This window comes from Aquamicrobium soli (assembly GCF_042646345.1).
Taxonomy (GTDB): Bacteria; Pseudomonadota; Alphaproteobacteria; order Rhizobiales; family Rhizobiaceae; genus Mesorhizobium; species Mesorhizobium soli_A.
On record NZ_JBHRTK010000012.1, the window covers coordinates 594,364 to 649,361 of the forward strand.

The 54,998-nt window shown below is 66.4% G+C and carries 49 protein-coding genes and 2 riboswitches (1 of these 51 running past the window's edge); of the genes, 19 read left to right on the forward strand and 30 right to left on the reverse strand.

The annotated features are described in order from the left end of the window. On the reverse strand, nt 1-1,529 hold a 1,529-nt coding region (locus tag ACFOHJ_RS12685; protein WP_378221565.1), incomplete at its 3' end, for an ABC-F family ATP-binding cassette domain-containing protein. A gap of 2 nt (nt 1,530-1,531) precedes the next feature. Then, a complete protein-coding gene (locus tag ACFOHJ_RS12690) occupies nt 1,532-2,179 on the reverse strand; it encodes a thiamine diphosphokinase (protein WP_378220917.1) in 648 nt (215 codons plus the stop codon). A gap of 88 nt (nt 2,180-2,267) precedes the next feature. Continuing rightward, nucleotides 2,268-2,380: riboswitch (TPP riboswitch) on the forward strand. Between the two features lie 42 nt (nt 2,381-2,422). Between ACFOHJ_RS12690 and thiB the strand changes: the two genes are divergently transcribed. The 4 genes from thiB to ACFOHJ_RS12710 all read left to right on the forward strand — a co-directional run bounded on the left by thiB (nt 2,423) and on the right by ACFOHJ_RS12710 (nt 7,721). Beyond that, nucleotides 2,423-3,418, forward strand: a complete 996-nt coding sequence (gene thiB / locus ACFOHJ_RS12695; RefSeq protein WP_378220918.1) for a thiamine ABC transporter substrate binding subunit — start codon at nt 2,423-2,425, stop codon at nt 3,416-3,418. Between the two features lie 257 nt (nt 3,419-3,675). Beyond that, a complete protein-coding gene (gene thiP, locus ACFOHJ_RS12700; protein WP_378220919.1) occupies nt 3,676-5,292 on the forward strand; it encodes a thiamine/thiamine pyrophosphate ABC transporter permease in 1,617 nt (538 codons plus the stop codon). Then, a complete protein-coding gene (thiQ, locus tag ACFOHJ_RS12705) occupies nt 5,289-6,047 on the forward strand; it encodes a thiamine ABC transporter ATP-binding protein (RefSeq protein WP_378220920.1) in 759 nt (252 codons plus the stop codon). Before thiP ends, thiQ begins: the two co-directional genes overlap by 4 nt. 219 nt (nt 6,048-6,266) lie before the next feature. After that, entirely contained in the window at nt 6,267-7,721 is a 1,455-nt protein-coding gene (locus ACFOHJ_RS12710) for a M48 family metalloprotease (RefSeq protein WP_378220921.1), read from the forward strand. 10 nt (nt 7,722-7,731) lie between these two features. On the opposite strand, the gene ACFOHJ_RS12715 is transcribed toward ACFOHJ_RS12710, so the two are convergent. Then, nucleotides 7,732-8,589, reverse strand: coding sequence for an RNA polymerase factor sigma-32 (locus ACFOHJ_RS12715; RefSeq protein ID WP_378220922.1), 858 nt, complete (start codon nt 8,587-8,589; stop codon nt 7,732-7,734). A 294-nt stretch (nt 8,590-8,883) separates the two neighbouring features. On the opposite strand from ACFOHJ_RS12715, the gene ACFOHJ_RS12720 reads away from it, so the two are divergent. The 3 genes from ACFOHJ_RS12720 (at nt 8,884) to ACFOHJ_RS12730 (ending at nt 11,248) form a co-directional block, all read left to right on the forward strand. Next, complete coding sequence (locus ACFOHJ_RS12720; RefSeq protein ID WP_378220923.1) at nt 8,884-9,657, forward strand: amino acid ABC transporter substrate-binding protein; 774 nt, start codon at nt 8,884-8,886, stop codon at nt 9,655-9,657. Nucleotides 9,658-9,806: 149 nt separating this feature from the next. After that, nucleotides 9,807-10,487, forward strand: coding sequence for an amino acid ABC transporter permease (locus tag ACFOHJ_RS12725; RefSeq protein WP_378220924.1), 681 nt, complete (start codon nt 9,807-9,809; stop codon nt 10,485-10,487). Further along, nucleotides 10,484-11,248: an amino acid ABC transporter ATP-binding protein gene (locus ACFOHJ_RS12730; protein ID WP_378220925.1), complete on the forward strand. Its 765-nt coding sequence runs from the start codon at nt 10,484-10,486 to the stop codon at nt 11,246-11,248. The genes ACFOHJ_RS12725 and ACFOHJ_RS12730 overlap by 4 nt, the downstream gene beginning before the upstream one ends. Nucleotides 11,249-11,282: 34 nt before the next feature. Here ACFOHJ_RS12730 and ACFOHJ_RS12735 read toward each other — a convergent pair whose 3' ends face one another. Together ACFOHJ_RS12735 and ACFOHJ_RS12740 are read right to left on the reverse strand one after the other, a co-directional pair. Then, nucleotides 11,283-12,104, reverse strand: coding sequence for a pyrroline-5-carboxylate reductase family protein (locus ACFOHJ_RS12735; protein WP_378220927.1), 822 nt, complete (start codon nt 12,102-12,104; stop codon nt 11,283-11,285). Continuing rightward, on the reverse strand, nt 12,101-12,754 hold the full coding sequence (locus ACFOHJ_RS12740; protein ID WP_378220929.1) for a TetR/AcrR family transcriptional regulator: 654 nt from the start codon (nt 12,752-12,754) through the stop codon (nt 12,101-12,103). The genes ACFOHJ_RS12735 and ACFOHJ_RS12740 overlap by 4 nt, the downstream gene beginning before the upstream one ends. 137 nt (nt 12,755-12,891) lie before the next feature. Between ACFOHJ_RS12740 and ACFOHJ_RS12745 the strand changes: the two genes are divergently transcribed. Next, complete coding sequence (locus tag ACFOHJ_RS12745) at nt 12,892-14,928, forward strand: oxidoreductase (RefSeq protein WP_378220931.1); 2,037 nt, start codon at nt 12,892-12,894, stop codon at nt 14,926-14,928. Nucleotides 14,929-14,966: 38 nt separating this feature from the next. On the opposite strand, the gene ACFOHJ_RS12750 is transcribed toward ACFOHJ_RS12745, so the two are convergent. Then, nucleotides 14,967-17,603, reverse strand: a complete 2,637-nt coding sequence (locus ACFOHJ_RS12750) for a TIGR02302 family protein (RefSeq protein ID WP_378220933.1) — start codon at nt 17,601-17,603, stop codon at nt 14,967-14,969. 507 nt (nt 17,604-18,110) lie between these two features. On the opposite strand from ACFOHJ_RS12750, the gene ACFOHJ_RS12755 reads away from it, so the two are divergent. Then, nucleotides 18,111-18,491: a DUF2794 domain-containing protein gene (locus ACFOHJ_RS12755; RefSeq protein WP_378221567.1), complete on the forward strand. Its 381-nt coding sequence runs from the start codon at nt 18,111-18,113 to the stop codon at nt 18,489-18,491. Between the two features lie 51 nt (nt 18,492-18,542). Here ACFOHJ_RS12755 and crcB read toward each other — a convergent pair whose 3' ends face one another. The 3 genes from crcB to ACFOHJ_RS12770 form a co-directional block, all read right to left on the reverse strand. Beyond that, nucleotides 18,543-18,977: a fluoride efflux transporter CrcB gene (crcB, locus tag ACFOHJ_RS12760; protein ID WP_378220935.1), complete on the reverse strand. Its 435-nt coding sequence runs from the start codon at nt 18,975-18,977 to the stop codon at nt 18,543-18,545. A 79-nt stretch (nt 18,978-19,056) separates the two neighbouring features. Beyond that, nucleotides 19,057-19,132, reverse strand: a riboswitch (Fluoride riboswitch). Between the two features lie 86 nt (nt 19,133-19,218). Next, nucleotides 19,219-20,868 carry a hypothetical protein gene (locus ACFOHJ_RS12765; RefSeq protein WP_378220937.1) on the reverse strand — a complete coding sequence of 550 codons (1,650 nt, stop codon included), beginning with the start codon at nt 20,866-20,868 and terminating at the stop codon, nt 19,219-19,221. A 61-nt stretch (nt 20,869-20,929) separates the two neighbouring features. Beyond that, nucleotides 20,930-22,228 carry an adenylosuccinate synthase gene (locus ACFOHJ_RS12770; protein ID WP_378220938.1) on the reverse strand — a complete coding sequence of 433 codons (1,299 nt, stop codon included), beginning with the start codon at nt 22,226-22,228 and terminating at the stop codon, nt 20,930-20,932. Between the two features lie 305 nt (nt 22,229-22,533). Here ACFOHJ_RS12770 and ACFOHJ_RS12775 point away from each other — a divergent pair, with 305 nt between their 5' ends. After that, the gene (locus tag ACFOHJ_RS12775) at nt 22,534-23,445 is read left to right on the forward strand and encodes a DMT family transporter (RefSeq protein ID WP_378220940.1); all 912 of its coding nucleotides are present in this window, start codon (nt 22,534-22,536) and stop codon (nt 23,443-23,445) included. Between the two features lie 73 nt (nt 23,446-23,518). Here ACFOHJ_RS12775 and ACFOHJ_RS12780 read toward each other — a convergent pair whose 3' ends face one another. The 6 genes from ACFOHJ_RS12780 to ACFOHJ_RS12805 all read right to left on the reverse strand — a co-directional run bounded on the left by ACFOHJ_RS12780 (nt 23,519) and on the right by ACFOHJ_RS12805 (nt 31,319). After that, nucleotides 23,519-24,103, reverse strand: coding sequence for a CarD family transcriptional regulator (locus ACFOHJ_RS12780; protein ID WP_378220942.1), 585 nt, complete (start codon nt 24,101-24,103; stop codon nt 23,519-23,521). A 358-nt stretch (nt 24,104-24,461) separates the two neighbouring features. Then, nucleotides 24,462-24,800, reverse strand: coding sequence for a ferredoxin FdxA (gene fdxA / locus ACFOHJ_RS12785; protein ID WP_378220944.1), 339 nt, complete (start codon nt 24,798-24,800; stop codon nt 24,462-24,464). Between the two features lie 131 nt (nt 24,801-24,931). After that, complete coding sequence (locus tag ACFOHJ_RS12790; protein ID WP_378220946.1) at nt 24,932-25,318, reverse strand: RNA-binding S4 domain-containing protein; 387 nt, start codon at nt 25,316-25,318, stop codon at nt 24,932-24,934. Between the two features lie 24 nt (nt 25,319-25,342). Then, nucleotides 25,343-28,642: a helicase-related protein gene (locus ACFOHJ_RS12795; RefSeq protein WP_378220948.1), complete on the reverse strand. Its 3,300-nt coding sequence runs from the start codon at nt 28,640-28,642 to the stop codon at nt 25,343-25,345. A 658-nt stretch (nt 28,643-29,300) separates the two neighbouring features. Continuing rightward, nucleotides 29,301-30,023, reverse strand: a complete 723-nt coding sequence (gene phbB, locus ACFOHJ_RS12800; protein ID WP_378220950.1) for a beta-ketoacyl-ACP reductase — start codon at nt 30,021-30,023, stop codon at nt 29,301-29,303. 108 nt (nt 30,024-30,131) lie between these two features. Beyond that, entirely contained in the window at nt 30,132-31,319 is a 1,188-nt protein-coding gene (locus ACFOHJ_RS12805; RefSeq protein WP_378220951.1) for an acetyl-CoA C-acetyltransferase, read from the reverse strand. Nucleotides 31,320-31,584: 265 nt separating this feature from the next. On the opposite strand from ACFOHJ_RS12805, the gene phaR reads away from it, so the two are divergent. Next, nucleotides 31,585-32,196 carry a polyhydroxyalkanoate synthesis repressor PhaR gene (gene phaR, locus ACFOHJ_RS12810; protein ID WP_378220953.1) on the forward strand — a complete coding sequence of 204 codons (612 nt, stop codon included), beginning with the start codon at nt 31,585-31,587 and terminating at the stop codon, nt 32,194-32,196. A 108-nt stretch (nt 32,197-32,304) separates the two neighbouring features. Here the strand turns inward: phaR and ACFOHJ_RS12815 are convergent, their stop codons facing one another. After that, the gene (locus ACFOHJ_RS12815; protein WP_378221568.1) at nt 32,305-33,816 is read right to left on the reverse strand and encodes a malonate--CoA ligase; all 1,512 of its coding nucleotides are present in this window, start codon (nt 33,814-33,816) and stop codon (nt 32,305-32,307) included. A gap of 178 nt (nt 33,817-33,994) precedes the next feature. Between ACFOHJ_RS12815 and ACFOHJ_RS12820 the strand changes: the two genes are divergently transcribed. Beyond that, nucleotides 33,995-35,065, forward strand: a complete 1,071-nt coding sequence (locus ACFOHJ_RS12820) for a dipeptidase (RefSeq protein ID WP_378220955.1) — start codon at nt 33,995-33,997, stop codon at nt 35,063-35,065. Between the two features lie 130 nt (nt 35,066-35,195). On the opposite strand, the gene ACFOHJ_RS12825 is transcribed toward ACFOHJ_RS12820, so the two are convergent. The 4 genes from ACFOHJ_RS12825 to ACFOHJ_RS12840 are packed head-to-tail and all read right to left on the reverse strand — an operon-like array spanning nt 35,196 to nt 39,961. Then, the gene (locus ACFOHJ_RS12825; protein WP_378220956.1) at nt 35,196-35,441 is read right to left on the reverse strand and encodes a hypothetical protein; all 246 of its coding nucleotides are present in this window, start codon (nt 35,439-35,441) and stop codon (nt 35,196-35,198) included. A 5-nt stretch (nt 35,442-35,446) separates the two neighbouring features. Beyond that, the gene (locus ACFOHJ_RS12830) at nt 35,447-36,667 is read right to left on the reverse strand and encodes an aminomethyltransferase family protein (RefSeq protein WP_378220958.1); all 1,221 of its coding nucleotides are present in this window, start codon (nt 36,665-36,667) and stop codon (nt 35,447-35,449) included. Then, nucleotides 36,667-38,355: a phytoene desaturase family protein gene (locus tag ACFOHJ_RS12835; RefSeq protein WP_378220960.1), complete on the reverse strand. Its 1,689-nt coding sequence runs from the start codon at nt 38,353-38,355 to the stop codon at nt 36,667-36,669. The genes ACFOHJ_RS12830 and ACFOHJ_RS12835 overlap by 1 nt, the downstream gene beginning before the upstream one ends. Then, the gene (locus ACFOHJ_RS12840; RefSeq protein WP_378220962.1) at nt 38,342-39,961 is read right to left on the reverse strand and encodes a phytoene desaturase family protein; all 1,620 of its coding nucleotides are present in this window, start codon (nt 39,959-39,961) and stop codon (nt 38,342-38,344) included. Before ACFOHJ_RS12840 ends, ACFOHJ_RS12835 begins: the two co-directional genes overlap by 14 nt. Before the next feature lie 366 nt (nt 39,962-40,327). On the opposite strand from ACFOHJ_RS12840, the gene betI reads away from it, so the two are divergent. Together betI and ACFOHJ_RS12850 are read left to right on the forward strand one after the other, a co-directional pair. Next, a complete protein-coding gene (betI, locus tag ACFOHJ_RS12845; RefSeq protein ID WP_378220964.1) occupies nt 40,328-41,041 on the forward strand; it encodes a transcriptional regulator BetI in 714 nt (237 codons plus the stop codon). Between the two features lie 29 nt (nt 41,042-41,070). Further along, nucleotides 41,071-42,153: an ABC transporter substrate-binding protein gene (locus ACFOHJ_RS12850; protein WP_378220965.1), complete on the forward strand. Its 1,083-nt coding sequence runs from the start codon at nt 41,071-41,073 to the stop codon at nt 42,151-42,153. Here ACFOHJ_RS12850 and ACFOHJ_RS12855 read toward each other — a convergent pair. From ACFOHJ_RS12855 to ACFOHJ_RS12870, 4 genes are read right to left on the reverse strand one after another with little or no spacing between them, the layout of a single operon-like run. Next, nucleotides 42,137-42,607, reverse strand: a complete 471-nt coding sequence (locus ACFOHJ_RS12855; protein ID WP_378220967.1) for a hypothetical protein — start codon at nt 42,605-42,607, stop codon at nt 42,137-42,139. The genes ACFOHJ_RS12850 and ACFOHJ_RS12855 overlap by 17 nt on opposite strands. 31 nt (nt 42,608-42,638) lie before the next feature. Then, a complete protein-coding gene (locus ACFOHJ_RS12860; protein ID WP_378221569.1) occupies nt 42,639-43,712 on the reverse strand; it encodes an ABC transporter ATP-binding protein in 1,074 nt (357 codons plus the stop codon). 37 nt (nt 43,713-43,749) lie between these two features. Further along, nucleotides 43,750-44,580, reverse strand: a complete 831-nt coding sequence (locus ACFOHJ_RS12865) for an ABC transporter permease (protein ID WP_378220969.1) — start codon at nt 44,578-44,580, stop codon at nt 43,750-43,752. Then, nucleotides 44,577-45,494 (reverse strand): ABC transporter permease, encoded by a 918-nt coding sequence (locus ACFOHJ_RS12870; RefSeq protein WP_378220971.1) that lies wholly within the window; start codon nt 45,492-45,494, stop codon nt 44,577-44,579. The genes ACFOHJ_RS12865 and ACFOHJ_RS12870 overlap by 4 nt, the downstream gene beginning before the upstream one ends. 260 nt (nt 45,495-45,754) lie before the next feature. On the opposite strand from ACFOHJ_RS12870, the gene ACFOHJ_RS12875 reads away from it, so the two are divergent. Continuing rightward, on the forward strand, nt 45,755-47,179 hold the full coding sequence (locus ACFOHJ_RS12875) for an aminotransferase (RefSeq protein WP_378220973.1): 1,425 nt from the start codon (nt 45,755-45,757) through the stop codon (nt 47,177-47,179). A gap of 22 nt (nt 47,180-47,201) precedes the next feature. Here ACFOHJ_RS12875 and ACFOHJ_RS12880 read toward each other — a convergent pair whose 3' ends face one another. Next, nucleotides 47,202-48,086: a DMT family transporter gene (locus ACFOHJ_RS12880; protein ID WP_378220974.1), complete on the reverse strand. Its 885-nt coding sequence runs from the start codon at nt 48,084-48,086 to the stop codon at nt 47,202-47,204. A gap of 227 nt (nt 48,087-48,313) precedes the next feature. On the opposite strand from ACFOHJ_RS12880, the gene yddG reads away from it, so the two are divergent. After that, a complete protein-coding gene (yddG, locus tag ACFOHJ_RS12885; RefSeq protein ID WP_378220976.1) occupies nt 48,314-49,219 on the forward strand; it encodes an aromatic amino acid exporter YddG in 906 nt (301 codons plus the stop codon). Nucleotides 49,220-49,223: 4 nt separating this feature from the next. Here the strand turns inward: yddG and ACFOHJ_RS12890 are convergent, their stop codons facing one another. Then, on the reverse strand, nt 49,224-50,429 hold the full coding sequence (locus ACFOHJ_RS12890) for an aromatic ring-hydroxylating oxygenase subunit alpha (RefSeq protein WP_378220978.1): 1,206 nt from the start codon (nt 50,427-50,429) through the stop codon (nt 49,224-49,226). 260 nt (nt 50,430-50,689) lie between these two features. Between ACFOHJ_RS12890 and ACFOHJ_RS12895 the strand changes: the two genes are divergently transcribed. Further along, nucleotides 50,690-51,196, forward strand: coding sequence for a GNAT family N-acetyltransferase (locus tag ACFOHJ_RS12895; protein WP_378220980.1), 507 nt, complete (start codon nt 50,690-50,692; stop codon nt 51,194-51,196). Nucleotides 51,197-51,316: 120 nt separating this feature from the next. Beyond that, nucleotides 51,317-51,847: an inorganic diphosphatase gene (ppa, locus tag ACFOHJ_RS12900; RefSeq protein WP_378220981.1), complete on the forward strand. Its 531-nt coding sequence runs from the start codon at nt 51,317-51,319 to the stop codon at nt 51,845-51,847. 32 nt (nt 51,848-51,879) lie between these two features. Here the strand turns inward: ppa and ACFOHJ_RS12905 are convergent, their stop codons facing one another. Continuing rightward, the gene (locus tag ACFOHJ_RS12905) at nt 51,880-52,737 is read right to left on the reverse strand and encodes a LysR family transcriptional regulator (RefSeq protein ID WP_378220983.1); all 858 of its coding nucleotides are present in this window, start codon (nt 52,735-52,737) and stop codon (nt 51,880-51,882) included. Between the two features lie 164 nt (nt 52,738-52,901). Between ACFOHJ_RS12905 and ACFOHJ_RS12910 the strand changes: the two genes are divergently transcribed. Continuing rightward, on the forward strand, nt 52,902-53,828 hold the full coding sequence (locus tag ACFOHJ_RS12910) for a DMT family transporter (protein ID WP_378220985.1): 927 nt from the start codon (nt 52,902-52,904) through the stop codon (nt 53,826-53,828). Between the two features lie 49 nt (nt 53,829-53,877). On the opposite strand, the gene ACFOHJ_RS12915 is transcribed toward ACFOHJ_RS12910, so the two are convergent. The 3 genes in view from ACFOHJ_RS12915 to ACFOHJ_RS12925 are tightly spaced (at most 51 nt apart) and all read right to left on the reverse strand, a layout consistent with a single transcriptional unit that may run on beyond the window. Further along, nucleotides 53,878-54,249 carry a response regulator gene (locus ACFOHJ_RS12915; protein WP_378220987.1) on the reverse strand — a complete coding sequence of 124 codons (372 nt, stop codon included), beginning with the start codon at nt 54,247-54,249 and terminating at the stop codon, nt 53,878-53,880. Nucleotides 54,250-54,300: 51 nt separating this feature from the next. Then, nucleotides 54,301-54,843 carry a hypoxanthine phosphoribosyltransferase gene (hpt, locus tag ACFOHJ_RS12920; RefSeq protein WP_378220989.1) on the reverse strand — a complete coding sequence of 181 codons (543 nt, stop codon included), beginning with the start codon at nt 54,841-54,843 and terminating at the stop codon, nt 54,301-54,303. A 23-nt stretch (nt 54,844-54,866) separates the two neighbouring features. After that, nucleotides 54,867-54,998, reverse strand: partial view of a hypothetical protein gene (locus ACFOHJ_RS12925; protein WP_378220990.1) — the final stretch only. It continues 585 nt past the right edge of the window; the window shows 132 of its 717 coding nt (coding positions 586-717); its start codon lies beyond the right edge, outside the window; it ends in the stop codon at nt 54,867-54,869.

Genomic DNA, 54,998 nt, shown 5'->3' on the forward strand with positions numbered 1-54,998 from the left:
CCCGCCTGGTCCTTTCGCGCCTTGCGGTCGTCCAGCCGCGCGCCGCCGCGCTGCGCCAGCATGTCGGAATAGCCGCCGGCATATTCGGTCCAGTTGCCGTCGCCGTCCGGGGCGATGATGCTGGTCACGGTGCGGTCGAGGAAGTCGCGGTCGTGGCTGACCAGAAGCACGGTGCCGGCAAAGCCCGCCACCAGTTCCTGCAACAGTTCGAGCGTTTCCATGTCGAGGTCGTTGGTCGGCTCGTCCAGCACCAGCAGGTTGGCTGGCCGCGCCAGCACCCGCGCCAGGATCAGCCGCGCCCGTTCGCCGCCCGACAGCTCCCGCACCGGCGTGCGCGCCTGTTCCGGCTTGAACAGGAAGTCCTTCATGTAGGACACGACGTGGCGCTGCTCGCCGTTGATGACGAGGTTTTCGCCGCGCCCGTCGGTGAGGTAGTGCGACAGCGTCTCGGCCGGATCGACCGCCTCGCGCTTCTGGTCGAGCGTGGCGATCTCCAGATTGACGCCGAGCCGCACGCGGCCGGTGTCGGGCTCAAGTCCGCCGGTCAGCATCTTCAGAAGCGTGGTCTTGCCCGCGCCGTTCGGGCCGACCAGGCCGACGCGGTCGCCGCGCTGGATGCGGGTCGAAAAATTCTTCACGACCTCGAAGTCGCCGAAACTTTTGCCGATCGCCTTGGCCTCGATCACCAGCTTGCCGGATTCGGCGGCGTCGCTGGCGACCATGGTGGCGCTGCCCTCCACGCCGCGATGGCTGCGGTGGCGCTGGCGCATCTCCTGCAATTCGCCGAGCCGGCGCATGTTGCGCTTGCGCCGCGCCGTCACGCCGTAGCGCAGCCAGTGCTCCTCGCGCACTATCTGGCGGCCGAGCTTGTGCTGCTCGCGCTCCTCTTCCTCCAGGATCTGGTCGCGCCACGCCTCGAAATGGGCAAAGCCCTTGTCCAGCCGCCGGGTCTGGCCTCGGTCGAGCCACAGGGTGGCGCGTGACACGCGTTCGAGGAAACGGCGGTCGTGCGAAATCAGCACCAGCGCCGAGGCGGTGCGCGCCAATTCCTCTTCCAGCCATTCGATCACTTGCAGGTCGAGATGGTTGGTGGGCTCGTCGAGAAGCAGGATGTCCGGCTCCGGCGCCATGACGCGGGCGAGCGCCGCGCGCCGCGCCTCGCCGCCGGAAACATCGGCGGGCCGTTCCTCGCCGGTGAGCCCCAGATGCTCCATCAGATAGGTGGCGCGATGCGGGTCGTCGGCGGGGCCGAGACCTGCCTCGACATAGGCGCGCACGGTCGCGAAACCCTCCATGTCGGGCGCCTGCGGCAGGTAGCGGATGGTCGCCGAGGGCTGGCGGAAGATCTCGCCGTCCTGCGGCTCGACGAGGCCGGCAGCGATCTTCAGCAGCGTCGACTTGCCGGAGCCGTTGCGCCCGACCAGCGCGATCTTGTCGCCGGCCGAGGCCGACAGGGCGGCGCCGTCGAGCAGCGGCGTGCCGCCGAAGGTCAGCCTTATGCCGTCGAGATTGAGCAGGGGCGGTGCCATGGTCAGCCCTCCGACTGCGGGTGTGGGTGGGCGACCAGCATGGCGCGGCCGCCGCCGAGCGTGACGCGCAGGCCGCCTTTGACCTCGTTGGAGAGCGTCAGCGACGAGCCGAAGGCAATTTCGACCTCGTCCAGCGGCCATTTCGCGCCTTCGACGCTGAGGCCGGAAAGGTCGGAAAAGCCGAGGATCGAAAACAGCGTGCCGTCGGCATAGTCGAAGGCGCGCGGCTTGCCCGGCAGCAGCGGGATGCCTTCCTGCGCGCCGCTGCTCAGCACGATTTCGGTTCCGGCTTCGGCCAGGCGCAGCGCAAGCGCCAGGTGTAGGAAGGCGTGGTCGGCGCGGGCGCCGCCGAAGGCGCCTGCCAGCACCAGTGCGGTGGCGCCGCGCTCCAGCGCCGTCCCGATCGCCAGTTCGCCGTCGGTCTTGTCCTTCTCGGCCGGGAAGGTCTGGCGGGGAACGGCGGCCAGCGCCGGGGGCAGATGCGCCGGCACGGAATCGAAGTCGCCGACCCACAGTTCCGGTACCAGGCCCAGCGTTGCGGCGTGGGCCATGCCGGCATCGGCGGCGATGACGCGGGTGCCGGCCACCTGCCGTTCGAGGAGCGGCGTGCGCACAAGGTCGCCGCCGAGAAGGATGGTGAAGCTTGTCATCGGGCCAGCGCCATAGCAGGGCCTTGCCGGAAACGGAAGGCCGGCGATGCGAGGCTTGCTTATCCCGGCGCGCGGCCCTATGTCTTGTGGTGCTCTAACGGGGTGCCGGACGCTTTTGCGGACCGGCTGAGAGGCAAGCCCTGCCAACCCGCTGAACCTGATCCGGTTTGTACCGGCGGAGGGATTAGATGCTTCGGCAAGCCGACGCCTCGATTCCTTTCAACGCATGAGAAGGAGGCGCCGATGCGCACGATGCTGGTTTCGCTTTTATCCGTCATGACCGTGTTGGCCGCGCCCGCCGTGGCCAAGGAAAAGCTCACCGTCTACACCTATGACAGCTTCACCGCCGAGTGGGGGCCCGGCCCGCAGGTGAAGACGAATTTCGAAGCCCAATGCGGCTGCGAAGTGGACTTCGTCTCGGTCGCCGACGGCGTGGCGCTGCTCAACCGCGTCAAGCTGGAAGGGGCTTCGACCAAGGCCGACGTGGTGCTCGGCCTCGACACCAACCTGACCGTCGAGGCCAAGGCGACCGGCCTGTTTGCGCCGCATGGCCCCGTGTCCGGCGTCAGCGTGCCGGGCGGCTGGAGCGACGACACCTTCGTTCCCTACGACTACGGCTATTTCGCCGTCGTCTACGATACGCAGGCGCTCAAGGACCCGCCGAAGAGCCTGAAGGAGCTGGTCGAGGGTGATCCCTCGCAACAGATCGCCATCCAGGACCCGCGCACCTCGACCCCGGGGCTCGGCCTTCTGTTGTGGGTGAAGGCGGTCTATGGCGACAAGGCGGCGGACGCCTGGGCCAAGCTCAAGGGCCGCGTGCTGACGGTGACGCCGGGCTGGAGCGAGGCCTACGGCCTGTTCACCAAGGGCGAGGCGCCGATGGTGCTGTCCTATACCACCTCGCCCGCCTATCACATGATCGCGGAAAAGACCGATCGCTACCAGGCCGCTTCCTTCGCCGAGGGCCACTATCTCCAGATCGAGGTTGCCGGTATCACCACAACCGGCGCGAAGAATCCGCTGTCGGAAAAATTCATCCAGTTCATGACCGGACCGGGCTTCCAGGACGCCATCCCCGAAACCAACTGGATGTATCCGGCCGGCAAGATGGACAAGCCGCTCGACCCGGTCTTCGACAAGCTGGTGAAGCCGGCCAAGGATCTGCTGCTGTCGCCCGAGGAAGTCGCCGCCAACCGCAAGGCCTGGGTGGACGAATGGCTCGGCGTGATGAGCAAGTAGGGCCGGCAATAGTGCGGGCGGCAAAGCCTCCTGAGGGGGAGACAATCGGATACGGTGCTACCCCCACCCCTAACCCCTCCCCACAAGGGGGAGGGGGACTTTGGAGCCATTCGCGTCATGCATTCACCGGCCGTCTGAGCGGGGCCTTCGCCGTTTCCCCCTCCCCCGTGTGGGGAGGGGTTAGGGGTGGGGGTAACGCAGCCGGACTGGCAGAAGCATCGCCGCCGGCATCCGGCCACCCGGCAGGGGGGTGTTGAATGCGAAAGGCGCTTGTCGACCCCCGCATCGCGGCCGGCGTGCTGGCCCTTGCCTTCATCACCGTGCTCATCGGCGGGGCGCTGGGCGGGCTGGCGGCCGAGGGCGCGGGCGATGTCTCCGGCGCGGCCGCGGCCTTCGATCCCTATCTGCTGCGCGTCGTGCGCTTCACCTTATGGCAGGCGGCGCTGTCGACGCTGCTGTCGGTGCTGCCGGCGCTGCTGGTGGCGCGGGCATTGTCGCGCAATCCGCGTTTTCCAGGCCGCGGCCTCATCCTGCAACTGTTCGCGGTGCCCTTGGCGTTGCCGGCGATCGTCGTGGCGCTGGCCGTGCTTTCGCTCTACGGCCGCGCCGGCTATTTCGCCGGTATCTTCTCCGCGCTCGGCGGCCGGGAATGGCCGGGTATCTACGGCATTTCCGGTATCCTCGTCGCGCATGTCTTCTTCAACCTGCCGCTGGCGGCAAGGCTGTTCCTGGAGGCCTTGCAGACGGTGCCTGCCGACCAGTGGCGGCTGGCGAGCCAACTCGGCATGGGATCCCGTTCCGCCTTCCGGCTGATCGAATGGCCGGCGTTGCGGCAGGCGCTGCCCGGTGTCGCCGGGCTCGTGTTCATGCTGTGCCTGACCTCGTTCACCATCGTCCTGACGCTGGGCGGCGGCCCGCGCGCGACCACGCTGGAGGTCGCCATCTACCAGGCGCTGCGCTTCGACTTCGACCCGGCCCGCGCGGTCGTCCTTACCGTCCTTCAGGTGGTCCTTACGTTCATCGTGGTGCTGGCTTTGACCCGGCTTGGCGCCAACACCACGGGCGATGCGAACCTGCCGGTGGCCCCGCGCCGCTTCCTGTCCCCGAGCCGGCCGGAAAAGGTCTTCGACGCCGGCCTGATCCTGCTTTCGCTGCTGTTCGTCGCCGGGCCGATGGCGGCGACGGTGATGGCGGGCCTCCATGCCGATCTTTCCCGGCTTGCGGGAGAAAGCGCCGTGCGGCAGGCGACGGTGACCAGCATCGTGCTTGCCCTCATCTCGGCGTCGCTGTCCGCCATCCTGTCGCTGGCGCTGGTGATGGCGCGCCGGGCGCTGGCGCTGCGGCGCCGGGGCAGGGCCGGCCGGCTGCTCCAGCAGGCGACCGACAGCGGCGCGGGTTTCGTGCTGGTGGTGCCGCCCATCGTTATCGGCGCCGGCTGGTTCCTGCTTTTGCGCAGCCATGCCGACGTCTTCGCCATTGCGCCTGTCATGGTCGTCACCGTCAATGCGGTGATGGCGATGCCGTTTGCCGTGCGCGCCATCCGCCCCGCCTATGACGCGGCGAGCGAGCGCCACGAGAAACTGAGCGCCCTGCTCGGCATTGCCGGCTGGAACCGCCTGCGGCGCATCGACTGGCCGGTGTTGCGCCGGCCGCTCGCCACCGCCTTCGCCTTCGCCATGGCGCTGTCGCTGGGCGATCTCGGCGTCATCGCCCTTTTCGGCAGCGACAGTGTGCAGACGCTGCCCTATCTGTTGCTGGCCCGCATGGGCAGCTACCGGACCGAGGACGCGGCAGGGCTCGCCTTGTGGCTGGGCCTCGTCTGCCTGCTTTTGATGCTGGCCGCCGGCCGGCTGGGGAAGGAAACGCCGTCATGAGCGCAGGCGCTGCCGTTGAACTGGATCGGGCTGCGTTCAGCTATGGCGCGGCGCCGCTTGACTTCGACGTCGCGTTTGCGGCCGGCAGGGTCACGGCGATCATGGGGCCGAGCGGGTCGGGAAAATCGACCCTGCTCAATCTCGTCGCCGGTTTCGAGACGCCGCAGGCGGGAAGGGTGCTGATCGGCGGCCGGGATGTGACGACCGATCCGCCTTCGCGGCGGCCGGTGTCGATGGTGTTCCAGGAAAACAATCTGTTCGCGCATCTGAGCGTGGAAGACAATGTCGGCCTTGGCCGCTCGCCTTCGCTGAAACTGACGGCAGCGGAGCGGGCGGCGGTGGAGGAGGCGCTGGCGCGCACCGGCCTTGCCGGCAAGCAGAAGCGCCTGCCGCGCGAGCTTTCCGGCGGCGAGCGCCAGCGGGTCGCGCTGGCGCGGGTGCTGGTGCGCGAACGCCCGGTGCTGCTTCTCGACGAGCCGTTCGCCTCGCTCGGCCCGGCGCTCAGGCAGGATATGCTCGATCTCGTCGCCGGCCTGCAGGCGGAACGGGCGATGACGGTGCTGTTCGTCACCCACCAGCCGGAGGACGCGCGGCGCATCGCCGAAGCGGTGGTATTCCTGGAGGATGGAAAGGTCGCCGCCACCGGCCAAGCGGAAACATTTTTCGGCGGGGCTGGTCCCGAGGCGTTTCAGCGCTATATCGGGTCCGAAGCGGCAAGCGGGCGATCACGGGATGTTGCCCGCAAGCGGACATAATTTACGATCATGACCGATCCGGACCTTGTGGCGTTTGCTTGCCATGCCGGGTGGAGTGTGGCTAGTTCCGGCCGGTCCGCCGATTCTTGCTGCCAAAGCCTTGCGACAGGGGCAAGGAATTGCGCAACGATGAGCCGGTCGGGAATGGATCGCGAACCCTGTTGAGAAGAGGAAACCGCTCTGTCGACCGGTTCCCATAGTCGGAAGTTGGTTTCGCCGTTGCGCCTGCTCGCGTCGGCCGGCCTTGCCGTGGTGCTGGCAGGGTGCCAGCTTGCGTCGCCCGACATCCAGGCATCGGCCTTCCAGCCTTCGAACCGGCCGGTCACGGTCGACACCGTCACTGCCAACAACAAGCTTGCCGAACTGGCCAAGGCGCAGCACCCGCGCATCCTCGCCACCTATGGCGGCGAATATTCCGATCCCAAGCTCGAGCGCATGGTGGCCAAGGTGGTCGGCAGCCTGACCACGGTGTCGGCCAACCCGACCCAGAGCTACCGCATCACCATCCTGAATTCGCCCAACGTCAACGCCTTCGCGCTGCCCGGCGGCTATCTCTACGTGACGCGCGGCCTTCTGGCGCTCGCCAACGATTCCGCCGAACTGGCGGCCGTCATCGCGCATGAGATGGGCCACGTCACCGCCAATCACGGCCTGCAGCGGCAGCAGAAGGAAGCCGAGGAAGTGCTGGCGACCAAGGTGGTGTCGGACGTGCTCGGCGACAGCCCGACCGCCAAGGCGGCGCTCATTCGCGGCAAGCTTCGCATGGCGCAGTTCTCGCGCAACCAGGAACTGGCGGCGGACGCCATCGGCATCAAGTCGGTGGGCGAGGCCGGCTATGATCCCTACGCCGCCGCGCGCTTCCTGCAGTCGATGTCGGCCTATACCGATTTCCGCTCGATCAGCGGCGCGACCGATGCCAGCCTCGACTTTCTCGCCACCCATCCCAATACGCCGCAGCGCATCGAACTGGCGCAGCGCCTTGCCCGCGAGTTCGGCCCGCCGGGCGTCGGCACCGTCGACCGCGATTCCTTCCTGGCGGGCATAGACGGCCTGCTCTACGGCGACACGCCGGACGAAGGCTATGTGCGCGGCAACACCTTCCAGCACCCCAAGCTCGGCATTTCGTTCTCGGTGCCGGACGGGTTCATGATCGACAACTCCGCCGCGGCGGTGACGGCGACCGGGCCGGGCGACATGGCCGTGCGTTTCGACGGCGTGTCGATCGACAAGAACCGGTCGCTGCCGGACTATATCCGCAGCGGCTGGGTGGCCGGGCTCGACGATGCCAGCGTTCAGGAGACGAGCATCGACGGCAACGAGGCGGCGATCGCCAAGGCGCGCGCCGACGGCTGGCAGTTCGACATCGTGGTGATCCGCGCCAATGGCCAGGTCTACCGGCTGCTGACGGCGGCCCCCATCGCCAGCACCTCGCTCGACGCGGTGGCGAGGGCGGTGAGCGGCTCCTTCCACGTCCTCAGCGCTGCCGAGAAGGCGGCGTTGAAGCCGCTGCATATCCGCGTCGTCACCGTGCAGCCGGGGCAGACCGTCGGTTCGCTGTCGGCGATGATGACCGGCGTCGACCGCAAGCTCGACCTGTTCCTGGTGCTGAACGCGATGTCGCCCGGCGCCAGCGTCTCGGCTGGCGACAAGGTCAAGATCGTTACCGACAAATAGCGGGTGCCGTTCAGGCGGCGAGAAATTCCGGGTTCTGCTCGACCAGCGCCGTCTTCAGCTTTTCCATGGCGCGCACCTCGATCTGGCGCACCCTCTCCTTGGAGATGCCGAGCTTCTCGCCCAGCGCCTCCAGCGTCGCGCCGTCGTCGCTCAGCCGGCGCTCCTCGATGATGGTGAGTTCGCGGGCATTGAGCGCGCTGAGCGCCGCCTTCAGCCAGACGGCGCGGCGCTCGACGTCGATGGTGTCGCCGACCACCTCGTCGGGCAGCGGCTCCTCCGAAATCAGGAAGTCCATCCGCTCGGCCGAGCCGGAATCGTCGGCAAGCGGGGCATTGAGCGAGCTGTCGGGGGCCGAAAGCCGCGAATCCATCATCGCCACGTCTGCCTCGGAAACGCCCAGCGCCATCGATACCTGATGGTACAGCATCTCCTTGGTCAGCGTCTCCGACCCCGTGGCGAGCCGGGCGCGCAGGCGGCGAAGGTTGAAGAACAGGGCCTTCTGCGCCGAACTGGTGCCGCCGCGCACGATCGACCAGTTGCGCAGGATGTAGTCCTGCATGGAGGCGCGGATCCACCATGTCGCATAGGTTGAAAAACGCACGTCGCGATCCGGATCGAAGCGGGCGGCTGCCTCCAGCAGTCCGACATGGCCTTCCTGGATCAGGTCGCTGGTGGGCAGGCCGAAATGCCGGTACTTCACGGCCATGGAAATGACCAGGCGCATGTGCGAGACCGCCATGCGGTGCAGCGCGTGCTGGTCGTTGTCCTGCTTCCAGCGCACGGCCAGCCGGTGTTCCTCGTCACGTTCCAGATAGGGGGCCTTCATCGCGGCGCGAATGAAGGTGCGGCCCGATTCGTCCTGCATCATTCTGGCGCTCCCGCTCCACATTCAGCTTGTCCTCACCGAGCGCTGGGCCCTCCTGACGCGGAAGGCGGCCCACTCAAGGGCCTGTAACGTGCGGCGGCGAGAAACGGTTCCAGAGTATGAGGAGGCCAAGCAGGGGTTTGGAATTTTTCGTTGCCGATGGCTTGGGAGTCGGAAGAAATTTCCATGAAATGTGGTATAATGGAATTTCGTTCCTTATAACCGGCAGATACCTCTGCCAGATTCCGCCATCGCAAGCGCCGGTCTGTCGCCGGCGCAAATTCAGGATTCCAGAACATGAAATGGCTTAAATCGCTCATCGTCGCCACGGCCGTGCAGGCGCTGGCGGTTACCGCAACCCTCGCCGGCGCGAACCTCGACCAGATCAAGGCCGACGGCGTCTTCAAGATCGGCACCGAGGGCACCTACGCGCCCTTCACCTACCACGACGAGAACAACAAGCTGGTCGGCTTCGACGTCGAGATCGGTGAGGCCATCGCCGCCAAGCTCGGCGTCAAGCCGGAGTTCCTCGAAGGCAAGTGGGACGGGCTGATCGCCGGCCTCGACGTCAAGCGCTACGACGCCGTCATCAACCAGGTCGGCATCACCGAGGAGCGCAAGGCGAAGTACGCCTTCTCCGATCCCTACATCGCCTCCAAGGCGGTGCTGATCGTCAAGGGCGACAACGACGCCATCAAGACGTTTGCCGACCTCAAGGGCAAGAAGTCGGCGCAATCGCTGACGTCGAACTTCGGCAAGCTGGCCGAGAAGAACGGCGCCGAGCTCGTCGGCACCGACGGCTTCGACCAGTCGATCCAGCTTCTGCTCACCGGCCGCGCCGACGCCACCATCAACGACAGCCTGTCCTTCCTCGACTTCAAGAAGCACAAGCCCGATGCCGACGTGAAGATCGCCGCGCAGGAAGAGAACGCCGACTATTCCGGCGTCATCGTCCGCAAGGGCGATCCGGAGCTGGTCGAGGCGATCAACAAGGCGCTGGCCGACATCAAGGCCGACGGCACCTACCAGAAGATCGCCGACAAATATTTCGGCGAGGACGTTTCGAAGTAAGCCGAAGCCGGGCGCGAGCCGCCCGGCTTTCCGGCATCCCGCGGCGGGCCGTCTTTGACGGCTCGCCGTTTTTCACGTGATATGGCCTGCCTGTTTTTCACCGATGGTGTCGCACTCGCCATGGGTGCCTGAGTAAGGAGACGTTGCCCGTGCCCCACTGGCTGCAATTGATGCTGGATTCGCTCGGCCCGCTGTTGTGGGCCGCAGCCGCGTTCACCGCGCCGCTCACGCTGCTCTCCTTCGCCTTCGGCCTGACCGTGGGGCTGGCGGTGGCGTTGATCCGGCTGTTCGGCCCGAAGCCGCTGGTGGCGCTCGTGCGCTTCTATGTCTGGATCTTTCGCGGCACGCCGCTCCTGGTGCAGCTTTTCCTGATCTTCTACGGCCTGCCCTCGGCCGGCATCCTGCTCGATTCCTTCACGGCGGCGCTGATCGGCTTTACCCTCAACATCGGCGCCTATTCGTCGGAGATCGTGCGCGCCGCCATCGGGTCGGTGCCGAAAGGCCAGTGGGAAGCGGCCTATTCGATCGGCATGACCTGGAGCCAGGCCATGCGCCGCACCATCCTGCCGCAGGCGGGGCGCGTGGCGGTGCCGCCACTTTCCAACACCTTCATTTCGCTGGTCAAGGACACCTCGCTTGCCGCCGCCATCACCGTGCCGGAGATGTTCCAGGCGGCGCAGCGCATCGTCGCTGTCACCTATGAGCCGCTGATCCTTTATGTCGAGGCGGCGCTGCTCTATCTGGCCATGAGTTCGGTGCTGTCGGCCTTGCAGGCGAGGCTGGAGACCCGGCTCGACCGCTACGGCGGCTTCCTGGAGGCGCGCGCATGATCGGCCTTGGCGACATCGAAAAGCGGTTCGGCGACAATCTCGTCCTCAAGGGCGTCAGCGTCGCCATTGCCGAGGGCAGCGTCACGGCGCTGGTCGGGCCTTCCGGCGGCGGCAAGAGCACGCTGCTGCGCTGCATCAACCTGCTCGAGCTGCCGACCTCGGGCACGGTGCGCATCGGCGAGGATACGCTGGCGTTCGGGCCGGGCCACAAGGTGGCGACACGGGATATCCAGCGGCTGCGCCGGCAGACCGGCATGGTGTTCCAGAATTTCCAGCTTTTCCCGCACCGCACCGCCGTCGAGAACGTGATGGAAAGCCTGACCGTGGTGCTGAAATGGCCGCAGGCCAGGGCGCGCGAGCGGGCGATGTCGCTGCTCGAAAAGGTCGGCATGGCGCACAAGGCCGACGCCTGGCCGGCGACCCTGTCGGGCGGCCAGCAGCAGCGGGTGGCGATCGCGCGGGCGCTCGCGCCATCGCCCAAGGTGCTCCTGTGCGACGAGCCGACCTCGGCGCTCGATCCCGAACTGGCGCAGGAAGTGGTGGACGTGCTCGGCAAGCTGGCGAGCGAGGGAACGACCATGGTGATGGCGACGCATGATTTGCGGCTCGCCTCCAAGATCGCGCGCGAGGTGGTGTTCCTCGATGCCGGCGTCGTCGTCGAGACCGGCACGGCCGAACAGGTTTTCGGCAACCCGCAGCGCGAGCGCACCAAGCGGTTTATCGCCACCTTGCGGCAGGAGGCGGCCGAAGCGGAAAAGTAGGGCGCTGGCAAGGGAAACGGCGGCCGTTGCGCCGCTACTTCCTGTCCTTGCCGGCTTGCGCCTCCGCCATGGAGACGGCCTTGGCCGCGGCGGCCGAAAGCCCGGCATGGACGGCCTTCGTGAAGCCGGCGTCCTGCATCGCGCGCAGGCCGGCATCGGTGGTGCCGCGATATTCCATGAAGGTGCGCACGGTTTCGCCGGGCGAAGCGCCCGGCTTCGCCAGCAACTGGCTGGCGTCGCAGACGACGCCGGCCACCGCGCGGCGGGCGATGGTTTCGGGCAGGCCGTGGGCGCGCGCGTGGCCCAGCATGGCCTCAGCGAGCAGCGCCGGAAATGCCGGCCCCGATCCGCTGAGCGCCGTCAGGTAGTCGATGGCGGCCTGCATGCCCACCTCGTCGGCGGCGCCGCAGCTTTCGAACAGCGCCTGCACCAGCGCCTTGTCGTCGAAGGAGACCGCATCGGAACAGAACCACGGCGTGTAGGAGCGGCCGATTTCCGCCGCCGCGTTGGGCAGGGCGCGCACGACGCGGTCCGATCCGGTGCGGGCAAGCAGCGTCTCCATCGAGACGCCGGCCATGACGGATATGACCAGCCGGTCGCGCGCATCGATGGAAATGGCCGGGAACTGTTCCGGCCGCACCGAGACGATCACCACCTGCGAGCGCCGCACCAGTTCCTGGTTGTCGGCGGTCCAGGCGACTTGCGGCCGGTCGGCGAAGGTGGCGGAGGTGCCGGCTCGGCAGGACAGCGTCAGGCCGGACGGCTCGATCAGCCCCGCATCGAGCAGGGCGTGGCCGATCGCCCGGCCGAGCCAGCCGTTGCCGCCGATGATGCCGATCGTGCGAAAGGGCGTCATGATGGGCCGCCATTGTCGGGCAGGGATGCGGCGAAACCATGCCGGGCATGGAAACGCTCGATCTCGCGCGGTTGCGGCGCCTGCCCGGTAAATATCTCGACATAGTCGGGGATGCGCTGCATGCGCGCGGCAAGCGGCTCGGCCGCCTTCATCGAGATGTAGCCGATCTGGACGAGATAGACGGTGCGCGCCCGCACGTCGGCTTCGAGCGCGCTGTAGCCGAAGCGCTGGAACATCGCCGCCAGCGCCTCGATGCGCGCCGCGTCGGCCGCAGCGACCTGCGCCGCAACCTCGGCGGATTGAAGGCCCCAACTGCGGACGGCGAACTCGAATTCGGAATCGAACAGCGAGCGGTCCAGCCAGCAGTCGAAGACGTTGAGCATGGCCTCGGCGATGCCCTCGGCATAGGCTTGCGACTGCCGCACGATGGCGCCGGTGTTGCCCGCGCGCCAGCGTTCCAGCAGCGCCGCCAGCAATTCGTCCCGATCCTTGAAGAACCAGTAGAAGCTGGTGCGCGAAAGCTTCAGCTTTTGGGCGAGCGGCAGGATGCGCACCGCATCGACGCCCGCCTCGATCAGCGTCTCGTAGGCCGTTTCCAGCCACACTTCGGGCGAGCCGCGCCAGCCCGTGTCGGTTGCTTTCTGGTCCATCACGGCACAGCCTAGCAGGGCAGCCGTGTCGTCGCAACGCGATTGTACAGCGATGACTACTACATAAACACTCTAGTCAATATAGATGACATAGGTGTACATTCTGTTGTCGTCACACGTCGAGCCGGGAGCCAAGCATGTCGACCGATCCGCTTTTGCAGCCCTACAAGCTGAAGCATTTGACCCTTCGCAACCGCCTGATGCTGACCTCGCACGAGCCGGCCTATCCCGACGACGGCATGCCGAAGGAGCGCTACCGCGCCTACCATGTCGAGCGGGCCAAGGGCGGCATCGCGCTGACGATGACGGCCGGCTCGGCGGCGGTTTCGCGCGACAGCCCGCCGGTGTTCAACAACATCCTCGCCTACAAGGACGAGGTGGTGCCGTGGATGAAGGCGCTGGTGGACGAGTGCCACGACTACGGCACGGCGGTGATGATCCAGCTTACCCATCTCGGCCGCCGCACGCGCTGGGACAAGGGCGACTGGCTGCCGGTGGTGTCCTCCTCGCTCGAACGCGAGCCGGCGCACCGCGCCTTCCCGAAGCGGGCCGAGGACTGGGATATCGAGCGCATCGTCAAGGATTTCGCCGATGCCGCCGAGCGCATGAAGGCGGCCGGGCTCGACGGGATCGAACTGGAGGCCTACGGCCACCTGATCGACCAGTTCTGCTCGCCGCTGACCAACGATCTCGAAGGCCCCTATGGCGGTTCGCTCGACAACCGCATGCGCTTTGCCTTCGACGTGCTGCGGGCGATCCGCGAGCGGGTCGGGCAGGAATTCATCGTCGGCGTCCGCTATACGGCCGACGAGACGGTGGCGGGCGGCATCACCAAGAGCGAAGGCCTTGAAATATCGAAGAAGTTCAAGGAATCGGGCCTGGTCGACTTCCTCAACATTATTCGCGGCCATATCGAGACCGACGCCGCGCTGACCGACGTCATCCCGGTGCAGGGCATGGCGAGCGCGCCGCATCTGGACTTCGCCGGCGAAATCCGCGCGGCGACGCATTTCCCGACCTTCCATGCCGCCAAGATCCAAGACGTGGCGACGGCGCGCCACGCCATCGCCTCCGGCAAGCTCGACATGGTGGGCATGACGCGCGCCCACATGACCGACCCGCATATCGTGCGCAAGATCGTCGAGGGGCGCGAGCAGGACATCCGCCCCTGCGTCGGCGCCAATTACTGCCTCGACCGCATCTACCAGGGCGGGGCCGCCTACTGCATCCACAATCCGGCGACCGGGCGCGAGACCGAGATTCCGCACGATCTGCCGAAGGCGCAGAAGAAGCGCAAGATCGTCGTCGTCGGCGCCGGCCCGGCCGGGCTGGAAACGGCGCGAGTCGCCGCCGAGCGCGGCCACGAGGTGGTGGTGTTCGAGGCGGCGAGCCATGCCGGCGGCCAGATAAGGCTCACCGCGCAAAGCAAGCGGCGGCGCGAGATGATCGGCATCATCGACTGGCGCGTGGCGCAGTGCGAGGCCAAAGGCGTGAAGATCCATTACGGCACCTGGGCCGACGCCGCGCTGGTCCTGGCGGAAAAGCCGGACGTCGTCGTCGTCGCCACCGGCGGCATCCCGCATACGGAGGTGCTCAGCGCCGGCAACGATCTCGTCGTTTCCTCATGGGACATCATTTCCGGCGACGTGAAGCCCGGAACCAACGTGCTCGTCTTCGACGACGCGGGCGACAATGCCGGCCTGCAGGCGGCGGAAGTCATCGCGCAGGGCGGCGGCAAGGTCGAGATCATGACGCCCGACCGCTCTTTCGCGCCCGAGGTCATGGGCATGAACCTCGTCCCCTACATGCGCGCGCTGCAAAAGCTCGACACCACCTTCACCGTCACCTATCGGCTGGAGGCGGTGGAGAAGAAGGGCAACGGCCTCGTGGCGATCGTCGGCAGCGATTATGGCGGGGTGCGCAAGGAGCGGCAGGTCGACCAGGTGGTGATCAACCACGGCACCGTTCCGCTGGACGAGCTCTATTTCGAGCTGAAGCCGCAATCGAGCAATCTCGGTGTGCTCGACCATGCCGCCTTCATCGAGGGGCGGCCGCAGGCCAGCCTCGGCAATCCGGCCGGCGCGTTCCAGCTGTTCCGCATCGGCGATGCGGTGGCCTCGCGCAACACCCATGCCGCCATCTATGACGGGCTGCGCCTGGCCAAGGACTTGTAGCACCCCGATCCCGGGATGCCTGCCGGCTTTGCCGCTCTTTATTTGAGTTCGAGCAGGCGCTCCAGATAGTCGCGCTCGATCTCGGGCGACAGGGCGTTGCCGAGCCGCTTGCGGATGGCGTCAAGAATGCGGCGCGCGCGCTGCACGTCGATCTCGTCGGGGACCTTCACCGAGTCGCCGAAGTCGGGACCCTGCGTGGCGCGGGGCCGGCCGAGCGGGTCGCGGTCGGCGCCCTGCTGGTTGCGGCCGGCGCGGCCGCCGCCCTGGTCGCCCTGCATGGCCTGCAATTGCTGCATCATGTCCTTGGCGCCCTTGCGCAGCGCTTCCAGCGCCTTGCCCTGATGGCCGACGGCGTTGTCGCCCTCGCCCTGGCCGAGCGCCTTGCCGGCCTCGCCCATGGATTTTCCGGCATCGCCGAAGCCCTTGTTCGGCTCCAGTCCCATGCCTTCGAGGCTCTTTCCGAGCTTTTCGAGGTCGTCCTGCAGCTTGCCCTGTCCCTGCTGCAACTGCTTCAGGGCCTCGGCGTATTCCTCCGGCGTCATCGGCTTGCCGTTTCCGTTCGGGTCGCTCCTGCCTTGCTGCCGGTCGCCCTGCTGCCGGTCGCCCTGCTGTTGTCCGGGCTGGCCCTGATCGTCGAATTCGCCGAACGGGTTCATCTCGCCCTGCTCGCGCTGTCCTTCGCCGCGCTGCGCCTGATCCATGCGGAACGTCTCGTTCATCATCTCCTGCTGGCGGCGCATGATCTCGCCAAGCTTGTCCATCTGCTGGCGCATCTCGCTGTCTTGCTCGCCCTGCGGCTGCTGGCGGCCGGCCTGCAGATTGTTCATCATGTTTTCGAGCTGCGACAGCAATTCCTGCGCCTTGTCGCGGTCGCCCGACTTGGCCAGATTCTCGATCTGATCCATCATCTTCTGCAGGTCGCTCGAACGCAGTTCGCGGGCGTTCGGGTCGGCGAGGGCCGGGTTGCGGTTCTGCTGGCGCTGCGCGAGTTCCTTCAGGAATTCGTTCATCGCCTGGCGCAGTTCCTTCATCTTCTGGTCGATTTCCTCGTCGCTGGCGCCGTTCTTCAGGGCGTCCTGCAAGGCCTGCTGCGCCTGGCGCAGCCGCTTCTCGGCCGCGGACAGGTCGCCTTCCTCGATGCCGAGGGCGATTTCCCACAGGTAGCCGACCTCGCCGCGCAACTGGTCGTCGTTGCCGGCAAGCTTCAGCCGGGTGCGGGCGCTGGCGATGGCGAGGAAATGCGCCATGTTGTCGAACGTGTCCTCGGGCCGGAGCGTGATGGCGTCCATCAGGTCGAGCACGCGCGGCTTGGCGTTGGCGTCGAGGCCGAGCAGGCGGCGCTGCTCCAGCACGGCGAGCGCCAGCGGATTGCTGAAGGGCCTGGCCGGCATCGCCAGCGTCCGCGTCTCGCTCGTCGCCGACTGCCCGGCGCCGTCGGTGGCGACCAGGTGCAGCTTGACCGGCAGCCCGGCCCAGACATGCTCGGTCAGGTCCTTGGTCGTGCGGGCGGCGTTTGCCGCCTTGCCGTCCTGTGTCCTCGCCCCCTTGCGTGGCAGCGAGAGCGGCATGTCGGGCGGGCCATAAAGCGGGTGTGCGTTCGCCGCCGGCGCGTCGGCCGGCGCGAAGACCGCCTTGGCCGAGGTGGCGCCATAGTCGTCGTCGATCTCGTAGGTGAGTTCGATCGTGCCGTTGACGGCCCGTTTCGGCTCGCCGACGAAGCGAATCTGCGGCGGCTTGTCAGGGATCACGGTAAAGGCCCAGCGGTCGAGTTCGCCATCGGGCGCCTGCAGCACCAGGGCGCCGTCCGTGGTCAGCTTGCCCGCGAACTGGCGCACGTCGGCGCCTGTGGCGGGGCCGGCCGTTTCGCCCTTGGCGGCGGCCGGATCGCTACCGGCGGGGTCGATGGTGCGGCTGTTGCCGCTGGCCTCGACATAGGACAGGGCCGCTCCCGCGGCGCCGCCGGTTATCCTGAGCGAGAAATCGCTGCCCGCCGGCACCGCGACAGGCGCGGCCTGGCCGGCTCCGGCGCTGAGGAAGATGGGCGGCTTGCCGGTATAGGCCGGCGGCGTCACCCAGGCGTCGATGCGCGGCGGCACGGTGTTGCGCGCGGCGGCGGGCCGGAATCCGTCGCCCAGCCGGCCGCCGAGCGACCCGAAGGAGAAGGCGAACGCCACGACCAGGAGCAGCACCGGCACGGCGCGAAGGCCCCATGGGTCGCGCTCCGGCACATGCGTGCGCGGCATGTCGCCGCCGACGCGTTCGAGCGCGGCGGCCATGCGCTTCTGGTGCTCGCGCCACAACGCCCGGGAAAAGCCCGTTTCCTCGCCGCTCAGGCTCTCGGTCTGCACCTGCACGGGGCTGTGCGGCAGGGCGTTGGCGGTTTCGATGCGCCGGTCGACCTCGGCCGGGCCGGGCAGGCGGAAGAACCGCAGTGGATAAAGGGCGGCCAGGAAGCCGATGCCGAAGGCGGCCACGGTGCCGAGCCGCACCATATCGGGCACCCGGGCAAAAAGGCCCAGCCAGGAGACGCTGACAAAGACCGCCACCACGAGAAGGGCCGGCAGCACCAGCGGCCAACCGCGCTCGACCACCATAGCGCAGCGCGTGAGGACGCGGCTCGCGGCGAGTTTCGCGGCAAGGCTGCGTTCCATCCCGATGCTGGGTCGCTCTGTCATTGGCCTCTTGTCGGTTTGCACCGGCCGGCCAGGCGGCGCGGTCCTTGTTCAAGGATAGCAGCAAACACGGCAAAGGCGAGGCATCCGCCGGCCAGGCAGGGACTTTTGGGCGTGCGAGGCGGGAGCGGGTCACGAAAAACCCGGCTCCAACGGATCGTCGGCTCCGGGCTGAAACGGTGGGATCGCTGCCTGTCGGCTTTCTTGACGAAAGACTGAGGTTGGTTCGATCCGACTCAAGCTCGTGGGCGGGGGGCTTGGGGTTTACGAGCAGGTGCCGGACCGAACCGTCTCAGGCAACGAGTGTAGACTCGTCGGACATTGGGGCGGCAGCGCGGGTAAAAAACGGCGAAACTGTGGCGGGGAATCACCAATTCCAACACATGGGTCGGAAAAAGTGACTGGACGATTCGGGAAGGGCGCATTTGGGCGAATCGTAAGCCGGGGTTGCAATTGCGGGGGGAAAGCGCGACCTTGGAAAGGACAACCAGCTTTGAAAGGCTCCTCGGCATGATCGATGGTGGTTCGGAGGGTGGGGACGCATCGGCAATATTGATTCCCTTCAACGAGGCTCGCCGCGAACGGCTCGACCTGCCTGTCGCTTTCGAACGCAGGGAACTGGAACTGATACTGAGGCTTTACGGGCGCATGGTCGCGGCCAACGAATGGCGTGACTACGCCATCGACCACCTGTCCGACCGGGCCGTCTTCTCCGTCTTCCGCCGCACCAGCGAGGTGCCGCTGTTCCAGATCGTCAAGGACCCGAAACTCGCGCGCAAGCAGGGCGCCTACAGCGTCGTTGCCGCCGGCGGCCGCATCCTCAAGCGCGGCCATGAACTGGCACGCGTGCTCGGTGTCTTCGACCGCAGCCTCAAGCTGGTCGAGGCGTGAGCGGCCGCGCTCCGAGGCGCGGTTCTTCCGGCTGATTTCCCGCAGAGTTCGTCAGGACGCCTCTTCCTCGAGCGGCAGTTGCGCCACCTCGGTCGCGCCGCCGTTCATCAGCGCCGCGACCTGGTGGCCGATCGCGACCGCCGCGACGCACAGGACGACCGATGCCGCGACATTGACCAGTGCCCGGCTCAACGCGCCCTGCCGCAGCAGGTCCAGCGTCTGCAGGCTGAAGGAGGAGAACGTCGTGTAGCCGCCGCACATGCCGATCATCACGAACAGCCGCCAGTTTTCCGACACCGGAAAGCGGCCATGCGCCAGGGTCAGCGTGCCGAAGAAGCCGATCAGGAAAGAGCCGGTGATGTTGACGACGAGGGTGCCCCACGGCATCTGCCCGCTGACCGACAGGGCTAGGGCGGAAACGACATAACGTGCCAGCGTGCCGAACGCGCCGCCGGTCATCACGATCAGGCAAGTGGTAAAGGACATCGAACTTTTCCTCTCGAGGGCGGGCGACAAAAAACCCGCCATGCGGCGGGTGCCTCCAGACGCACCCCTGCCGCCGGTTGCAGCGACAGGAGTCATCAGCCCTCATGGGCGGTTCGGCCTTTCGACCTTGGGGGAACCCCATCCCCATGGCGGCACCATAGCATCGATCCGCTGCCGCCACCAAGAGGCGCGGGAGCGAAATCGAACAGCCGCAGCCGCCTTGCACCCGAAGGCGGCGGCCTCAGCCGGCCGACTTCTCCTGCCAGGCCTTCAGCGCGTCGTCGAACACCTTGTCGCCGGGAATGCCCTTTTCCATGGTGATCAGGGCGCGCCGCCCCGACTTGTAAATGATGGGAATGTCGATCCAGTCCTGGTTACGCAGCAGCGTCATGTTGGCCTGCTCGTCGGCCTTGGTGTCGTTGAGCGCGACCAAGAAGAAGCCGTCGGCGATCTTGGCCGGGATGCCGATCAGCGGGCTGCCGGCATCCTGCTCGGACGTCTTCATGGCGATGCGCAGGATATTGTCGATGCCGCCGCCTTCAAACCCTTCGGGCGTCAGGAAGATCAGCTCGACGATGTGGCTTGCCGGCAGCGTCTCGTCGGTGTTGCGGCGGATGGTCATGCGCAACTGGATGTTCTTGCCGGGAATATTGGCCTCGGCGCGGATCGCCGGCTCGGGCGGGGCCTCGCCGCCGGGCGATTCCTGCACCAGCGACCAGACGATGTTGCCCGGCTCCGCGGAGCCTTCGGCGGTGCTGGTGCGCTCCTCGTAGAAGATCGCCTTCTGGCCGACGGCGAGCGCCGGTTGCGTCGCTTCGGGCGCGGGCGCGTTTTCCGTGGCGGGCGTGGTCGCCGGGTCGGCGGCAGCGGCATCCGATTCCGGCGTCGCCGCTTCTGCCGGCTGGTCCGCCGGCGTCTGGCCGGACGGCTGGGTGGTCAGCGCGACAACGGATGTTCCTTCGCCGATCGAGCTTTCACCGCCGGCCGGGCCGGGGTCGATCTCTTTCCCTTCCGGCGTCAGGCGCTGGGTGAACTTGGGCTTGTCGACGGCCTCCGGCGCGGTGACGGGCGGCGGCTCGGAGGTTTCCGCCGGCGTGGCGGCAGGCTTTTCCGCCTCGGCGGTCTGCTTGGCGGGGGCCAGCGGTTCCACGTTGACGGCCTGCGGCTTGGCCTCGTCTCCGCCGATCATGCCCTTGAAGGCGTCGCCGTTGAGCCAGACGCCGTAGGCGGCACCGGCAACCACGACGAGCGCGGCGACGGCGGCGGCCAGGCGGCCCCAGCGGCGCGGACGGGCGGGCTCCTGGAAAAGGTCGCCGGAATCGCCCGGCAGGTGATGTGTCGAGAATTCCTCGTTGCGCGGCTCCGGCTCGAATACCGGTGGCTCGGCCGCAACAGCCAGAGCCGGCTTGTCGGCGGCGGTGGGCGCCTTGGGCGGCGCGGCCCTGGCGGCCGGCGGAGGCGTCGGCTGGGCGACCTTCGACGGCTGGCCGTCGAAGGCAGCCGACGCGGCGATGGGAGCCGCCGGCGGCGGGGGCGCCTGCCGAACCGGCTCGGCGGCGGCCTTTGCCGGCGCCGGCGCGGGCCGCACATGGCTCGGCGTGTTGCGGTTGCGGTCGATGGAGGAAAAGATGTTTTCCAGTTCCGCCAGCGGATCGGATGCGGGAGCCGGCGGCGGCGCCGGCTTGGCGTAGCTCTTCTCGACCGACGCGATGGCGTCTTCCAACGTGCGCTTCTGGCGCTCGGCGACTTCCTGCGGCGGCGGCGGAACGATGGCCGCAAGCTTGGCCGCAATGGTCGAGCGCGCCTTGTCGTAGACGCGCGCGCGCATCTGCGGGGTCGTCTCGCCCATGCCGTCGATTGTCTTTTTCAGAACAGCAACGAAATCTGCCATGCTTCAGTCGACCTGTACTTGCTTCCTCCCGCCGATCCGCTTGCCCGGCGGGGAATTTGGGTTAATCCTGGAACGGATCGGTTACCAGGATGGTGTCGTCCCTCTCCGGGCTGGTGGAAAGCAGCGCCACCGGCGCGCCGATCAGTTCCTCGATGTAGCGGACATACTTGACTGCCTGCGCCGGCAGGTCGTTCCAGCTCCGCGCGCCGGCGGTGGTGCCCTTCCAACCTTCCAGCGTCTCGTAGACGGCCTCGACGCGCGCCTGCGCGCCCTGGCTGGCCGGCAGGTAGTCGATCACCTCGCCATCGAGCCGGTAGCCGGTGCAGACCTTGATTTCGTCCAGCCCGTCGAGCACGTCAAGCTTGGTCAGCGCGATGCCCTTGATGCCGTTGACGGCGACCGCCTGGCGCACCAGCACCGCGTCGAACCAGCCGCAGCGGCGCTTGCGCCCGGTGACGACGCCGAACTCGTGGCCGCGCGTGCCCAGGAACTCGCCGACTTCGTTCTGCTGCTCGGTCGGGAACGGGCCTCCGCCGACGCGCGTGGTGTAGGCCTTGGTGATGCCCAGCACATAGTCGATCGCGCCGGGCCCGACGCCGGAGCCGGCGGCGGCCTGCCCGGCAACGGTGTTGGAGGAGGTGACGAAGGGATAGGTGCCGTGGTCGATGTCGAGCATGGTGCCCTGCGCGCCCTCGAACAGGATGCGCTCGCCGGCGCGGCGGCGCTCGTCCAGCACCCGCCAGACATGATCGACATAGGGCAGGATCTTTCCGGCTACCGAGGTCAGTTCCTCCATGATCGTCTCGTGCGCCACTTCCGTGTGGCCGAGACCGCGGCGCAGCGCATTGTGGTGCGTCAGAAGCCGGTCGACCTTCAGGGGGAGGGTTTCCAAGTCCGCCAGATCCATCACCTTCACCGCACGGCGGCCCACCTTGTCCTCATAGGCGGGGCCGATGCCGCGGCGGGTCGTGCCAATTTTGGTTCCGGAATTGGAGGCGGCGTCCTCGCGGAATCCATCCAGTTCCCGGTGCACAGACAGGATGAGCGCCGTATTTTCGGCTATTTTCAGGCGGTCGGGCGTGACTTCCACGCCCTGCGCCTGCAATTTCGCCATTTCGGCCACAAATGCATGCGGGTCGAAGACGACGCCGTTGCCGATGATGGAAAGCTTGCCCTGGCGCACCACGCCGGAAGGCAGCAGCGACAGCTTGTAGACGGTTCCGTCGACCACCAGCGTATGGCCGGCGTTGTGGCCGCCCTGGAAGCGGACCACCACATCGGCCCGTTCCGACAGCCAGTCGACGATCTTGCCCTTGCCCTCGTCGCCCCACTGGGAACCGACGACCACCACATTGGCCATAGTGTCTTTCCTTCAAATCCTGCAAAGAAGCGCAGCGGCGGCTGCGAAACGACAGGCCTCTATAACGTCAAGAGTGCGCAAGTGCGACCATTCTTTACCGTTCCGGCCATGCCGAGGCACAACAAAAACTGCTTTTCGTATCATTTACTTGGCGCAGGCCGCATCCTAGAGCCTGTCGCGAGAAAAAAGATTCGCGCGCTAGCTGCAGGCTTCCGCCTTTGCGCATGCCTTCCTCCCGGAACCCCGCGGATGTCCGGCAGGCATGCGGCAAGCGGACCGCCCATCCGATCCGGTGGAACGAACCCATGCCGAAGAAGGCCTATCTGCTGCTGCTGGCGACCATGCTGTTCTGGGCCGGCAACGCGGTGGCGGGCAAGCTCGCCGTCGGCCATGTCTCGCCGATGATCCTCAACCTCGCCCGCTGGGGCTTCATGCTGGCGATCCTCTTGGTGATTGGCGGCAAGCACCTGCGGCAGGACTGGCCGGCCATTCGCCGCCACTGGTGGTTCCTGCTTTTCACGGGCGCGATCGGCTTTACCGGCTTCAGCGTGGCCATGTACAGCGCGCTCGTCTACACCTCGGCCACCAATGTCAGCATCGAGCAGGGAGGCATCCCGCTGTTCGTGTTCGTCGCGTCCTTTCTGCTGTTTGGCACGCGGACGACCGTCGGGCAGATCGCCGGCTTCCTGCTTTCCTTCGCCGGCGTCGTGGTCACGGCCGTCAACGGCGACATCGAGGCGCTGCTTCACCTGACGATGAATTTCGGCGACGCGCTGATGCTGCTCGCCATCGTCGCCTTCGGCCTCTACACGGCCATCGTGCGGCGCAAGCCCGACATGCACTGGATGAGCCTGATGACGGCGCTTTGCATCGGCGCGGTCGCGAGCGCGCTTCCGTTCGTCGCCGCGGAGGCGCTGGCCGGCGATACCATCCTGCCCGACCGCCAGGGCTGGCTGATCATCGCCTATGCGGTGATCCTTCCTTCGCTCCTGGCACAGGCTTTCTATGTCCGCGCGGTCGAACTGATCGGCTCCAACCGGGCCGGCGTCTTCATCAATTTCCTGCCGGTATGGGGGGCGCTGCTTTCGCTGGTCGTCCTGGGCGAGTCGTTCCACGTCTACCATGCCGTCGCGCTGTCCCTGGTCGTGGCCGGCGTCCTGCTGGCCGAGGTAAGCGGCCACCGGGCGGACAGCAGGCGGCAGGCCGTGCCGGGCTGAGAGGAGCGGCCAACCGGAAAAACAAAACCCGGCACGAGGCCGGGTCTTGCAGCAGATCCGTACGGGCGGAAGCTCAGGCGGCCTCTTCCTGCTCGGCTTCCTCGTTGTCGGCCTTGGTGCCGCGCTTCGGCCCCTTGTTGAGATTGACCTCGATCAGCCGCACCGCCTCGGTCTCCGACATGCGGTTGACGGCGGCGATCTCGCGCGCCATCCGGTCGAGCGCGGCCTCGTAGAGCTGGCGCTCGGAGTAGGACTGTTCCGGCTGATTGTCGGCGCGATAAAGGTCGCGCACCACTTCCGAAATGGAAATCAGGTCGCCGGAATTGATCTTGGCGTCGTATTCCTGCGCGCGGCGCGACCACATGGTGCGCTTGATGCGGGCGCGGCCCTGCACCACTTTCAGCGCACGATCGACGTAGTCGCCTTCCGACAGCTTGCGCATGCCGATGGACGTCGCCTTGGCGACCGGCACCTTCAGCCGCATCTTGTCCTTCTGGAAGTCGATCACGAACAGTTCCAGCTTGTGGCCCGCGACTTCCTGCTCGTCGATGGAGACAATCTGGCCGACGCCATGCGCCGGATAAACGATAAACTCGCCAGTCTTGAAACCGTGCCGCGCTGGGGTCGCGGTCTTCTTCTGCGGGGTCGTCGTTGCCATTACGCCTGAACTCCTTCGTTGTGCGCCGGCAGCGCCGGCCTGACCCGGATCGCGGGAACCGATCCGGCCTTGCTGCCAGCCACAGGTAACCCATCCGAAAGAAGACAAGGGCCGGCAAGCCGCAAATGTGCGATTGCCCGGCCCGGATCGCTCCGGTTCAGATAGGAAAGTCCACCTTTCAGTGATTTAGGCGTTTGTCGCCGTAGATCGACATCGTGTCTGGCATATTGTCAGTGTAGATAACACAAAAAGTCGCCAGAATCAAGATTTTGCTGCATGCGCGAAGGTATGCCGTCGCAACCCGCCGGCAAACGGCCCGGTTGTCGTCCGGCAGCTCCCCCTGGCCCGTCGCGGATCGTCAGTTGCCTTCGCCGGGCTCCGGAGAAAAATATTTCTCGAACTTGCCGGCTTCGCCGTCGAAGGACTTGGCGTCGGCGGGCGGCTCTTTCTTGGCCGAAATATTGGGCCATTTATCGGCATATTCGGCGTTGAGCTGCAGCCAGTTGTCGAGGCCGGGCTCGGTATCGGGCTTGATCGCGTCGGCCGGGCATTCCGGCTCGCAGACGCCGCAGTCGATGCATTCGTCAGGATGGATGACGAGCATGTTCTCGCCTTCGTAGAAACAATCGACCGGACAGACCTCGACGCAATCCATGTATTTGCATTTGATGCAGTTATCGGTGACGACGTAGGTCATGGCAGGCTCCGGGATATCCCGTACGGCAGGCTATCTTTGGGTGAGGTAACGCCTTTGCCGGGCGCTTGCAAGGGACAGATCGCCCCGCAAATCAGCGCAGGCGCGCTCGCGCCCGGCGCTTGGCGTCTTGGTCAATCCTTGCCGAACAACCGGTCGGTCTGGCGGCGTTCCTTCTTGGTCGGCCGGCCGCTGCCGGCCTCGCGCAACGGCGCGATGGCGCTGGCGACGGCTTCCTCTTTCGGCACGGGCGGCGGCGACAGGTCCTCGTAGAGGCGGCGCGCCTCCTCGGCCGGGCCGCGCCGCGTGCCGGTACCGACGACCTTCCAGACGTGGATGGTGCGGTCGAGCGTGATGGTCAGCACGTCGCCCGGCTTGACCAGATCGGAGGCCTGCGCTGCTTTGTCGCGATTGATGCGCACCCGGCCCGCCGTCACCAGCTTGGCCGCCAGCGAACGCGATTTGACGGCGCGCGAGAAGAACAGCCACTTGTCGATGCGCTGACGGTTTTCGGGAGCCATCGTCGGCGGCCGTGCCGGAGCCGGCTACTTCTTCAACTGCTCGCGCAGCGCGGCAAGCTTGGCGAAGGGCGAGTCCGGGTCGAAACGGGCCGGCCGCTCCTCACGCGGCTTGCCCTGGAACACCGGCTTGCCGGGCGCGCCGCCCTTGCCCTCCGGCCGGCCGGCCTGGCGGTTCGGCTTGCCCTGGTTGCGGGGGGCGCCTTCGCCCTGCTGCGCCGGCTTGCCCTTGAAGCGGTTGCGGTCGAAGCGCGGACGGCCGCCCTTGCCGTCGCCCCGGCCCTCGCCCTTTTCCGCATCGCGTGCCGGCTCGCCGGCGTGGGCGCCACGGCCGTGGCCGCCATGGTGGCGATGATTTCCGCGCGGCCGCTCGAAGCGTGCCTGCCGCCACAAAAGGATCGGCTTCGGCTGTTCCTCAGGCGCGGCAGTCTCGTCCGTCTTGGCTTGCGCCTCGGCCGCCGTGTCGCCGCCGGTATCAGGCTCAACGGCTTCGCCGGCCGGAACGTCGGTTTCCGCCGCCTGAAGGGGCGGCTCGGGAGCAGTCGTGCCGTCGTCCGGCTGATCGGTTTCTTCGACCAGAAGGCCGGCGGTGGCGTCCGCCGTCATTGCAGCAGCCTCTTCCTCCACCAGTTGGGTTTCGGCCTCGCTGATAGCCTGCGGCGTCGCCTGCGGCTCGGCCGCAACGGGCGTTTCCGGCGCGGCAGCGTCGGCGGCAGGGCTGGCATCGGCCGGGCGCTCGGCTTCCTCAGCCGACAGGCCAGCGGTCGCATCCGCTTCGATTGCCTCGGCTTCCTTCGCCGCCAGTTTGGCTGCGGCGGCGGCGCGGTCGGCGGCGTCCTGCGCCTCCAGCCTGGCCTTCACTTCCGCTGCCGGCTTGGGCTCGGCGCGGTAGCCGAGGCCCTTGAGGATTTCCTCCATGTCGTCGGCATTGGCGCCGAGGATCGACATCATCGCCGGCGTCACCGTGAAGGCGTGGCCGTCATAGGCCCCTTCCGGCCGCGGCCCCAGGCCCGGCTTCCAGTTGGTGGCGGGGCGGATGAGGTCGGCGAGCCGCTCCAGAATATCGACGCGCACGGCGCGGCGCCCGAGGTTGCGGTATCCCGCCAGCCTATAGAAGGCCGGGTCGAAGGCCGGATCGATGACGACGGAGGTGCGGCCGGAGGCCAGTGCATGCACCACGTCGCCGAAGCCGGGCTTGTCCTTGCCGTCGTTCTTCAGCGCCCATAACAGCGTGATCAGCCCGGCCGGGGCCGGCTTGATCAGCGAAGGCACGAAGACGTGGTAGGCGCCGAAGCGCACGCCGAGACGGCGAAGGGCGGCACGGCCTTCCTGCTCCAGCGACTTCATCTCGGTCGCGATATCGCGGCGGTTGACCAGCCCGAAATTCTCCACCAGCTGGAAGGCGATGCCGCGGGCGATGCCCGACACCTGTTCGGCGTCGCGCAGGTCGACCAGCGGCTTCAGCAGGCTTTCGATCTGGAAATTGACGAAGCGCTCGGCGCGCGCGGCGACCTTGTCGCGGGCCGGCCCGGTCAACTGCTCGTCGGCAAGCAGCACCAGACGCGGCTTCAGCGCGTCCTCACCGGCCACCAGGGTGCCGATCGGCGCACCGATCCAGCGCAGCGTGCCGTCCGAACCCAGCGCGATGTCGCCATTGGCGCAAGCGGCGAAGCGCTCGGCGCGTGCCTCGAACTCCGCACCCAGCGCCTTCTGGGCGGCGGCCTTCACCGCCTTGGCATCCTCGCCTCCGGCGCTCTGGTCGGCGGTGAAGCGGAAGCCCTGCAACTCGCCGACATGGTGGCCTTCGACAAGGACGGTTCCGGTAGCGTCTATTTCGGCATCAAGCATGGTGTTTTCTCTAAGGCGCCGCATGAGGACGGAAGTCCTGCGGTCTACGAAGCGTTTCGTCAACCGCTCATGCAGGGCATCCGACAATCTGTCTTCGATTTCCCGCGTCTTTTCCTGCCAGTGTGCCGGATCGGCCAGCCAGCCGGGGCGGTTGGACACGAAAGTCCAGGTGCGGATCTGCGCGATCCGATGCGACAGCGTGTCGATGTCGCCTTCCGTGGCGTCGGCGCGGCGGACCTGCTCGGCCATGTAGTTTTCATCGACACGGCCGTGCCGGGCAAGGTCGGTATAGATCGAGGCGATCAGGTCGGCATGCTGGGCGGGCGCGATGCGCCGGTAGTCGGGCAGGGCGCAGGCTTCCCACAGCAGCGCGACGCGCTCGCGGTTCTTGGCCAGCGCGCGGATTTCCTCGTCGCGGGAAAGGTACTCCAGCGCCTGCGCATCCACGGCCGGCAGGGCGCGGGTCAGGCCCTCGACGGGGGCGTTGGTTTCGATGGAGCGCTTCAGGGCGTCGAGCGAGGAGAAGTCGAAAGCGGCGGTGCGCCATTGCAGCACCTTCACCGGCTCGAAGTCGTGGCCTTCGATCTTCTGGACGAGGTCCTCGTCGAACGGATCGACCTGGCCGGTGACGCCGAAGGTGCCGTCGCGCAGGTGCCGCCCGGCGCGCCCGGCGATCTGGCCGAGTTCGGCGGCGGTCAACTGCCGGTACTGAAAGCCGTCGAATTTTCGGTTCTGGGCGAAGGCGACATGATCGACATCGAGGTTGAGGCCCATGCCGATGGCATCGGTGGCGATGAGATAGTCGACGTCGCCGGACTGGTAGAGCGCCACCTGCGAATTGCGGGTGCGCGGCGACAGCGCGCCGAGCACGACGGCGGCCCCGCCCTGCTGGCGGCGGATCAGTTCGGCGATGGCATAGACCTCGTCGGCGGAGAAGGCGACGATGGCCGTGCGGCGCGGCAGCCGCGTCAGTTTCTTCGACCCGGCATAGGCAAGGTGCGAAAGGCGCGGCCGCGTAACGACGGAAATACCCCTGAGCAGCTTCTGCAGGATGCCCTGCATGGTCGCCGCGCCCAAAAGCAGCGTTTCCTGCCGGCCCCGCAGGTGCAGGATGCGGTCGGTGAAGATGTGGCCGCGCTCGAGGTCGCCCGCCAACTGCACCTCGTCCAGCGCCACGAAGGCGGCGTCGGTCTCGCGCGGCGTGGCCTCCACGGTGCAGACGAAGTATTTCGCGCCCGGCGGCTGGATCTTCTCCTCGCCGGTGACCAACGCCACCTTGGCCGAGCCGATCTTCTCGCAGACGCGGGCATAGACCTCGCGCGCCAGCAGGCGCAGCGGCAGGCCGATGATGCCGCTTTCATGCGCCACCATGCGCTCGATGGCGAGATGGGTCTTGCCGGTGTTGGTCGGCCCGAGCACCGCCGTCACGTCACGGCCAGAAAGGATCAGCGGCTCGGCAGGCTTTGGCTGGATGTTCATCGGCCCGGAAGAAAACCTTCTTGCCCTGCGATGCGGGGGAATGGCGCGTCAGACGGCGCGGGTGACACCCGACACATAGGGACTTGCCGCGCCAAGCGAAAGTGGAATGTTGCCGCCCCGTGTCCAGCAGCGCCGGCGAATATGCGCGCGGCCTTGAAGATGGAACGGGACTGGAACGAATCGGCGACGAATCGCTGACTCTCGCCGATTCAGGGTTTGTTCACGGCTACATATGGGTTTTGCGGCCTGCTGTCTCACCACATGCTGAATCGGCAGGACCATCATTTTCCGCCTCAAACGCATTTGCCGCCGAAGGATGCCGGCAAATGGCCGCGCGGAGGCGGCGCTCCTGCTTAACGTTCTGAATTTGTTTATTTTCCTTAACCGGAGGTAAGCGCTTTGCGCGCCCGGCGCCCCGTTTCTGTTAAGGGTTCGGCCAAACCCGGAACGAACGGGCGACGAATCAGCGATTGCGTCCCGTTTCCGGTTCGTTCGCCACCATATCTGGTATTATCCACAGCTTGTCCACCGAGGGCGCACAGGCTGGGCGGCCGATCGGCCGTCGGCAGGAGCACCGGTGTTAACTTCTGTGTGCCGGATCGGGACATGAGAAAAAGCGGGCCGAGTGGCCCGCTTTTAAGAAGGTGGCGGTTGTCGGTCAGGTGAAATACTGGCCGCCATTGGCCGTGATGGTGGAGCCGGTGATGAAGCCGGCGTCGTCGGAGGCCAGGAAGACGACGCAGCGCGCGATTTCCTCTGGCTCGCCGAGGCGCCCCACCGGGATCTGGGCGATGATCGATTCGCGTACCTTCTCGGGCACGGCCATCACCATGTCGGTACCGATATAGCCGGGGCAGATGACGTTGACGGTGATGCCGGCGCGGGCGCCTTCCTGGGCCAGCGCCTTGGTGAAGCCGATGTCGCCGGCCTTCGAGGCCGAGTAGTTGACCTGGCCCATCTGGCCCTTCTGGCCGTTGATCGAGGAGATGGTGATGATGCGGCCGAACTTGCGGTCGCGCATGCCGCTCCACAGCGGATGGGTCATGTTGAAGGCGCCGGAAAGGTTGGTGTCGATCACCTCTTTCCACTGCTCGCGCGTCATCTTGTGGAACATGGAGTCGCGGGTGATGCCGGCATTGTTGACCAGCACCGAGACCGGGCCGAGATCGGACTCCACCTGGGCGATGCCCGCGGCGCAGGCGTCATAATCCGCGACCGACCATTTGTAGGTCTTGATGCCGGTCTCGGCGGTGAATTTCTGTGCCGCCTCGTCATTGCCGGCATAGTTTGCCGCAACCGAATAACCGGCGTTTTTGAGCGCGATGGAGATGGCGGCGCCGATGCCGCGCGACCCCCCGGTAACGAGTGCGACTTTGGTCATGTTGGTTCTCCTCCACAATTTCCGGGGAATAGGGGAACAAGGGAGTAGGAGAGAACGGTTGGTTCCGTGCCTTCCCTTACTCGCCTGCTGCCCTATTCCCCTATTCCCTTAGTTCATTGCTTCCACGCACATGGCGACGCCCATGCCGCCGCCGATGCACAGCGTGGCGAGGCCCTTCCTGGCGCCGCGTCGCTTCATCTCGAACACCAGCGTGTTGAAGATGCGCGCGCCCGAAGCGCCGATCGGATGGCCGATGGCGATGGCGCCGCCGTTGACGTTGACGATCGAGGGGTCCCAGCCCATGTCCTTGTTGACGGCGCAGGCCTGCGCGGCGAAGGCCTCGTTGGCCTCTACAAGGTCGAGGTCGCCGACCGACCAGCCGGCCTTTTCCAAAGCGCGGCGCGAGGCCGGGATCGGCCCGGTGCCCATGATGGTCGGGTCGACGCCGGCGGTGGCCCAGGAGGCGATGCGCACCAGCGGGGTGAGGCCGCGCCGCACGGCTTCCGCCTCGGTCATCAGCAGCGCGCCGGCGGCGCCGTCATTGATGCCGGAGGCGTTGCCGGCCGTCACGGTGCCTTCCTTGTCGAAAGCCGGCTTCAGTTTCTGCATGGCCTCGATCGTGGCGCCGTGGCGGATATATTCGTCGTCCTCGACCACCGTGTCGCCCTTGCGGCCCTTGACGGTGAAGGCGACGATCTCGTCCTTGAATTTGCCGGCCTTCTGGGCGGCCTCCGCCTTGTTCTGCGAGGCGAGCGCGAAGCGGTCCTGCTCGTCGCGCGTGATCTGGAACTGCTTGGCGACGTTCTCGGCCGTCGTGCCCATGTGGTAACCGTTGAAGGCGTCCCACAGCCCGTCCTTGATCATGGTGTCGATCAGCTTCAGGTCGCCCATCTTGGTGCCGGAGCGCAGGTGCTGGGCGTGCGTCGACAGCGACATGGATTCCTGGCCGCCGGCGATGATGATGTCGGCGTCGCCCGAGGCGATCTGCTGCATGCCGAGCGCGATCGCGCGAAGGCCCGAGCCGCATACCTGGTTGAGGCCCCAGGCGGTCGTCTCCTTGGGCAGGCCGGCGTTGATCGAGGCCTGGCGCGCCGGGTTCTGCCCCTGGGCCGCGGTCAGCACCTGGCCGAGGATGACTTCGTTCACTTCGGCGGCCTCGACCTTCGCGCGCGCCAGCAATTCGCGGATGACGGCCGCGCCGAGGTCGTGCGCGGGGGTAGCGGCGAATGCCCCGTTGAAAGAGCCGACGGGCGTGCGCGCGGCGCTGGCGACGACGATGGCATTGGCAGCAGGCATTCTTTTTCTCCGGTGGATGGTGCAATTCAGACGTGTCTACTTTTCTTGCCCTTTCCCATCGGCGAGTCAAACCGGAAATAGGTCGAGTGTCGTCGGGCTCCCGGACCTCGCCGGCCGCGGCGACATTTGCCGGCATAAGCGGCATCGGCGCTCCCGCACTGCACAAAGCGCTTGGAATTGCATCGACTTTGCGCATATCCTCGGCCCCAGACGCAATGCCACCGGCCTGTTCGATCGAAGGCGGGCCGGTCGCCGGAGGAGACTGATGGCGGCAAAAGACGAACCGGTGGTGATCAAGAAGTACGCGAACCGGCGGCTCTACAACACGGGCACGAGCACCTATGTGACGCTCGAGGATCTGGCCGAGATGGTCAAGAAGGGGGAGGAATTCACGGTCCAGGATGCCAAGACGGGGGAGGACATCACCCACCCCGTGCTGACGCAGATCATTTTCGAACTGGAGAACAAGGACGGGCAGAACATGCTGCCGGTTTCCTTCCTGCGCCAGTTGATCGCCTTCTACGGCGACCAGATGCAGGCAGTGGTGCCGAGCTTCCTCGAGCAATCGATGATCGCCTTTTCCAAGGAGCAGGAACGGTTCCGCGCGCAGATGAAGGCCTCGCTGGCGCAATCGCCCATTGACGTCATGAAGTCGCCAATGAAGGCGCTGGAGGAGCAGACGCGCCGCAACATCGAGATGTTCCAGAACGCGATGCGCATGTTCACGCCGTTCCCGCAGGCCGGCGGCGCTGCCGATGCTCCGCAGGGCGAAGAAAAGGGCGAGGCGAACAAGGACGAGGCGGAGAAGGCCGGCGACCTGCAGGAACTGAAGGAACAGATCGCGGCCATGCAGCGCAAGCTGGACACCATGTCCTGACGCGGTTTTCTCCCTTCCTCCGGTGCAGGGCAATCGCCTGTAAGGCTCGACCCACACTGGCACGCCATATGCGATTACCCTGCCCAGTCCGGAGCGGAAGGCAAGCGGCTAGGCGAAAACGCCCTTGAAGCGCTCCCGCAGCGCGTTCTTCTGCACCTTGCCCATGGTGTTTCGCGGCAGTTCCGCGATGGAAAAGACGCGGCGCGGCTGCTTGAAGCGCGCGAGCTTCGGGGCGATGGCGGCAAGCAGCGCCGCCTCGTCCAGCGTCGCCCCCGCCCGGGGCACGACCACGGCGACCACGGCCTCGCCGAGGTCGGGATGCGGCACGCCGATCACCGCCGATTCCAGCACGCCGGGTTCCTCGTCCAGCAGAAGTTCCACTTCCTTCGGGTAGATGTTGTAGCCGCCGGCGATGATCAAATCCTTGGCGCGGCCGACGATGGTGACGTAGCCATCCGCATCGAGCGTGGCGAGGTCGCCGGTGATGAAGAAGCCGTCAGGGCGGAATTCCTCGCGCGTCTTTTCCGGCATTTTCCAGTAGCCCTTGAAGACGTTGCGGCCCTTGACCTCGATGATGCCGACCTCGCCGGTCGCCACCGGCCGGCCGCTCTCGGGCTCGACGATGCGCAGGTCCACCCCGGGCAGCGGGCGGCCGACGGTGCCGGCGCGGCGCTCGCCGTCATAGGGGTTGGAGGTGTTCATGTTGGTCTCGGTCATGCCGTAGCGCTCGAGGATCTTCTTGCCGGTGCGCCGCTCGAACTCGACATGGGTATCGGCCAGCAGCGGCGCGCTGCCGGAAACGAACAGCCGCATATGCGACGTCAGTTCGCGGGTCAGGCGGGGATCGGCGAGAAGGCGGGTGTAGAAGGTCGGCACCCCCATCATGGTCGTCGCCTGCGGCATCATCGCGATCAGGTCGTCGATGTCGAGGGCCGGCAGGAAGATCATCGAGCCGCCGGCAAGCAGGATGGTGTTGGTGGCGACGAACAGGCCATGCGTGTGGAAGATCGGCAGCGCGTGCAGCAGCACGTCGCTTTCGGTGAAGCGCCAGGTTTCGACGAGCGCCTCGGCATTGGACAAAAGGTTGTCCTGCGTCAGCATCGCGCCTTTCGAGCGGCCGGTGGTGCCGGAAGTGTAGAGGAAGGCTGCCAGGTCGTCGGAACGCCGCTCCGCCGGCTCGAAGCGCTCCGGCTGCCCGCGCGCCAGATCGGCAAGCGTTCCCGACCCGTCGCCGTTCAGCGTCAGCAACCGTGCGCCGGCCCCGGCCGCGACCGGCTCCAGCGCCGAGGCGCCGGCGCCGTCGCAGACCAGAAGCTTCGCTTGCGCGTCGCTGACGAAATAGTCGACCTCGCTCGGCGTATAGGCGATGTTGAGCGGCAGGAACACGGCGCCCGCCGCGACGCAGGCGGCGTAGACCGCCAGCGCCTCGGGCGATTTCTTCGCCTGCAACGCGACCCGGTCGCCCGGTTCGACCCCGCATGCCCTCAGCGCATGGGCGAAGCGCGCGGTCTGCCGCAGGAACGCGCCGTAGCTGACGGCACGGCGGTCCTTCAGCGCCAGGAACGTTTTTTCACTCCCCTCATGGGCGAGAAAAAGCGCATCGTAGAGCGTGTTGGCCATGGCTGTCCCCGAGGTACCGTTCACCCCTTTCCAGCATTCCAGACGCGCCGCCACAAGGGTGAAGTTGAAGACGGGGAGCGAAGTTGAAGACGGGATGAAGTCGAAGACGGCATTTGCGCAGGCCCACACTTCTGCCTAAACAGGAGGGACCCTCCTCCCCATGAAACGAGTTGCCCCGATGTCACAAGCTCCTCTCGTTCCGGTCTTCGACGGCCATAACGACACGTTGCTCAAGCTCTACATGACGCAGCAGGCCGACAAGGAAAAACTGTTCATGGAAGGCGCGCCGGCCAACTGGCACATCGACCTGCCGCGCGCGAAAAAGGGCGGCTTCGCCGGCGGCATGTTCGCGATGTTCCCGCCGCCGGTCGAGGAGGAGCGGCCGCCCAAGCCCGTCGGCGCCTCGACCATGCCCGGCAACGACGAGCCGATGGCGCCGCGCCTGTCGATCGACGAGGCGCGGACCTCGACGCTCGGCATGGCCTCGATCCTGTTCAGGCTGGAGCGCGCCGGCGCGCTCACCGTCTGCCGCAGCGCCGCCGATATCCGCGCGGCGATGGCGCGCGGCTCGCTCGCCGCGGTGTTCCATATCGAGGGCGCGGAAGCGATCGACACCGATCTCGCCGCGCTGGACGTGCTTCACGCGGCCGGCCTGCGCTCGCTCGGAATCGTGTGGAGCCGGCCTAACGCTTTCGGCCATGGCGTGCCGTTCCGCTTTCCCGCCTCGCCCGACATCGGCGACGGCCTGACCGACGCCGGCAAGGCGCTGGTGAAAGCCTGCAACCGGCTGAAGATCCAGATCGACCTTTCCCATCTCAACGAGAAGGGCTTTCGCGACGTGGCGGCACTCAGCGACGCGCCGCTGGTCGCCACCCACTCCAACGTCCATTCGATCAGCGCCAGCGCGCGCAACCTGACCGACTGGCAGCTTGGCGCCATCCGCGACAGCAAGGGCATGGTCGGGCTCAACTTCGCCACCGGGTTCCTCGACCCGCGCGGCTCGTCGGACCGCAAGGTCGGGCTCGACATCATGGTGCGTCATGTCGATGCGCTGCTGGAGGCGCTGGGCGAAGACGGCGTCGGCTTCGGCTCGGATTTCGACGGGGCGGGGATTTCCGACGAGATCGGCGACGTCGCCGGCCTGCCAAACCTGATCGACGCGCTGCGCAAGCATGGCTACGGCGAGGAACTGATCGAAAAGATCGCCTGGAAGAACTGGGTGGGCATGCTGGAACGCGTGATCGGCTAGGAGACCTCTTGAAAACTCCGTGAGGCCGGGCTGCAAACGGCGTCCGGCTCCGCGCCGGTGCTCACGTACCTGATGTACGCTCCACTCCGGTGCTCGCCGGTCACCGTTTTCGCCACTGCCTGACGGTTTTTCAAGAGGACTCTGACGTCATCCGTTCGAGCCATCTTCTGCCCACGCCGCGCTCGCGGATGATCGGCAGCGGGTCCTCGCGGTCGAGCCGGGCGCAGATGCGGTAGACTTCCAGCGTTTCCGCATCCATCTCGCCGCGCTTGTGGAAATACATGGCCGCCGCATAGCGGGTGCGGCCGGACCATTCCTCGCCGAGCGGGGTGTTGACCAGCCGCCACTGCTCGGCGGCTTCCGCTTCATCGGCCATCGCCGTCAAAAGTCCGCCGGCGGGGTGGCGGTGCGGCGCTCGAGCCGGATGAAGGGGCGGGGCACCACCTTCGCCCGCTTCATCATCTTCTCGTATTTCAGTTCGCGCATCGCGTAGATTTCCACCCAGAGATCGTCGGTGATGCGGTCGCCATAGGGGTGCTCCAGCGAGGCGAGGGCGATGTTGCGCTTGGCCATCGGCGACCACATGGCGGCGCTGACCAGCCCGACCTCTCGCGACTTCCGGTGATAGACGATGGCGTGCTCGGCCGGAATATTGCCCTCGACCTCCAGCCCGACCAGCACATGGCGCAGTTTTTTCCTCTTCCGTGCTTCAAGAATGGCGCGGCGGCCGTTGAAATGGCCCTTCGCCGGATCGACCATGAAGCCGAGGCCGATCTCATCGGGCATGCGCAGCCGGTCGGCGCGGATCGCGTGCTCGGCGGTGACGAAGTCCGAATTGGCGACGATCAGGCCTGCCTCCAGCCGAGCGCGGTTGAGCGCGGTGTAGCCGATGGCGCGGATGCCGTGCAGTTCGCCCGCCTTCATTAATCGGTCCCATAAGGACAGAGCCCGCTCGGCCGGCACGAACAGTTCGTAGCCAAGGTCGCCGGTGAAGCCGGTGCGCGAGATGACGACGGTTGCGCCGTCATGCGCGAATTCGGCGAGGTCGAAGACCTTCAGCCGCTCGACGCCGGCGAAGCCGGCCTCGTGGAGCACCGCGAACGAGGTCGGCCCCTGCAGGGCCAGCCCGGCGACGGCTTCCGTTTCCTCCTCGATCGCGACGTCGAAGCCGATGGCGGAATCGAGCAGCCACGGCAGGTGGCGTTCCTGCGCGCACAGCCTGAAGCGGGTCGGCGAAAGCCGGAACAGGGTGCCGTCGTCCAGCACATGGCCGGCATCGTCGCACCAGGCGGTGTAGTGCACGCGGCCGGGCTTCAACCTGGCCACGTCGCGCAGCGTCAGCCGGTTGCAGAAAGCCTCTGCCTCCGGCCCGTCGATGCGGTACTTGGTCATCGGCGAAATATCGAATAGCGCCGCCTGGCTGCGGATGGCGAAATATTCCAGTTCCTCGTCCCACAGCGAAGCGGGCGCGCGGTAGCCGGACCAGTCGTACCAGTCCTGCGTCTTCGCCAGTTCGTCGATGCGCGGCTGGAACGGGGTGCCCGCCCGCAGCGTGTGGAAATGAAGCTGGGCGGCGCGGCGAGACGAAGCCGGGATATCCATCACCTGTCCCTCCTTTCCATCATCCGCCTTGCCGCGTTGAGGCCCGGCAGGCCGGAAACGCCGCCGCCCGGATGCGAGCCGGCGCCGGCCAGGAACAGGCCGTCGATCGGCGTATCGTAGCCGGACCAGCCGGCGACCGGGCGCGACACCAGCATCTGGTCGGCCTGCAGCTCGCCGTGATGCCAGTGGCCGCCCGGCATGCGGTAGCGAGTTTCGATGTCGGCCGGCGTCAGCAGTTCGGCGTGGCGCACCAGCTTGCCGATGCCGGGCGCATAGGCTTCCAGTTGCGCCATGATCGCCGCCAGAAACTTCGGCTTGCCGGTTTCCCAGCCCTCCCTCAGGGCGTAGGGCGCGTACTGCACCACCGCCGAGAGCACGCAGGCGCCGTCGGGGGCCAGCGACGGGTCGGCGAGCGAGGGCAGGGTGATCTCCATCACCGGCTCCGGCGAGAACTCTCCGTATTTCGACGGATTGAACGCTCGTTCGACGTGATTGGTCGAGGGGGCGATGACCAGCCGACCGACCTGAGCCGCCTCTAGGCCGCTGAACTGCGGCGGCCGGTCCAGCGCCAGATGGAGCTTGGCGGCATCGCCCTTCATGCGGATGTTCTTGACCTTGCGCACGAAGCCGGTGTCGAGTTCCCGCGCCCCGACGAGGTCGAGGAAGGTCGTCGCCGGGTTGATTGCCGAAATGACGGTGCGCGCGCGGATTTCCTCGCCGTCGGCAAGTACGACGCCGGTGGCGCGGCCGGCCTCGACCGTGATCCTGCTTACCGACTGGCCGACGCGGATGTTCACCCCGGCCCTTTCCGCCGCTGTGCGGATGGCGGCGATGATCGCGCCCATCCCGCCGTGCGGCACGGCCTGCGCGCCCGCCACGCCGTCGATCTCGCCGGCCAGACGATAGTACAGGCCGAGCAGCGAGGTCGGCGAGCGCGGGCCGAGATGCGCGCCCAGCACGGCGTCGAAGGCCAGAAGACCTTTCAGTCGGTCGTCGGCAAGCTGTTCGTCGGTCAGGTCGGCGACGTTCATCAGCAGAACGCGCAGGAAATCCCGCATGTCCTCGCGGCCCAGCCGCTTCAGCGCCAGCGCCGTGCCGCTGAGCGAGAACTTGTCGCCGAGCGACAGGTCGCCGAGGTCGGGTGGGCGGCGGGAAAGCAGCGGCTTCAGCACGCCGGCATAGCGCAGAAGCTGCGCGCGCAGTTCCCTCCATGCGGCCTGTTCGGCATCACTCGCGCCGGAAAGCGTTTCGCCATAGGCGCCGTGCAGCGTGAGGTGGTCGCCGTCCGGGGAGAGGGCGACCGAGGGAGCGAAGGTGGCGGCGCCGATACCCCCACCCCTGACCCCTCCCCGCAAGGGGGAGGGGGATGCGGAGAAGTCGCGGCTAGGTCCCCCTCCCCCTTGTGGGGAGGGGTCAGGGGTGGGGGTATGCAACGCATTTCCCGCCCCGTACTCGTCCAGTTCAAGCGCCTTCACGACCTCGGCACTCAGCCGATTGAGCACATGTGCGGTCGAGACTCGAAAGCCGGGGAAAAATTCTTCCGTGCGGGCGCAGCCGCCGATCTCGGGGCTGGCTTCCAGCACCAGAACCTTGCGTCCGCTCCTGGCGAGCATGGCGGCGCAGACCAGGCCGTTGTGGCCGCCGCCGATGACGACAGCGTCCCATTTGGGCAAATCAAATGACGTCATGGGCGGGGCTCATATGCTGGGCCGGTCGGGCAAGGTCGCGCAAGATTTCGGCGGCGGCGTTGCGACCGGGCGCGCCCATGACGCCGCCGCCCGGATGGGTGGAGGAGCCACAGATATAAAGCCCGCCGACCGGCGAACGATACTGCGCGTAGCCCGGCACCGGACGGTTGAACAGAAGCTGGTCGAAGGTCAGTTCCCCCTGGAAGATGTTGCCTTCGGTGAGGCCGACCTCGGCCTCCAGTTCGCGCGGCGTGCGCACCTCCATGTGAACGATGCGGTCGCGGAAGCCGGGCGAATAGGCGGCGATCTGCGAGACCACGCTTTCGGCGAAACCGTCGCGGTCGGCGTCGGTCCAGTCGCGGCCATGGATCTTCGGCGGCGCGTATTGCACGAAGCAGCTCATGAAGTGCTTGCCCGGCGCGGCCATGGTCGGGTCGAGCGTGGTCGGGATCATCATGTCGAGGAAGGGATCGGCCGACCACGTGCCGGCCTTCCAGTCGTCATAGGCGCGCTCCATCCGCTCCACGGAATCGGTGAAGTGCAGGTCTCCGCGCAGGCAGGGCGAATCCTTCGGCAGGGCCGGGAATTCCGGCATCGAGTCCAACGCGATGTTGACCTTGCCCGACGAGCCCCTGATCTTGAAGTTCTTTACCCGGCGCAGGAAAGTTTCCGGCAGTTCCTTCTCTTCCACCAGCTTGAGGAAGGTGCGCTTCACGTCGGCGTTGGAGACGACCAGCTTGCCGTCGATCTCCTCGCCCCCCGCCAGCACGATCCCGGTCGCCTTGCCGCCGCCGACCAGCACGCGCTCGACCTCGGCGCCGGTGCGGATGGTGCCGCCGCTGGCCTGGAAGGAAGCCGCCAGCGCCTTGGTGACCGCGCCCATGCCGCCGCGCGCATAGCCCCAGGCGCCGACCGAGCCGTCGACCTCGCCCATATAGTGATGCAAAAGTACATAGGCGGTGCCGGGCGACATCGGCCCAAGTGCGGTGCCGATGATGCCGGAAATGGCGAAATTCGCCTTGATGACGTCCGTCTCGAAATATTCGTCGAGGAATTCGGCGATCGACATGGTCCAGAAGCGCAGCGTCAGCCCCATCTCGTCCGGGCTGAGATCGGCGAATTTCCTGCCGAGATAGAGCAGCTCGCCGAGGTCGCGTGGCCGGAAGCTGGTCGGGTCCGGCGCGGTGCGCATCAACAGCGGCTGGATGAAGCGGCACTGCCGGGTCACGTCGCGCGCGTAGCGCTCATAGGCTTCGGCATCACGCTTCGAGAAACGGGCGAATTCGCGCCGGTGTGCGTGATGGTCGCGATAATTGCCGAGATAGTCGCCGTCCTGCGTCAGCACCGCGCCGCCTTCATAGGCGATGACCTGCAGTCCGAAGCGCGGCAGTTCCAGGTCGCGCATGATCTCGGGCCGGAACAGCGAGCAGACATAGGAGCAGTTGGAATAGACGAAGCCCGGCATATGCGAGCGGCTGGTCGCAGCGCCCCCGACCCAGTCGTTCTTTTCCACCACCAGGACATCGAGCCCTGCCCGCTGCAGGTAGCAGGCGTTGACGAGCCCGTTGTGGCCGCCCCCGATGACGATCGCGTCCCATTTCTTCATTTCGGCTCCCGCACTCCGCAAGCGTCGAACGCAGGCCGGCACCGGCGGCCCGCTCCGGCGCGGCCCGCTGCCCTCCCTTTGGGGAAAGTGGCACGGCCGGAGCCGACCTGTCCAGTCATATTGAATGAATGTTCAACAAATGATGTTGCGTTTTGCGGTCGATGGGATACGCTTTTGCTTCGGCTGCGGCAGCCAGGTATCGAGATTGGACGCATGAATCGGACCGATGAGCGAGAGCGGGCACATCCCGGGGCAACCGCCGGGACTTTCCGCCACCGGACCCCTTCTGGCAAGCCGCGCCGGCCTCTTGACAGCGCCCCAGCATGTCCTGCTCATCTGAGCGGACGGATAGCCGGATAACCGGCCATGCTGGAGGCCTTTGCCCTGATGAATACCGGAACGCCACCGATACGTGACATCCCGAAGAAGAGCGACAAGGAGAAACGCAGCCGCAAGGCTTCCAAGGAAGTGCGCCGCCAGCAACTGATCGAGGCGACCATCGATTCACTCGCCAAGCGCGGCTATTCAGACACGACGATGGCGGACGTGGCCGACGGCGCCAAGCTGTCGCGCGGCATCGTCAATTTCCATTTCGAGAGCAAGGAGAAGTTGCTGATCGCGACGCTCCAATACATGTACGACGAGTACGCCGCCCATTGGCGCGCGGCGCTCGACAAGGCCGGCGAGGACCCGGCCTCGCGGCTGCAGGCGCTGGTCGCCGCCGATTTCGACCGCGCCGTCTGCAACCGGCGCAAGCTTGCCGCCTGGTGCGCCTTCTGGGGCGAGGCCAAGTCGCGGCCGACCTACCAGGCGCTGAGCGGCGCCCGCGACAAGGCCTATCAAGGCACCATCGTGGAACTGTGCACCCTGCTCAAGGCGGAGGCCGGCTACGACTACGATCCGGAGCCGATCGCGCTGGCGCTGAGCACCATGCTGGAAGGGTTGTGGCTCAGGCTGATGATAGGGGCCGACGACGTATCGCGCGAGACGGCGCTGGCCGGCGCCAACGCCTTCCTGGCGACCGCCTTTCCCAGGCATTTTGCGCGCGCCGGCACCGGGCGGGACGCGACGGAACCATAATTATCGGAACCAAACGGGAGGATGGAACGATGAAACGACTGACCCGACGCCTGACATTAACCCTGGCGCTGGCAGGTACGCTGGCGGCCTCTGCGGCATCTTTCGCAAGGGCCGACGACCAGGGCCTGACGATCTTCGACTGGGCAGGCTACGAGGACCCGAGCTTCCATCCCGAATATGTCGAGAAGCACGGCGATTCCCCCACCTTCGCCTTCTTCGGCGACGAGGACGAGGCGTTCGAGAAACTGCGCTCCGGCTTCAAGGCCGATCTCGGCCATCCCTGCTCGCAAAGCGTGACCAAGTGGCGGGAGGCCGGCCTGCTGCAGCCGCTCGACACCTCGAAGATCACCGGGTGGAACGATCTGTTGCCCGGCATCATGGCGATGAAGAACCTCGCCACCGACGAGAACGGCAAGGCGTGGTTCATGCCGTGGGACTGGGGCGACACCCAGCTCACCTACAATTCCGAGAAGGTGGACGAAAAGGACGTCCAGTCGCTCAAGGCCTTCGCCGATCCGAAGTTCAAGGATCGCGTCTCGATCGGCGACAATGTCGACGACGCCTATGCGCTGGCGAGCCTTGCCATCGGCCTCAAGGACTGGACCAAGATGACGGACGACCAGTTCAAGCAGGCCTCCGACTTCCTGCGCCAGGTGCACAAGAACGTCCGCCTTTACTGGACCGACACCACCGACATCGTGCAGGCCCTTTCCGGCGGCGAGATCGATCTCGCCTGGGCGTGGAATGACGCCACCGTGCAATCGGTCGCAAACGGTGCGCCGATCAAGTCGAAGAAGGACACCGACGAGGGCATGTCGACCTGGGTGTGCGGCTACGTGCTGTTCAAGGACGCGCCCGGCAGCATCGACAAGGCCTATGACTACCTGAACGCCGTCAACGACCCCGAGGTCGCCAAGGTGCTGGTCGGCGACTGGGGCTACGGGCAGGCCAACGCCAAGGGCATGGAAGGGGTCGACCCGGCCGTGCTGAAGGAAAAGGGCTATGACGACGTGCACAAATTCGTCGACAAGACGCTGTTCCAGTCGCCCGTCCCCTCCGATCTCAAGCTCAAGATGATCGCCGAGTTCGAGAAGATCAAAGCCGGCTATTGAGGGAACTGCCGGCCGCATCCTCGATGCCGCCGACGATGCGGGCCAGCGTGGCGTGATAGAACGTTTCTCGTTCCAGAAGCCATTGCTGGCCGCGCGGCCAGGCGGCGACGTCGGTCGCCGGCAGCGCCAGCCGCGCCAGGTACGGGTAGCCGCCGCTGGCGGCCGCAACGCCGAGGGCGATCCCCAGGCGCGGTTCGTAAAGGTCGAGCTTGCGCGCCGCCCCCTTCAGCGACAGCCCGCGCTCCCCGCGCACGAACAGGCCGACGCTGCGGTTGGTCAGGTAAAGCGAGATGAAGATGTCGGTTCCGGCCACCGGCCGCCAGCGCGAATACCGGTTGCCGCGGTAGAGGCGCAGGCCGGGCCGAAGGGCCGCGTAGCGTTCCCAGAACTCGGCGCAGTCCGCGGACGAGAGCTTGCGCAGGCCGGTCGGGGGAAATGGGTCGGGTTGAAGCATGCCGACAGTGCACCCTGTCGGCAAGCGCGCGTCAATCCGCCATCGCCACCAGCGCCTCGGGATCGTAGGCGAGGCGGATTTCGGCGCCGAGCGGGAGGTCGTCGGCGCCGAAATCGTTGGTCTCGATGACAGACAGCGGCGCCTCGAAGCCCGGTATCTTCACGACCAGATGCGTCACTTCGCCGAAATAATGCCGTTCGACGACTTCGCCGGCGACCTCGAACTCGGATCTTTCGTCGTCCCACAGGACGCGCAGCCGCTCCGGCCTGATCCCCAGCGTGGCGGTGCCGCCGTTGCGCACGAAGGCTGAGGGCTTGTCGGTCCGGACGCGGCCGAAGCCCAGGGTATCCACGGTCAGCGAGGTGCCGGTTTCCTCGACGATATCGGCGCGCACGAAGTTCATGCCCCCAAGAAAGTCCGCGACCTGGCGGTTGACCGGGCGCTGGTAGATGTCCTTGGGCGAATCCACCTGCGCGATCCTGCCGCCGAACATCACCGCAATGCGGTCGGACATGGCCAGCGCCTCGTACTGGTCGTGCGTCACCAGCACGAAGGTGATGCCGACGGCCTTTTGCAGGCGCCGCAGTTCCACCTGCATCTGCTCGCGCAGTTTCTTGTCGAGCGCCGACAGCGGCTCGTCGAGCAAGAGCACCTTCGGCCGCATCACGAGCGCGCGGGCGAGCGCCACGCGCTGGCGCTGGCCGCCGGACAGTTCGGTCGCGCCGCGCTTGCCCAGGCCGGTCAGCGAAACCTGCGCCAGCGCTTCCTCGACCCGGCGCCTTTCCTCCGCCGTGCCGAGCTTCAGCCGCTTCAACCCGTAGGCGACGTTCTGCTCGACATTGAGATGCGGGAAGATGGCGTAGCTCTGGAACACCATGTTGGTCGGGCGGCGGTTGGCCGGAATGCCCGCCATCGGCTGGCCATCGACGGCAATGGTGCCAGTGGTCGGGTTGTCGAAGCCGGCGATCATCCGCAAAAGCGTGGTCTTGCCGCAGCCCGAAGGTCCCAGCAGCGAAAAGAACTCACCTTCGCGGATCGTCAAATTGGCGTCGTCCAGCGCCTTGAAGGCGCCGTAGCTGCGGGTGACGCGGTCGATCTCGATCATGACGCGATCCGGCATGGTGCGATCCGATATCGTGCGCTCAGGCATAGACGCCTCCTTCGGTATGGGCGCGATTGGCCGCGCGGCGGCGCAGGATTTCGGCGAGCGTCATCATCAGGAAGGAGGCGAGGAGCAGCAGCGTGCCGAGCGCCAGCACGCCGGGCAGCTTGGCGGCAAAGCGCAACTGGCCCCAGATATAGATCGGCAGCGTCGGCTCGGTCCCGGTAAGGAAGAAGGCGATCATGAATTCGTCGAGCGAGATGGTGAAGGACACCAGCAGGCTGGAAATGATCGCCGGCGCCACCATCGGCAGGGTCACGCGCCGGAACGTGCCGAAAGCCGTCTCGCCGAGGTCGGCCGAGGCTTCCTCGAGGCTGCGGTCGAACCCTTCGAAGCCCGAGGTCAGCACCGTCATCGAATAGGGGATGCAGATGAGGATGTGGCCGAGCACCACCGTGAACAGCGACAGGCTGAGGCCCAGTTGCAGCATCACCAGCAGCATGGAAATGGCGATGATGATCTCCGGCAGCACCAGCGGCGCCATGATCAGCCCGTTGATCGGCCGGCGGCCGGGGAAGCGGTAGCGGGTGATGGCGCGCGCGGCGAGGATGCCGAAGACGGTCGACAGCACCGAGGCCGAGATGCCGACCACCAGGCTGTTCCATGCGGCGTCGAGCAGGGCCGGCGTGTGCGGCAATTGCTCGTACCATTTCCAGGTAAAGCCGGTGAACGGAAATTTCGGCGTCGCCGCCGTATTGACCGAAAAGATCGGCAGGAAGATCACCGGCAGGTAGAGGAAGATCACGTAGACCAGCGCGTAGAGGCCGAGCCAGCGGCCGCCTGGGAGGAAGCGGGCGAACCGGCCCTTCATCGCGCCAGCCTGGCGGCGCGGCGCAGGATCAGCACGGCTGCCCCTGCCATGGCGGTGACGACGGCCATGGTGGTGACGGAAAGCGCTGCCCCCAGCGGCCAGTTGGCGGCCTTGCCGAACTGCGCCTGGATGGCGTTGGCGATCATGACGCCGTCCTTGCCGCCGACCAGCTTGGGCGTCACATAGTCGCCGACGGTCGGGATCATCACGATCAGCAGGGCGGCAATGACACCGGGCATGGAGAGCGGCAGCGTTACCCGCAGGAAACTGCGCAGCGGGCCGTCGCCGAGGTCGGTGGCAGCCTCGACCAGCGTGCGGTCGACCTTTTCCAGCGACACGAAGATCGGCAGCACGGCAAAGGCCGCCCAGGCATGGGTGAGCGTGATGATGACGGCGCTCGAATTGTAGAGCAGCGCCGTGGTCGGCTCGCTGGTGATGCCGAGGCCCATCAGGCCCGAATTGAGCACGCCGTTATAGCCGAGGATCACCTTCCACGCCATGACGCGCAAGAGATAGCTGGTCCAGAACGGGATAGTGATGAGGAACAGCCACAGGCCTTTGCGCGCCCCGCCGTGGAAGGAAATATAGTAGGCGATGGGGTAGGCGAAGACGACGGTAAGGACGCTCACCATCACCGAGATATAGAGGGAACGCCACAACAGGTCGCGGTAGATCGGCTCGGTCAGTGCGACGCGGTAGTTCTCCAGGGTGAAGGTGCGGTCGATGGTGAGGTAATGCTGCGTCCAGAAGGAGTGCGCGATCACCACCAGGATCGGCACGAACAGGAACACCAGCGCATAGAGCAGGGTGGGGCTGATCAGCGCCAGTCCCTGCGTGGATTCGGATTGCAGGATGGCCTTGCGGCCGGCCTGCGCCGCAGCCGGGCGCAAAGGCCGTTCCGCCACCGCGGTCATCGTGGAAGACCCCGCGCGATAGGGTTTGTCGGACTGAGCATTGCCACTATGCTGCCCTCCCGGGGCGCCGGCTTTCCCCGGCCGGCTTTCTTTCATCATGAGCGTATTCGCACGTTGAAATCAAGCGCTATTTCTGTAATATTGATTGAATGGACATTCAATATGGCGTGAGGAAAAGGGCGATTTCCAACGCTTGGAGATCGTACCGGCGCCGGCGGGAATTCAGTCCGCGGGCAGTGTAAGCAAAGACGGGATCATCGATGGCAGCGATACGCAAGAGCATGGTGGCGGAAGAGGCCGGCGCTGCCGGCGAGGCGGACGACGCCGTGGGCCTGGCCACGCGCCATCTGGTGCAGCCCTGGCCCTATGCCGGCTCGGCGGGGGCGGAGGCGCGCACGCTGATCGGCGAGGGCGACGGCATCTACATCACCGACGCCATGGGCAAGCGCCTGATCGACGGTCCTGCCGGCATGTGGTGCACCAATGTCGGCCACCGCCGCGAAGAGCTTGCAAGGGTCATGTACGACCAGTCGATGCAGCTTTCCTACAATACGCCCTGGTACACGATGAACGCGCCGTCGGCGCAATTGGCGCAGCGCATCGCCGGTCACGCGCCGGGCGACCTCAGCCATGTCTTCTTCACCACCGGCGGCTCCACCGCCGTGGAGACGGCGCTGCGCTTCATGCAGTTCTATAACAACGTCAAGGGCCGGCCGGACAAGAAGCTGATCCTGTCGCGCGGCGGCGCCTATCACGGCTCCACCTACCTGTCGGCCTCGCTCAACGGGCGCCCGCGCTCCCACGACTGGATGGACGGCCTCGACGCCATCGCCGTCAAGCTGACGGCGCCCGATCCGTTCCGCCGCCCGCAGGGCATGAGCATCGAGGCCTTCGGCGATTTCCTGGTGGAAGAGTTCCGCGACACGGTGGCCCGCATCGGCGCGGAAAGGATCGGCGCCTTCATCGGCGAGCCGGTGCAGGCCTCGGGCGGCGTCATCGTGCCGCCGGACAACTACCTGAAGCGGATTCGCGAGATCTGCCGCGTCAACGACATCCTGTTCATCGCGGACGAGGTCGTCACCGCCTTCGGCCGGCTCGGCTCGATCTTCGCCTCCGGGGAGGTGTTCGGCCTCGACCCCGACATGATCACCTTCGCCAAGGGCGTCACTTCCGGCTATTTTCCGCTTGGCGGTGTCGTCATTTCGGAACGGCTGCTGGAAGGCCTGCGCCGCTCCAACCATCCGGACGCGCTGTTCGGCCACGGCCTGACCTATACCAGCCATCCGGTCGGCTGCGCCGTGGCGTTGAAGAACCTCGACCTGCTGGAGGGCGGCGTGCTGGCGCATGCGCGCGAAGTCGCCCCCTACTTCCAGGCGCGGCTGAAATCGCTGGAGGAACTGCCGCTGGTCGGCGAGGTGCGCGGCATGGGGCTGATGGCCTGCGTCGAATGCGTGGCCGACCGCGAGAGCAAGAACCCGCTCGAACTGGACACAAATGTCGGCGAGCGCATCGACCGGCATTGCCAGGAACTGGGGCTCCTGGTGCGGCCGCTGATCAACATGTGCGTGATGTCGCCGCCGCTCGTCATCACCCGCGGCCAGATCGATACCCTGGTGGACATCCTGCGCGAAGGCATTTCGCGCACCATGGAGGAACTGCGCAAGGAAGGCGTCTGGCAGGGCTGACGCGGGAGGCGAGGTCGCCGGTTCAGGCCTGGCGGCGGGGGCGTCGCCGGGGCAGGACGCCGAGCACCAGCATGCAGCCGGCGACGATGATGGCGGCGCCGCCGATCTGGATCGGGGTAAGCGGTTCCCTGAGCAGCAGGGCCCCCACCAGCACGGCGATGACCGTCACCGCGAATTCGACGCTGATGGCCCGCGTCGGCCCGATCGTCGACACCAGCCTGAAATAGATCACGTAGGTCAGGGCGCTCATGACGCAGGCCAGGATGACCAGATAGAGGAAATCGACCGGGCCCGGCATGGCGGGGACCGGCACCACCAGCAGAAGCGGCAGCGTCATCAGGCCGCCGGCGAGGAACGACCCCGCCGCGACTTCCAGCGAGCCGGCCGTCCGCAGGTGCAGGCTGGCGTAGTTGCTGCCGAAAGCCGCCGAAAACGACGCGGATATGCAGGCCGCGCAGCCGAGTAGGAAAGTGGTCGTTACCGGCACCGCGGGGAAGCCGACCAGAAGCACGATGCCGCCCATGCCCAGCAGCAGCCCGACCAGCCGGGGCGTCGTCAGCCGCTCGAGCCCCCAGAACTGGCTGATCATCATGGAAAACAGCGGAATGGCCGCCACCAGGATCGCGGACATGGCGGTGCCGATCAGCGGCGTGCCGTAGGACAGGCCGATCAACTGCCCCGCCACCGTGGTGGCGCCGACGACGGCATAGGGCCGCCAGCCGAGGCTGAAGGAGAAGTTGCGCCGCAAAACCCTGGCCATGCCCATCAGCGTCGCGCTGGCCAGCAGGCAGCGCAACGTCACCGCGCCCACCCAGCCGAAGGCGGCGACGACCTTGACCAGGACGAGGAAGGACAAGCCCCACGCCACGGCCAGGAAGAGGTAGTCGACGATATCGCGAACACGCATGGAGGGGAAAGGCCTTTGGCTGCGGCAGCGACGCTGCTGCCGGCGGCTCCTAGGGCTTCCCGAGTGCCGTGGCAAGCATCCGATCTGCGTTGCTGCGGCATGCCTTCCCTCGCGCCGTGACTGCTCGTACCGGGTGTCGCGCGTCTGACAGAAACCGGTCGATCCCGAACAGCGTGGTGCGGGGATTCCATGGCAGAGGCGGCGGATAAATTTTCCCCGGTGCCCCGATGACCAGAACCTTCTCCACGCTGATCGGCTTTGCCGCGATCCTGACATGGTCCTTCCTGGCGCTGCTGTCGACCGCGTCCGGGCAGGTGCCGCCGTTCCAACTGGCGGCGATGACCTTTTTCCTCGGCGGCATGGTCGGCGCTGGAAGCTGGCTGTTTCGCCCGCAGGCCATCCGCTCGCTGCGCCAGCCTTGGCCGGTATGGGCGCTCGGCGTCGCCGGGCTCTGCATCTATCACTGCGCCTATTTCTTCGCCATCCAGTCGGCGCCGCCGGTCGAGGCGAGCCTGATCGCCTATCTGTGGCCGTTGCTGATCGTGGTGTTCGCCGCCTTCCTGCCGGGCGAACGGCTGCGCGCCCATCATCTGGTCGGCGTGCTCCTGGGGTTGGCGGGCGCGGTGATCGTCATCACCAAGGGCGGCAGCGTCGGGCTGGCCGACGGCATCCGGACCGGCCATGTCATCGCGCTGTTTTGCGCCTTCGTCTGGTCCGGCTACTCGGTGCTGTCGCGCCGCTTCGGCGCGGTGCCGACCGACGTGGTCGCCGGCTATTGCCTGATCACCGCCGCCGTCGCCTTCACCCTGCATCTCGGGCTCGAGACGACGGTCGTTCCGCAAACCGCGACGCAGTGGGTGGCGATCGCCGTGCTCGGCACGATCCCGCTCGGCGCCGGCTTCTACGCCTGGGACTGGGGCTGCAAGCACGGCGACATCATGGTGCTCGGCGCGCTGTCCTACGCCGCGCCGCTGTTCTCCACAGTGGTGCTGCTCGCGGCCGGCTACGGCGCCTATCACTGGTCGGTGGCGGCCGCCTGCGTGCTGATCACCGCCGGTGCGCTGATCGCGGCCAAGGACATGGTTTCGAGGCGGCCGAAGCCGGCCGAACCCGCACCGGCGCAGGCGGCATAGCGCTTTACCCAGCCTGTTGCGTGCGTAGCCTTTCGTTCAGCGCCGCCATCTCCTTTTCCTCGGGCGCGGTTTCGCGGGTAAGCACCGGCAGCACCTTGCGCAGATGGTCGTGGTGGGTGCGCACGCCATATTCCAGGTCGGACAAATAGAAACCGTTGAAGGAACGCGACAGCATCGATTCGTTCGACCACACGGTCAACTGCACGTCCTCGCTCATCGTGTCGCGGTCGATCCGGTAGGAAAGGTAGCGCGCCGCCGCCTGCGCTCGCGATTCGTCGCGGTAGCGGTAGACGGCGCCGCGCAGCAGCGTCTGCCCGGTCGACAGCGGAAACTCCTGGTAGAACTGCACCGATTCCGGCATCAACGAAATGACGGCATTGGGGAAGATGCCGTAATAGACCCAGGCGTTCTTCAGGTAGTCCGGCAGGCGCGCCTGCTCGGGCGCGAGCGCGGTGTAGCGGCGCACGCTCCAGCGGCGGCCGGCATTGCGGTTATAGGTGGCGAAGGAGCGCGACAGGCCGTTGACAAACGGTTCGTCGAAATAGGTCGGCCCGTAAAGGTCCTGCAACGCCGGATGCGCCATGGCGACGTGGTAGCCCTCGTTGTCGACGTCGCGCACCGATTTCCAGTTGACCGGTGAGGTTTGCGTCCAGACGCCGGAAGCCGGCACCATGGTCTCGGATCGGTAATGCGCCATCTCCGCCTCGACGGGCTTCATCAGTTCGGCAACGGAAGGCTGCGGGCCGCTGCCGATGCGGATGAAGACGAAGCCCATCCAGATTTCCACGTCGAGCGGCAGCAGGCCGAACTCGTTCCTGTCGAGTTCGGGGAAGGTGGCCGGGCGCGCCGCCCCCCGAAGCGTGCCGTCGAGGTTGTAGACCCAGCCGTGGAAGGGGCACACCAGCGCGTTGCGGCAGTGGCCCTTGTCGTCGGCGACGACGCGGCTGCCTCGATGCCGGCACATATTGTTGAAGGCGCGCACCACGCCGTCCTTGCCGCGCAGAATCAGCGCCCGCTCGCCGACCACGTCCATGGCGAGATAGTCGCCGGCTTCCGGTATGTCCGAAACATGGCAGGCGATCTGCCAGTGGTTGCGAAAGACATGCTCCTTCTCCAGTTCGAGAAGGGCCTGCGAATGGTAGCTCCAGCCCGGCAGGCCCCGGCGATCCCAGTCGTTGGGCACGGCCACGTCAAGCAGATGCGCGTTCATCGGAGCGTCTTCCATATTGAATGTTTGTTCAATAGGAGCACATTTATCTTTTAATTGCAATGTTTTGGCTGGACGGGGCGTTTTCCCGTCCGACGATCCCGAACCCCGACCTGCCCGAAACCGCCGACTTTTCCATGACTTAGGCAAGGGTGCGGAGGCGTTTCGCAGCGTGCGGCAAACGGCGGGTGCGGTGAAAAACGCAGCCCCGATGACGCTGGATATCTTGCATTCGCCCGGCACGCGTTTATGGTTAAGAAACTATGAACACGTTGACGATCGACATCCGCAAGGCCGAACCGCGTGACGCCGTCGCGATCGCAGACGTGCACCAGCAGGCCTGGCAGGGAGCCTATGCCGGCATCATCCCGCACAAGGCGCTGATGGCGATGATCAACCGGCGCGGTCCCGACTGGTGGGCCAACGCCATCCGCCGCGCCGCTACCGTGCTGGTCATCGAGATCGGCGGCCGCATCGCCGGTTACACCACGGTCGGACGCAACCGCGCCCGCGAACTGAAGCAGCAGGGCGAAATCTACGAACTCTACCTGCGGCCGGAGTACCAGGGCATCGGGCTGGGCAGCCGCCTGTTTGCCGCGGCCCGCGCCAGGCTTGCCGACAACGGCCTCAAGGGGCTGGTCGTGTGGGCGCTGGAGGAAAACCAGAACGCGCTTTCCTTCTATGCCGGCGCCGGCGGCCGCGACATCGCCGAGGGCGTCGAGGTGTTCGAGCAGAAGGCGCTGAAGAAGGTCGCTTTCGTCTGGGAATGACCCCAGGCGCGTCGTTGCCCGCGCTTCTTTTCAATCCGACATCGATGTTGAACGAATCGCCGCATTGCCTGCCGCGACACCAACCGCTATCGGATCGGCAACGATAGAGGAAACACCACCATGCGCATCGAAGCGATCACCACCGGAAGCAATCCGCCCGAGGATGTCAACGTCATCATCGAGGTGCCCGTCGGCGGCGAGCCGATCAAATACGAGATGGACAAGAATGCCGGCACGCTGGTCGTCGACCGCTTCCTGTACACGCCGATGCGCTATCCCGGCAATTACGGCTTCGTGCCGCATACGCTGTCGGGTGACGGCGACCCGATCGACGTGCTGGTCTGCAACACGCGCGCGCTGATTCCCGGCTGCGTCATCAATGTGCGGCCGATCGGCGTGCTGTTGATGGAAGACAACGCCGGCATGGACGAGAAGGTCATCGCGGTGCCGTCGCCGCACCTGACCAAGCGCTACGAAAACGTATCCAACTACACCGACCTGCCGCAGATCACGCTCGACCAGGTCGCGCACTTCTTCGAGCACTACAAGGATCTTGAGCCCGGCAAGTGGGTCAAGCTCGGCGGCTGGCGGGATGCCGCCTATGCCAAGAAGATGATCGTCGAGGCCATCGAGCGCGCCGGGACCAAGTAACCCGGCCGGTCGCCGGGCCGCCGGCGATCCCGTTATCGGCTGGTGAAAGCCTCGCGGATCGCCTCCGCCATGCCGTCGATCGCCTCGCCGGTGGCCAGCGGGTTGCGCCGCAGCACCACGTTGGACGAATCGATGTCGCCGAAGCCGTCGGCCGCCGTCAGTTCGCGGCAGCCGGCCGGAATGTTGCTGCGCGAGATCGGCGCGATGGCAAGGCCGGAGGTGACGGCGAGCTTGAGCCCGCCGGTGGTGTCGCTCATATAGGCGATGCGGTGGTTGAGGCCGCGCTGCTCCAGCGAGCGCATGGCGAAGTCGCGGCACCAGCCGTCGCGGCTGTAGAGCGCGATCGGCACCGGCCGTTCCTCGTGGACGGGATGCAACATCGACGTCACCCAAACGGTGGGGTCTTGCATCAGCACCTCGCCGCCGCCGAAATCCTGCCATTCGAAGACGACGGCGAGGTCGAGTTCGCCATCGGCCAGCGCCTGCATCTGCGCCGGCGAGTGGGCGTAGCGCACGGTGACTTCGACCTGGGCGTGCCGCCTGGAAAAGGCGCTCAGCGCCCGCGACAGGATCGCGTGGCCGTACTCCTCGGGAATGCCGATGCGCACGGGGCCATCGAGCGGCGGCGCCCGCATCGCCGCAGCGGTTTCGTCCAGCATGGTGACGATGCGCCGCGCGTTTTCGATCAGGTCGGCGCCCCGCTTCGTCAGCACGACGCCGCGCGAGCCGCGCGCGAACAGCGTGCCGCCGACGATCTCCTCCAGCTTCTTGATCTGCATCGAAACGGCCGATTGCGTGCGGCCCGCCTTGCTGCCCGCCCGGGTGAAATTGCCGGTCTCCGTCACCGCGACGAAGGTCCGTAACAGGTCGCTGTCCAGCGGAGTCCGCATCGGCTTGTTGCCATAAGAAATTTTCATCGTAGCTATGATTTCAATTCGTTTGAACTATGTCAAACGCTGGCGGATAGTTCGTCGTCCTCACTCGCACCCGCTGCCGCCCGGTGGCGGGTTCTTTTTGCGCCGACGCCCTGACGCCGGTGTTGGAGAAGAACACGATGCATAGCGGCCTGCTGCGCGGTATTGCCTGCTTATGCGTGGGGATATTGGTGTTTTCCCTGCAGGACCCGATCATCAAGGCGGTCTCGGCGCGCTACCCGCTGACCGAGGTCATGGCCATTCGCTGCCTGGTGGCCTTCCCCATCCTCATGGCCATCGTGCACCGGGAAGACGGGCTGCGGGCCCTGCTTTCGCCGCGCCTCAAGCTGCTGGTGCTGCGGGCGACGATCCTGTTCTTCTCCTATACGTTTTACTACCTGGCGATTGCGGCGCTGCCGCTGGCCGATGCCATCGCGCTGTTCTTCACCGCGCCGCTGTTCATCGTCGCCATGGCCGGCCCCTATCTCGGCGAGCGCATCACCGGCCGCACGCTCGCGACCATCCTGCTCGGCATGGCCGGTGTGATCTTCATGCTGCGCCCCGGTGCCGGCCTGTTCGAGTGGGCGGCGCTGCTGTCGCTGGGCTCGGCCGCCTTTTACGGATTCGCGCAGTTGATGGCGCGCAAGATGGGCGATTGCGAATCCGCCGGCGTCATGACCTTCTACCAGAACGGCATCTACCTGGTCGGCGCCATGGTCGTGGCGGCCTTCTTCGAGACCGCCGGCCTTACCCATGCCGTGCATCCCAGCCTGGAATTCCTGGTGCGGCCGTGGACCTGGCCGACGCTCTCCGATTTCGCCCTGATGGCGGCCTGCGGCTTCATCGCCTCGGCGGGCATGATGCTGTTGTCGCAGGCCTACCGGCTGGCGTCCGCCAACCGCGTGGCGACGTTCGAATATACGGGCATCCTGTGGACGCCGCTCTGGGGCTTCGTCTTCTTTGCCGAAATACCGCGGCAGACGACCCTTATCGGGGCTGCGCTGGTGGTGGGCGCGGGCCTGCTGGCGCTGGGCTCGGGCCGGCAGCGGCGTTCGGCCGTCGCCTGAGCGTCTGATCCAAAAGTCATCACACGGGGGCTGCCGAAGGCAGGCCTCGTCAGGCGAAGCAGACCAGCGCCCGTTCGACGCGGGCGCGGATTTCGGCCAGCGTGAAGGGCTTTTGCACGACATCGAGGATGACGCCGTCGAGTTCCTCCGCCCGCTCGCGCTGGTCGGCATAGCCCGTCATCAGCACGATCTTCAGGCCGGGGAACCGGGAAGCGGCGGCTTTCGCCATTTCGATGCCGTCCATCGCCGGCATGCGGATGTCGGAGACGACGATATCGTAGCCGCCTTCGGCGGCGGTGATTAGGGACAGGCCCTGCAGGCCGTCCTCGGCGATATCGACACTATGGCCGGCGCGCTCGAAAGCGCGGGCGGAAAGGGTGCGGACGGACTCGTCGTCCTCGACGATCAGAAGCTTTGCCATGCGCCGACTCTTGCCGGCAATAAGTTGAATTTTCCTGAAGCCGGCGGCAAATCACGCGTCGCCGCGCACGATCCCCACGAACGGCAGTTCGCGGAAGGCGTGGCCGGCGTCCATGCCGTAGCCGACGACGAAATGGTCCGGGCAGTCGAAACCGACATAGTCGGCGTTGAGGTCGGTCTGGCGGCGCATGCGCTTGTCGAGCAGCACGGCGATGGAGCAGCTCCGGGCGCCGCGCGACAGCATCAGCTCGCGCGTGAACTTCAGCGTCTTGCCCGATTCGAGGATGTCGTCGATCAGAAGGATGTCGCGCCCGGCGACCTCGTTGTCGATGTCGCGCAGCACGCGGACCTCGCCGCTGGTGGTGCCGGCGCCATAGCTGGAGATGAAGATGAATTCCATCTCCGGCGACAGGCCGACATCGTGCATGGCGCGGATGAGGTCGGCGGCGAAGATGAAGGAGCCCTTCAGGATCGAGATGACGAGAAGGTCGTGATAATCCTTCTCGGCGATCTCCTTGGCCAGTTCCAGGTTGCGCCTGGCAATGGCCGAGGCCGCGAACAAAACTTCGATTTCCTTGCCGCGAACGACTGGCATGGTCGCGTTCTCCGGGTTGTCGCCTATTCGGCAAATGCGACCGAAACGGTCCTTACTCCGTTCTTAGGCAGGTCGAGCCGGCTCGAAAAGGCAAATCTTTCGCCGGGCGCCAGCGCACGCCCGGCTGTCCCCAACGTATAGCGGGTGACGCGGCC

Excerpts from the sequence above, each read along its gene's own strand:
- ACFOHJ_RS12765 (WP_378220937.1), bottom strand. The coding sequence starts at position 20,868 with ATGGCAGATTTCGTTGCTGTTCTGAAAAAGACAATCGACGGCATGGGC.
- ACFOHJ_RS12835 (WP_378220960.1), bottom strand. The coding sequence starts at position 38,355 with ATGACGTCATTTGATTTGCCCAAATGGGACGCTGTCGTCATCGGCGGC.
- ACFOHJ_RS12905 (WP_378220983.1), bottom strand. The coding sequence starts at position 52,737 with ATGCGGACTCCGCTGGACAGCGACCTGTTACGGACCTTCGTCGCGGTG.
- ACFOHJ_RS12715 (WP_378220922.1), bottom strand. The coding sequence starts at position 8,589 with ATGATGCAGGACGAATCGGGCCGCACCTTCATTCGCGCCGCGATGAAG.
- phbB (WP_378220950.1), bottom strand. The coding sequence starts at position 30,023 with ATGACCAAAGTCGCACTCGTTACCGGGGGGTCGCGCGGCATCGGCGCC.
- ACFOHJ_RS12780 (WP_378220942.1), bottom strand. The coding sequence starts at position 24,103 with ATGGCAACGACGACCCCGCAGAAGAAGACCGCGACCCCAGCGCGGCAC.
- ACFOHJ_RS12745 (WP_378220931.1), top strand. The coding sequence starts at position 12,892 with ATGTCGACCGATCCGCTTTTGCAGCCCTACAAGCTGAAGCATTTGACC.
- ACFOHJ_RS12740 (WP_378220929.1), bottom strand. The coding sequence starts at position 12,754 with ATGGACCAGAAAGCAACCGACACGGGCTGGCGCGGCTCGCCCGAAGTG.
- ACFOHJ_RS12855 (WP_378220967.1), bottom strand. The coding sequence starts at position 42,607 with ATGCTTCAACCCGACCCATTTCCCCCGACCGGCCTGCGCAAGCTCTCG.
- ACFOHJ_RS12860 (WP_378221569.1), bottom strand. The coding sequence starts at position 43,712 with ATGATCGAGATCGACCGCGTCACCCGCAGCTACGGCGCCTTCAAGGCG.
- thiP (WP_378220919.1), top strand. The coding sequence starts at position 3,676 with ATGCGAAAGGCGCTTGTCGACCCCCGCATCGCGGCCGGCGTGCTGGCC.
- ACFOHJ_RS12850 (WP_378220965.1), top strand. The coding sequence starts at position 41,071 with ATGAAACGACTGACCCGACGCCTGACATTAACCCTGGCGCTGGCAGGT.
- hpt (WP_378220989.1), bottom strand. The coding sequence starts at position 54,843 with ATGCCAGTCGTTCGCGGCAAGGAAATCGAAGTTTTGTTCGCGGCCTCG.
- ACFOHJ_RS12750 (WP_378220933.1), bottom strand. The coding sequence starts at position 17,603 with ATGACAGAGCGACCCAGCATCGGGATGGAACGCAGCCTTGCCGCGAAA.
- ACFOHJ_RS12915 (WP_378220987.1), bottom strand. The coding sequence starts at position 54,249 with ATGGCAAAGCTTCTGATCGTCGAGGACGACGAGTCCGTCCGCACCCTT.
- ACFOHJ_RS12890 (WP_378220978.1), bottom strand. The coding sequence starts at position 50,429 with ATGAACGCGCATCTGCTTGACGTGGCCGTGCCCAACGACTGGGATCGC.
- ACFOHJ_RS12815 (WP_378221568.1), bottom strand. The coding sequence starts at position 33,816 with ATGGCCAACACGCTCTACGATGCGCTTTTTCTCGCCCATGAGGGGAGT.
- thiQ (WP_378220920.1), top strand. The coding sequence starts at position 5,289 with ATGAGCGCAGGCGCTGCCGTTGAACTGGATCGGGCTGCGTTCAGCTAT.
- ACFOHJ_RS12770 (WP_378220938.1), bottom strand. The coding sequence starts at position 22,228 with ATGGCCAATGTGGTGGTCGTCGGTTCCCAGTGGGGCGACGAGGGCAAG.
- ACFOHJ_RS12830 (WP_378220958.1), bottom strand. The coding sequence starts at position 36,667 with ATGGATATCCCGGCTTCGTCTCGCCGCGCCGCCCAGCTTCATTTCCAC.
- ACFOHJ_RS12735 (WP_378220927.1), bottom strand. The coding sequence starts at position 12,104 with ATGACGCCCTTTCGCACGATCGGCATCATCGGCGGCAACGGCTGGCTC.
- ACFOHJ_RS12720 (WP_378220923.1), top strand. The coding sequence starts at position 8,884 with ATGAAATGGCTTAAATCGCTCATCGTCGCCACGGCCGTGCAGGCGCTG.
- ACFOHJ_RS12790 (WP_378220946.1), bottom strand. The coding sequence starts at position 25,318 with ATGGCTCCCGAAAACCGTCAGCGCATCGACAAGTGGCTGTTCTTCTCG.
- ACFOHJ_RS12895 (WP_378220980.1), top strand. The coding sequence starts at position 50,690 with ATGAACACGTTGACGATCGACATCCGCAAGGCCGAACCGCGTGACGCC.
- betI (WP_378220964.1), top strand. The coding sequence starts at position 40,328 with ATGCTGGAGGCCTTTGCCCTGATGAATACCGGAACGCCACCGATACGT.
- ACFOHJ_RS12865 (WP_378220969.1), bottom strand. The coding sequence starts at position 44,580 with ATGAAGGGCCGGTTCGCCCGCTTCCTCCCAGGCGGCCGCTGGCTCGGC.
- crcB (WP_378220935.1), bottom strand. The coding sequence starts at position 18,977 with ATGTCCTTTACCACTTGCCTGATCGTGATGACCGGCGGCGCGTTCGGC.
- ACFOHJ_RS12755 (WP_378221567.1), top strand. The coding sequence starts at position 18,111 with ATGATCGATGGTGGTTCGGAGGGTGGGGACGCATCGGCAATATTGATT.
- ACFOHJ_RS12690 (WP_378220917.1), bottom strand. The coding sequence starts at position 2,179 with ATGACAAGCTTCACCATCCTTCTCGGCGGCGACCTTGTGCGCACGCCG.
- ACFOHJ_RS12795 (WP_378220948.1), bottom strand. The coding sequence starts at position 28,642 with ATGAACATCCAGCCAAAGCCTGCCGAGCCGCTGATCCTTTCTGGCCGT.
- yddG (WP_378220976.1), top strand. The coding sequence starts at position 48,314 with ATGACCAGAACCTTCTCCACGCTGATCGGCTTTGCCGCGATCCTGACA.
- thiB (WP_378220918.1), top strand. The coding sequence starts at position 2,423 with ATGCGCACGATGCTGGTTTCGCTTTTATCCGTCATGACCGTGTTGGCC.
- ACFOHJ_RS12730 (WP_378220925.1), top strand. The coding sequence starts at position 10,484 with ATGATCGGCCTTGGCGACATCGAAAAGCGGTTCGGCGACAATCTCGTC.
- phaR (WP_378220953.1), top strand. The coding sequence starts at position 31,585 with ATGGCGGCAAAAGACGAACCGGTGGTGATCAAGAAGTACGCGAACCGG.
- ACFOHJ_RS12875 (WP_378220973.1), top strand. The coding sequence starts at position 45,755 with ATGGCAGCGATACGCAAGAGCATGGTGGCGGAAGAGGCCGGCGCTGCC.
- ACFOHJ_RS12840 (WP_378220962.1), bottom strand. The coding sequence starts at position 39,961 with ATGAAGAAATGGGACGCGATCGTCATCGGGGGCGGCCACAACGGGCTC.
- ACFOHJ_RS12880 (WP_378220974.1), bottom strand. The coding sequence starts at position 48,086 with ATGCGTGTTCGCGATATCGTCGACTACCTCTTCCTGGCCGTGGCGTGG.
- ACFOHJ_RS12910 (WP_378220985.1), top strand. The coding sequence starts at position 52,902 with ATGCATAGCGGCCTGCTGCGCGGTATTGCCTGCTTATGCGTGGGGATA.
- ACFOHJ_RS12775 (WP_378220940.1), top strand. The coding sequence starts at position 22,534 with ATGCCGAAGAAGGCCTATCTGCTGCTGCTGGCGACCATGCTGTTCTGG.
- ACFOHJ_RS12820 (WP_378220955.1), top strand. The coding sequence starts at position 33,995 with ATGTCACAAGCTCCTCTCGTTCCGGTCTTCGACGGCCATAACGACACG.
- fdxA (WP_378220944.1), bottom strand. The coding sequence starts at position 24,800 with ATGACCTACGTCGTCACCGATAACTGCATCAAATGCAAATACATGGAT.
- ppa (WP_378220981.1), top strand. The coding sequence starts at position 51,317 with ATGCGCATCGAAGCGATCACCACCGGAAGCAATCCGCCCGAGGATGTC.
- ACFOHJ_RS12825 (WP_378220956.1), bottom strand. The coding sequence starts at position 35,441 with ATGGCCGATGAAGCGGAAGCCGCCGAGCAGTGGCGGCTGGTCAACACC.
- ACFOHJ_RS12870 (WP_378220971.1), bottom strand. The coding sequence starts at position 45,494 with ATGACCGCGGTGGCGGAACGGCCTTTGCGCCCGGCTGCGGCGCAGGCC.
- ACFOHJ_RS12805 (WP_378220951.1), bottom strand. The coding sequence starts at position 31,319 with ATGCCTGCTGCCAATGCCATCGTCGTCGCCAGCGCCGCGCGCACGCCC.